Source organism: Streptomyces sp. NPDC046303 (assembly GCF_055588085.1).
In genome coordinates, this window is sequence record NZ_JBVJFA010000011.1 from 1 (window position 1) to 57,133 (window position 57,133).

At 72.4% G+C, this 57,133-nt stretch carries 49 protein-coding genes and 1 riboswitch (1 of these 50 cut by a window edge); of the genes, 18 read left to right on the top strand and 31 right to left on the bottom strand.

Annotation, left to right across the window (positions count from 1 at the left end):
* Positions 1–89 precede the first annotated feature (89 nt).
* The 4 genes from ACZ6I1_RS13835 to ACZ6I1_RS13850 form a co-directional block, all read right to left on the bottom strand.
* Positions 90–512: a GNAT family N-acetyltransferase gene (locus ACZ6I1_RS13835; RefSeq protein ID WP_469287051.1), complete on the bottom strand. Its 423-nt coding sequence runs from the start codon at positions 510–512 to the stop codon at positions 90–92.
* Positions 513–556: 44 nt separating this feature from the next.
* On the bottom strand, positions 557–1,498 hold the full coding sequence (locus ACZ6I1_RS13840; protein ID WP_469286744.1) for an RluA family pseudouridine synthase: 942 nt from the start codon (positions 1,496–1,498) through the stop codon (positions 557–559).
* 41 nt (positions 1,499–1,539) lie between these two features.
* Positions 1,540–2,100 carry a signal peptidase II gene (gene lspA / locus ACZ6I1_RS13845; RefSeq protein WP_469286746.1) on the bottom strand — a complete coding sequence of 187 codons (561 nt, stop codon included), beginning with the start codon at positions 2,098–2,100 and terminating at the stop codon, positions 1,540–1,542.
* A gap of 131 nt (positions 2,101–2,231) precedes the next feature.
* Positions 2,232–3,185, bottom strand: a complete 954-nt coding sequence (locus ACZ6I1_RS13850) for a TraR/DksA family transcriptional regulator (protein ID WP_469286748.1) — start codon at positions 3,183–3,185, stop codon at positions 2,232–2,234.
* 578 nt (positions 3,186–3,763) lie between these two features.
* Between ACZ6I1_RS13850 and ileS the strand changes: the two genes are divergently transcribed.
* Positions 3,764–6,910, top strand: coding sequence for an isoleucine--tRNA ligase (gene ileS, locus ACZ6I1_RS13855; RefSeq protein ID WP_469286750.1), 3,147 nt, complete (start codon positions 3,764–3,766; stop codon positions 6,908–6,910).
* 304 nt (positions 6,911–7,214) lie between these two features.
* Here the strand turns inward: ileS and ACZ6I1_RS13860 are convergent, their stop codons facing one another.
* From ACZ6I1_RS13860 to rsmH, 16 genes are all read right to left on the bottom strand, one after another.
* On the bottom strand, positions 7,215–8,384 hold the full coding sequence (locus ACZ6I1_RS13860) for a DivIVA domain-containing protein (RefSeq protein WP_469286752.1): 1,170 nt from the start codon (positions 8,382–8,384) through the stop codon (positions 7,215–7,217).
* Positions 8,385–8,466: 82 nt separating this feature from the next.
* Entirely contained in the window at positions 8,467–8,763 is a 297-nt protein-coding gene (locus tag ACZ6I1_RS13865; protein ID WP_073774433.1) for a YggT family protein, read from the bottom strand.
* 60 nt (positions 8,764–8,823) lie between these two features.
* Positions 8,824–9,447 (bottom strand): cell division protein SepF, encoded by a 624-nt coding sequence (locus ACZ6I1_RS13870; protein ID WP_469286756.1) that lies wholly within the window; start codon positions 9,445–9,447, stop codon positions 8,824–8,826.
* Positions 9,448–9,596: 149 nt separating this feature from the next.
* On the bottom strand, positions 9,597–10,316 hold the full coding sequence (locus tag ACZ6I1_RS13875) for a YggS family pyridoxal phosphate-dependent enzyme (RefSeq protein ID WP_469286758.1): 720 nt from the start codon (positions 10,314–10,316) through the stop codon (positions 9,597–9,599).
* A 3-nt stretch (positions 10,317–10,319) separates the two neighbouring features.
* Positions 10,320–11,030 carry a peptidoglycan editing factor PgeF gene (gene pgeF / locus ACZ6I1_RS13880; protein WP_469287053.1) on the bottom strand — a complete coding sequence of 237 codons (711 nt, stop codon included), beginning with the start codon at positions 11,028–11,030 and terminating at the stop codon, positions 10,320–10,322.
* Between the two features lie 17 nt (positions 11,031–11,047).
* Positions 11,048–12,253 (bottom strand): cell division protein FtsZ, encoded by a 1,206-nt coding sequence (ftsZ, locus tag ACZ6I1_RS13885; RefSeq protein ID WP_469286760.1) that lies wholly within the window; start codon positions 12,251–12,253, stop codon positions 11,048–11,050.
* 278 nt (positions 12,254–12,531) lie between these two features.
* On the bottom strand, positions 12,532–13,368 hold the full coding sequence (locus ACZ6I1_RS13890) for a cell division protein FtsQ/DivIB (protein WP_469286762.1): 837 nt from the start codon (positions 13,366–13,368) through the stop codon (positions 12,532–12,534).
* Between the two features lie 31 nt (positions 13,369–13,399).
* Positions 13,400–14,494: an undecaprenyldiphospho-muramoylpentapeptide beta-N-acetylglucosaminyltransferase gene (murG, locus tag ACZ6I1_RS13895; protein ID WP_469286764.1), complete on the bottom strand. Its 1,095-nt coding sequence runs from the start codon at positions 14,492–14,494 to the stop codon at positions 13,400–13,402.
* A 6-nt stretch (positions 14,495–14,500) separates the two neighbouring features.
* Positions 14,501–15,862 carry a putative lipid II flippase FtsW gene (gene ftsW / locus ACZ6I1_RS13900; protein ID WP_469286766.1) on the bottom strand — a complete coding sequence of 454 codons (1,362 nt, stop codon included), beginning with the start codon at positions 15,860–15,862 and terminating at the stop codon, positions 14,501–14,503.
* A 71-nt stretch (positions 15,863–15,933) separates the two neighbouring features.
* The gene (gene murD / locus ACZ6I1_RS13905) at positions 15,934–17,379 is read right to left on the bottom strand and encodes a UDP-N-acetylmuramoyl-L-alanine--D-glutamate ligase (RefSeq protein WP_469286768.1); all 1,446 of its coding nucleotides are present in this window, start codon (positions 17,377–17,379) and stop codon (positions 15,934–15,936) included.
* Positions 17,361–18,431, bottom strand: a complete 1,071-nt coding sequence (gene mraY / locus ACZ6I1_RS13910; protein WP_469286770.1) for a phospho-N-acetylmuramoyl-pentapeptide-transferase — start codon at positions 18,429–18,431, stop codon at positions 17,361–17,363. Before mraY ends, murD begins: the two co-directional genes overlap by 19 nt.
* Positions 18,428–19,852, bottom strand: coding sequence for a UDP-N-acetylmuramoyl-tripeptide--D-alanyl-D-alanine ligase (locus tag ACZ6I1_RS13915; RefSeq protein WP_469286772.1), 1,425 nt, complete (start codon positions 19,850–19,852; stop codon positions 18,428–18,430). The genes mraY and ACZ6I1_RS13915 overlap by 4 nt, the downstream gene beginning before the upstream one ends.
* Entirely contained in the window at positions 19,849–21,543 is a 1,695-nt protein-coding gene (locus tag ACZ6I1_RS13920; protein WP_469286774.1) for a UDP-N-acetylmuramoyl-L-alanyl-D-glutamate--2,6-diaminopimelate ligase, read from the bottom strand. Before ACZ6I1_RS13920 ends, ACZ6I1_RS13915 begins: the two co-directional genes overlap by 4 nt.
* A 45-nt stretch (positions 21,544–21,588) precedes the next feature.
* Positions 21,589–23,619: a penicillin-binding transpeptidase domain-containing protein gene (locus ACZ6I1_RS13925; RefSeq protein ID WP_469286776.1), complete on the bottom strand. Its 2,031-nt coding sequence runs from the start codon at positions 23,617–23,619 to the stop codon at positions 21,589–21,591.
* A gap of 1,005 nt (positions 23,620–24,624) precedes the next feature.
* Positions 24,625–25,182, bottom strand: a complete 558-nt coding sequence (ftsL, locus tag ACZ6I1_RS13930) for a cell division protein FtsL (RefSeq protein ID WP_469286778.1) — start codon at positions 25,180–25,182, stop codon at positions 24,625–24,627.
* Positions 25,179–26,138: a 16S rRNA (cytosine(1402)-N(4))-methyltransferase RsmH gene (rsmH, locus tag ACZ6I1_RS13935; protein WP_469286780.1), complete on the bottom strand. Its 960-nt coding sequence runs from the start codon at positions 26,136–26,138 to the stop codon at positions 25,179–25,181. Before rsmH ends, ftsL begins: the two co-directional genes overlap by 4 nt.
* Positions 26,139–26,449: 311 nt before the next feature.
* On the opposite strand from rsmH, the gene ACZ6I1_RS13940 reads away from it, so the two are divergent.
* From ACZ6I1_RS13940 to ACZ6I1_RS13955, 4 genes are all read left to right on the top strand, one after another.
* Complete coding sequence (locus ACZ6I1_RS13940; RefSeq protein WP_469286782.1) at positions 26,450–27,001, top strand: beta-class carbonic anhydrase; 552 nt, start codon at positions 26,450–26,452, stop codon at positions 26,999–27,001.
* A 135-nt stretch (positions 27,002–27,136) separates the two neighbouring features.
* On the top strand, positions 27,137–28,147 hold the full coding sequence (locus tag ACZ6I1_RS13945) for an AAA family ATPase (RefSeq protein ID WP_469286783.1): 1,011 nt from the start codon (positions 27,137–27,139) through the stop codon (positions 28,145–28,147).
* Positions 28,147–29,532 carry a DUF58 domain-containing protein gene (locus tag ACZ6I1_RS13950; RefSeq protein ID WP_469286785.1) on the top strand — a complete coding sequence of 462 codons (1,386 nt, stop codon included), beginning with the start codon at positions 28,147–28,149 and terminating at the stop codon, positions 29,530–29,532. Before ACZ6I1_RS13945 ends, ACZ6I1_RS13950 begins: the two co-directional genes overlap by 1 nt.
* The gene (locus ACZ6I1_RS13955) at positions 29,529–31,946 is read left to right on the top strand and encodes a transglutaminase TgpA family protein (RefSeq protein ID WP_469286787.1); all 2,418 of its coding nucleotides are present in this window, start codon (positions 29,529–29,531) and stop codon (positions 31,944–31,946) included. Before ACZ6I1_RS13950 ends, ACZ6I1_RS13955 begins: the two co-directional genes overlap by 4 nt.
* 549 nt (positions 31,947–32,495) lie before the next feature.
* Here ACZ6I1_RS13955 and ACZ6I1_RS13960 read toward each other — a convergent pair.
* Genes ACZ6I1_RS13960 through ACZ6I1_RS13970 form a run of 3 tightly spaced genes read right to left on the bottom strand, consistent with a single transcriptional unit; the run spans position 32,496 to position 36,121 of the window.
* Positions 32,496–33,122: a TetR/AcrR family transcriptional regulator gene (locus tag ACZ6I1_RS13960; protein ID WP_469286789.1), complete on the bottom strand. Its 627-nt coding sequence runs from the start codon at positions 33,120–33,122 to the stop codon at positions 32,496–32,498.
* Positions 33,123–33,150: 28 nt separating this feature from the next.
* Positions 33,151–35,238 carry a YhgE/Pip family protein gene (locus ACZ6I1_RS13965; protein ID WP_469286791.1) on the bottom strand — a complete coding sequence of 696 codons (2,088 nt, stop codon included), beginning with the start codon at positions 35,236–35,238 and terminating at the stop codon, positions 33,151–33,153.
* Entirely contained in the window at positions 35,210–36,121 is a 912-nt protein-coding gene (locus ACZ6I1_RS13970; protein ID WP_469286793.1) for an ATP-binding cassette domain-containing protein, read from the bottom strand. The genes ACZ6I1_RS13965 and ACZ6I1_RS13970 overlap by 29 nt, the downstream gene beginning before the upstream one ends.
* Before the next feature lie 172 nt (positions 36,122–36,293).
* Here ACZ6I1_RS13970 and ACZ6I1_RS13975 point away from each other — a divergent pair, with 172 nt between their 5' ends.
* The 5 genes from ACZ6I1_RS13975 (at position 36,294) to ACZ6I1_RS13995 (ending at position 40,491) form a co-directional block, all read left to right on the top strand.
* Positions 36,294–36,776 carry an SAV_6107 family HEPN domain-containing protein gene (locus ACZ6I1_RS13975; RefSeq protein ID WP_469286795.1) on the top strand — a complete coding sequence of 161 codons (483 nt, stop codon included), beginning with the start codon at positions 36,294–36,296 and terminating at the stop codon, positions 36,774–36,776.
* Positions 36,777–36,863: 87 nt separating this feature from the next.
* Entirely contained in the window at positions 36,864–37,622 is a 759-nt protein-coding gene (locus ACZ6I1_RS13980) for a class I SAM-dependent methyltransferase (RefSeq protein WP_446593601.1), read from the top strand.
* A 278-nt stretch (positions 37,623–37,900) separates the two neighbouring features.
* Positions 37,901–38,302, top strand: a complete 402-nt coding sequence (locus ACZ6I1_RS13985; protein ID WP_069919935.1) for a DUF3040 domain-containing protein — start codon at positions 37,901–37,903, stop codon at positions 38,300–38,302.
* Between the two features lie 75 nt (positions 38,303–38,377).
* Positions 38,378–39,010 (top strand): DUF4126 domain-containing protein, encoded by a 633-nt coding sequence (locus ACZ6I1_RS13990; protein WP_469286797.1) that lies wholly within the window; start codon positions 38,378–38,380, stop codon positions 39,008–39,010.
* A 32-nt stretch (positions 39,011–39,042) separates the two neighbouring features.
* The gene (locus tag ACZ6I1_RS13995; RefSeq protein ID WP_469286799.1) at positions 39,043–40,491 is read left to right on the top strand and encodes a phytoene desaturase family protein; all 1,449 of its coding nucleotides are present in this window, start codon (positions 39,043–39,045) and stop codon (positions 40,489–40,491) included.
* 4 nt (positions 40,492–40,495) lie between these two features.
* On the opposite strand, the gene ACZ6I1_RS14000 is transcribed toward ACZ6I1_RS13995, so the two are convergent.
* From ACZ6I1_RS14000 to ACZ6I1_RS14020, 5 genes are all read right to left on the bottom strand, one after another.
* Positions 40,496–41,398, bottom strand: a complete 903-nt coding sequence (locus ACZ6I1_RS14000; protein ID WP_469286801.1) for a hypothetical protein — start codon at positions 41,396–41,398, stop codon at positions 40,496–40,498.
* 51 nt (positions 41,399–41,449) lie between these two features.
* A complete protein-coding gene (metF, locus tag ACZ6I1_RS14005) occupies positions 41,450–42,364 on the bottom strand; it encodes a methylenetetrahydrofolate reductase [NAD(P)H] (protein ID WP_469286803.1) in 915 nt (304 codons plus the stop codon).
* A gap of 100 nt (positions 42,365–42,464) precedes the next feature.
* Positions 42,465–43,106 (bottom strand): thiamine phosphate synthase, encoded by a 642-nt coding sequence (thiE, locus tag ACZ6I1_RS14010; protein WP_469286805.1) that lies wholly within the window; start codon positions 43,104–43,106, stop codon positions 42,465–42,467.
* 80 nt (positions 43,107–43,186) lie between these two features.
* On the bottom strand, positions 43,187–43,552 hold the full coding sequence (locus ACZ6I1_RS14015; RefSeq protein ID WP_443298403.1) for an Rv2175c family DNA-binding protein: 366 nt from the start codon (positions 43,550–43,552) through the stop codon (positions 43,187–43,189).
* A 183-nt stretch (positions 43,553–43,735) separates the two neighbouring features.
* Positions 43,736–44,902 (bottom strand): NAD(P)/FAD-dependent oxidoreductase, encoded by a 1,167-nt coding sequence (locus ACZ6I1_RS14020; protein WP_469287056.1) that lies wholly within the window; start codon positions 44,900–44,902, stop codon positions 43,736–43,738.
* Positions 44,903–45,036: 134 nt separating this feature from the next.
* Positions 45,037–45,149: riboswitch (TPP riboswitch) on the top strand.
* On the opposite strand from ACZ6I1_RS14020, the gene thiO reads away from it, so the two are divergent.
* The 6 genes from thiO (at position 45,147) to ACZ6I1_RS14050 (ending at position 52,083) form a co-directional block, all read left to right on the top strand.
* Positions 45,147–46,316, top strand: a complete 1,170-nt coding sequence (thiO, locus tag ACZ6I1_RS14025; protein ID WP_469286807.1) for a glycine oxidase ThiO — start codon at positions 45,147–45,149, stop codon at positions 46,314–46,316. It overlaps the preceding riboswitch by 3 nt.
* On the top strand, positions 46,313–46,513 hold the full coding sequence (thiS, locus tag ACZ6I1_RS14030; RefSeq protein WP_469286809.1) for a sulfur carrier protein ThiS: 201 nt from the start codon (positions 46,313–46,315) through the stop codon (positions 46,511–46,513). The genes thiO and thiS overlap by 4 nt, the downstream gene beginning before the upstream one ends.
* Before the next feature lie 5 nt (positions 46,514–46,518).
* On the top strand, positions 46,519–47,313 hold the full coding sequence (locus ACZ6I1_RS14035; RefSeq protein WP_469286811.1) for a thiazole synthase: 795 nt from the start codon (positions 46,519–46,521) through the stop codon (positions 47,311–47,313).
* A gap of 1,359 nt (positions 47,314–48,672) precedes the next feature.
* Positions 48,673–50,580, top strand: a complete 1,908-nt coding sequence (pknB, locus tag ACZ6I1_RS14040) for a Stk1 family PASTA domain-containing Ser/Thr kinase (protein ID WP_469286813.1) — start codon at positions 48,673–48,675, stop codon at positions 50,578–50,580.
* Positions 50,581–50,589: 9 nt separating this feature from the next.
* Positions 50,590–51,447: a deoxyribonuclease IV gene (locus ACZ6I1_RS14045; protein ID WP_469287058.1), complete on the top strand. Its 858-nt coding sequence runs from the start codon at positions 50,590–50,592 to the stop codon at positions 51,445–51,447.
* A gap of 87 nt (positions 51,448–51,534) precedes the next feature.
* Positions 51,535–52,083, top strand: a complete 549-nt coding sequence (locus ACZ6I1_RS14050) for a DUF4396 domain-containing protein (RefSeq protein ID WP_469286815.1) — start codon at positions 51,535–51,537, stop codon at positions 52,081–52,083.
* A gap of 21 nt (positions 52,084–52,104) precedes the next feature.
* Here the strand turns inward: ACZ6I1_RS14050 and ACZ6I1_RS14055 are convergent, their stop codons facing one another.
* Positions 52,105–52,737 (bottom strand): sulfite oxidase-like oxidoreductase, encoded by a 633-nt coding sequence (locus tag ACZ6I1_RS14055; RefSeq protein WP_469286816.1) that lies wholly within the window; start codon positions 52,735–52,737, stop codon positions 52,105–52,107.
* Positions 52,738–52,936: 199 nt separating this feature from the next.
* On the opposite strand from ACZ6I1_RS14055, the gene bfr reads away from it, so the two are divergent.
* Complete coding sequence (gene bfr, locus ACZ6I1_RS14060; RefSeq protein WP_329386555.1) at positions 52,937–53,413, top strand: bacterioferritin; 477 nt, start codon at positions 52,937–52,939, stop codon at positions 53,411–53,413.
* Between the two features lie 45 nt (positions 53,414–53,458).
* Here bfr and ACZ6I1_RS14065 read toward each other — a convergent pair whose 3' ends face one another.
* Positions 53,459–53,722 (bottom strand): (2Fe-2S)-binding protein, encoded by a 264-nt coding sequence (locus ACZ6I1_RS14065; protein ID WP_469286818.1) that lies wholly within the window; start codon positions 53,720–53,722, stop codon positions 53,459–53,461.
* A gap of 172 nt (positions 53,723–53,894) precedes the next feature.
* Positions 53,895–55,259, bottom strand: coding sequence for a class II 3-deoxy-7-phosphoheptulonate synthase (locus ACZ6I1_RS14070; protein WP_446587597.1), 1,365 nt, complete (start codon positions 55,257–55,259; stop codon positions 53,895–53,897).
* A gap of 358 nt (positions 55,260–55,617) precedes the next feature.
* On the opposite strand from ACZ6I1_RS14070, the gene ACZ6I1_RS14075 reads away from it, so the two are divergent.
* On the top strand, positions 55,618–57,133 hold the 5' portion of the coding sequence (locus tag ACZ6I1_RS14075; RefSeq protein ID WP_469286820.1) for an anthranilate synthase family protein. The gene runs 347 nt beyond the window's last position; the window shows 1,516 of its 1,863 coding nt (coding positions 1–1,516); the start codon lies at positions 55,618–55,620; its stop codon lies off the right edge, out of view.

Below are 57,133 nucleotides of genomic sequence, written 5' to 3' on the forward strand. Positions count from 1 at the left end.
CGTACGTCCAGTACGCGGGCATCCGGCCGGCACGCCGAGAGCACGCACCGGACACCGCTCCTTCACCACGGACCTCCGTCAGACACCCCCTAGGCCAGGGGTCGCCGCATCGCGCGGTGCGCGATGCCCGCTTCCTCGAATTCGGGGCCGTGGGCCACGTACCCGAGCCGTTCGTAGAAGCCGAGCGCGTGCGTCTGCGCCCCCAGGTCCACCGCCACCAGGCCGAGCCGAGCGGCCTCCGCCTCGATCGCGCGGACCAGCGCGGCGCCCACGCCCAGCCCGCGCGCGGCCTTGCGCACCGCCAGCCGCCCCAGCGAGCCGACGCCCTCGGCCCCCGTCTTGGCGAGCGCGGCGGGCCCGTGCAGCAGCCGGCCGGTGCCCAGCGGCTCCCCGTCCGGCCCGACGGCCAGTACGTGCAGCGCGTCCGCGTCGTACGCGTCGTACTCGATCGATTCCGGTACGCACTGCTCGACCACGAAGACCTCGGTCCGCACCGCGAGGCACGCCGTCATGTCGGCCTCGCCGGAAACCACCCGGACCTCGAAGCCGACGGACGTCACTCGCTCTCCGCCCGGATCACGTCCAGCGCGTGCTGCAGGTCCGCCGGGTAGCTGCTCTCGAACTCCACCCACTGGCCGTCCGACGGGTGCTCGAAGCCCAGCCGCACGGCGTGCAGCCACTGCCGGGTCAGGCCCAGCCGCTTCGCGACGGTCGGATCGGCGCCGTACGTCAGGTCGCCGACGCACGGGTGCCGGTGCGCGGACATGTGCACGCGGATCTGGTGCGTGCGCCCGGTCTCCAGCTTGATGTCCAGCAGCGAGGCGGCCCGGAAGGCCTCGATCAGGTCGTAGTGGGTGACCGAGTCCTTGCCGTCCTGGGTCACGGCCCACCTGTAGTCCGCGCTGGGGTGCCGCCCGATCGGCGCGTCGATGGTGCCGCTCATCGGGTCGGGGTGGCCCTGCACCAGCGCGTGGTAGCGCTTGTCCACGATCCGCTCGCGGAACTGGTTCTTCAGCGAGGTGTACGCCCGCTCCGACTTGGCGACGGCCATCAGGCCGGAGGTGCCGACGTCCAGGCGGTGCACGATGCCCTGGCGCTCGGAGGCGCCCGAGGTGGAGATCCGGTAGCCGGCGGCGGCGAGGCCGCCGATGACGGTGGTGCCGGTCCAGCCGGGGCTCGGGTGGGCGGCGACGCCCACCGGCTTCATGATGACCACGACGTCGTCGTCGTCATGGATGATCTCCATGCCGGGAACGGGCTCGGCGACGACCTCCACGGGCCGCGGCGGCGCGGGCATCTCTACTTCGAGCCAGGCGCCACCGTGCACGCGCTCGGACTTCCCGACGACACTGCCGTCGACCGACACCTTCCCCGCGGCCGCGAGGTCGGCCGCCTTCGTCCGGGAAAACCCGAACATACGGGCGATGGCGGCGTCGACGCGCTCGCCCTCGAGGCCATCGGGAACGGGCAGGGTGCGGATCTCGGGAATCGTACTCACCTGTCGAGTATGCAGGACTCGGCAGAGGAGCTTTCCCGCGATCAGTCCTTGTGGACGGTCCCGTCCGGGTCCAGACCCCGGAAGGACAGCAGGACGATCAGGATGCCGCCGCACACGATCGCCGAGTCCGCGAGGTTGAACACGGCGAAGTGCGACGGCGCGATGAAGTCGACGACCGCACCCCGGAAGACCCCCGGCGAGCGGAAGATCCGGTCGGTCAGGTTGCCCAGCGCACCGCCGAGCAGCAGGCCCAGCGCGATCGCCCACGGCAGGCTGTACAGCTTGCGCGCCAGCCGCACGATGACCACGATCACGACGGCCGCGATGCACGTGAAGATGATCGTGAAGGCCTCGCCGAAGCCGAATGCGGCTCCGGCGTTGCGGACCGCCTCGAACCTCAGCACGTCGCCGATGATCTCGATCGGAGGCTGGTGCTCCAGCTTGGCCACGACCAGCATCTTGCTGCCGAGATCCAGCAGGTACGCGAAGACGGCCACGACGAGCAGGGCCACGATCCGCCGGCGCCCCTTGGGCTCGGCGGGCTCGGGCTGGGTGTCGTCCCCGACGTCCGGCGTACCGATGATGCGCTCCGCCTCTGCCACGTGAGTCCCTCGAACTGGTTCGGACCAGGCTCCTGCTGGACCCTGACGAGACACGAGGGTACGTCAGGCACCCCTCCCGCCGCCCGCCCCCCGCCTCCCTGATTACGGCCGGGCGGCCCCGGGGAGGCCGCTCAGTGCCGGCGCTCCTGCTTCTGCTTGCAGTCCACGCACAGCGTGGCCCGCGGGAAGGCCTGCATCCTGGCCTTTCCGATGGGCTTGCCGCAGTTCTCACAGACGCCGTACGTACCCGCCTCCAGGCGTTCCAGGGCCCGCTCGGTCTGCTCCAGCATCGAGGTGGCGTTCGCCGCGAGGGCCAGTTCGGACTCGCGGGTGATGTTCTTGGTGCCGGTGTCGGCCTGGTCGTCGCCCGCGCCATCGCCGGAGTCCCGCATGAGGCCCGAGATGGCCACCTCCGAGGCGTCGAGTTCGGCGCGGAGTCTGAGCACCTCACTCGTCAGCTCGCTGCGGGCCTCGTCGACCTCTTCCTGCGTCCAGGGGTCTTCCCCGGGCCGTACGGCGAGCTCACCGGGCGTGGTGGCCGCCGTGACCCTCGTCTTGGGCAGCCCGCTCGTGGCGGCCGCAGCCGTCTTCCTCGCCGTACCGGTGCTCTTCTTGGCAACCACTGTGCGGACTCCCGTCTCCTTCGCGGCCTGCGCCGCCCCCTCGGACCCGGCCGGTTTGGCCGTGGCCTGCCGCTTCGCGACGGCAGTCGCCTTCTCGACGGCGGTCGCCCCCTCGGACGGCGCCTTCTTGGCCGGCGCCTTCCCGGCCGCCGTCTTCTTGGCCGGCGCCTTCTTGGCCGCCGCCTTCTTGGCCGCCGTCTTCCTGACGGTCGCCTTCTTGACCGGCACCGCGTCCTCGACCGGCACCGCGTCCTTGGCCGGTGCCGCCTTCTTCGCGGGCGCCGCCTTCTTCGCCGGCGCCGCCTTCTTCGCGGGTGCCTTCTTCGCGGGTGCTTTCTTCGCCGGTACCGCCTTCTTCGCGACGGACGCCTTGACGGCGTCCGCCCTCTTGGCCGGCGCCTTCTTCACGGGTGCTTCGGCCAGCGCCTCTCGGGCAGTACCGGCGGTCTTCTTCGCCACCATGGCCGCGGCCCCTTCACATACTGTGATCTTTGCTCGCGAATCGTGCCGGAACGATAAATCGGCACCAGCCCCGCGGCAACGGGGCACGCATCCATCGAGGTCGACCTGCATCCGTTGTGCCCATCCGGAGGCCCCGTAACACGCCCCACACGCCCCACGGGACTCCGTACCGGCGCGTACGCCCGTCCGGGGCACTCGGAAGGCCCTGCCGGGCCTCCGCCACGCCGCGCCCGCGCCCCCCGCGCGGGCGCCCGTAAACCGGTCTGCCGCGCGCCCCCCGGCCCCGTACACTGGGCCCAGCGAAAGGCATGGACGGGGACGAGTAGCGTCGGACGCAGCCAGGAGCGACCCGGGGACGGTGAGAGCCCGGGGGCGAGCGCGATGTGAAGGATCACCCCTGAGCCGCCGGAAGAAAGCCCGCACGGACCCCCGTACGGCGAGTAGAACCGGCTTCGCACCCCAATGAGGGGGCCACCGGATCCGTCCGGCGGCCAAGGAGGGTGGTACCGCGGGAGCAGCAGTCGGCTCTCGTCCCTCCGGACGGAAGTGACACCCCGCCGGAGGAAGAGTTCAGCCTCATGACCACACCGCCGCAGTACCGCCCGGTCCCCGCCCAGGTCGACCTGCCCGCCCTCGAGCACGCCGTCCTCGACTTCTGGCGCGAGAGCAAGACCTTCGCCAAGACCCTGGAGCAGTCCGAGGGCCGCCCCGAGTGGGTCTTCTACGAGGGCCCGCCGACCGCGAACGGCATGCCCGGCGCGCACCACATCGAGGCCCGCGTCTTCAAGGACGTCTTCCCCCGGTTCCGCACCATGCGCGGCTACCACGTGGCCCGCAAGGCCGGCTGGGACTGCCACGGCCTGCCCGTCGAGCTCGCCGTCGAGAAGGAGCTCGGCTTCAACGGCAAGCAGGACATCGAGGCGTACGGCATCGCCGAGTTCAACGCCAAGTGCCGCGAGTCCGTGACCCGCCACACCGACGCGTTCGCCGAGCTCACGACCCGGATGGGCTACTGGGTCGACCTGGACGACGCCTACCGGACCATGGACCCCGAGTACGTCGAGTCCGTGTGGTGGTCGCTGAAGGAGATCTTCAACAAGGGCCTGCTCACCCAGGACCACCGCGTCGCCCCCTGGTGCCCGCGCTGCGGCACCGGCCTCTCCGACCACGAGCTGGCCCAGGGCTACGAGACGGTCGTCGACCCCTCCGTCTTCGTCCGCTTCCCGCTGACCGGCGGCCCGCTGGCCGGCCAGGCCGCGCTCCTGGTCTGGACGACGACCCCCTGGACCCTGGTGTCCAACACGGCCGTCGCCGCGCACCCGGACGTCACGTACGTCGTGGCCACGGACGGCAGCGAAAAGCTGCTCGTCGCCCAGCCGCTGCTGGAGAAGGCCCTCGGCGAGGGCTGGGAGGCCACCGGCGAGACGTACACGGGCAAGGAGATGGAGCGCTGGACGTACGAGCGCCCGTTCTCCCTGGTCGAATTCCCCGCCCCGGCCCACTACGTCGTGAACGCCGAGTACGTCACGACCGAGGACGGTACGGGTCTGGTCCACCAGTCCCCCGCCTTCGGCGCCGACGACCTCGCGGTCTGCCGCGCCTACGGCCTGCCCGTCGTGAACCCGGTCCGCCCCGACGGCACCTTCGAGGAGGAGGTCCCGCTGGTCGGCGGGATCTTCTTCAAGAAGGCCGACGAGAAGCTGACCGCCGACCTCGACGCCCGCGGCCTGCTCTTCAAGCACATCGCCTACGAGCACAGCTACCCGCACTGCTGGCGCTGCCACACGGCGCTGCTCTACTACGCGCAGCCGTCGTGGTACATCCGCACCACCGCCGTCAAGGACGCGATGCTGCGGGAGAACGAGAAGACCAACTGGTTCCCGGACTCCGTCAAGCAGGGCCGCTTCGGCGACTGGCTGAACAACAACATCGACTGGGCGCTGTCCCGCAACCGCTACTGGGGCACCCCGCTGCCGATCTGGCGCTGCGAGGAGAACCACCTCACGTGCGTGGGCTCCCGCGCCGAGCTGAGTGAGCTGACGGGCACCGACCTGTCCGGCCTGGACCCGCACCGCCCGTACATCGACGACGTGACCTTCACCTGCACCCACGAGGGCTGCTCCCTGGAGGCCGTCCGCGTGCCGGAGGTCATCGACGCCTGGTACGACTCGGGCTCGATGCCGTTCGCGCAGTGGGGCTACCCGTACAAGAACAAGGAGATCTTCGAGAAGCGCTACCCGGCGCAGTTCATCTCGGAGGCCATCGACCAGACCCGCGGTTGGTTCTACACGCTGATGGCGGTCGGCACCCTCGTCTTCGACAAGTCCTCGTACGAGAACGTGGTCTGCCTGGGCCACATCCTCGCCGAGGACGGCCGCAAGATGTCCAAGCACCTGGGCAACATCCTCCAGCCGATCCCGCTCATGGACCAGCACGGCGCCGACGCGGTGCGCTGGTTCATGGCCGCCGGCGGCTCCCCGTGGGCGGCCCGCCGCGTCGGCCACGGCACGATCCAGGAAGTGGTCCGCAAGACCCTCCTCACGTACTGGAACACGGTCGCCTTCCAGGCGCTGTACGCCCGTACGTCGAACTGGGCGCCCTCCGCCGCCGACCCGGCCCCGGCGGACCGCACGGTCCTGGACCGCTGGCTGCTCTCCGAGCTCCACACCCTCACCGCCGAGGTCACCGAGGCGATGGAGGCGTACGACACCCAGCGCGCCGGCAAGCTGCTCTCCTCCTTCGTGGACGACCTGTCGAACTGGTACGTCCGCCGCTCGCGCCGCCGCTTCTGGCAGGGCGACGCGGCCGCGCTGCGCACGCTGCACGACGTGGTCGAGACGGTGACCCGCCTGCTGGCCCCCCTCACCCCCTTCATCACGGAGCGGGTCTGGCAGGACATGGTCGTCCCGGTGACCCCCGGGGCCCCCGAGTCGGTGCACCTCTCCTCCTGGCCGGAGCCGGACACCGCCCAGGTGGACCCGACCCTCTCGCAGCAGATGCTGCTGGTACGCCGCCTCGTGGAGCTGGGCCGGGCGACGCGTGCCGAATCCGGGGTCAAGACCCGCCAGCCCCTCTCCCGGGCCCTGGTCGGCGCCGTGGGCTTCGACGCGCTGTCGCCGGAGCTCCAGGCCCAGATCACGGAGGAGCTGAACGTCTCCTCCCTGGCCTCGCTCTCCGAGGTGGGCGGGTCCCTGGTGGACACCACGGCCAAGGCCAATTTCCGCGCGCTGGGCAAGCGCTTCGGCAAGGGCGTCCAGGACGTGGCGAAGGCGGTGGCCGCGGCCGACGCGGCGGCCCTGTCGCTGGCGCTGCGCTCGGGCGAGGCCTCGGTGGAGGTGAACGGCGAGCCGGTCACCCTCACCCCGGAGGAGGTCATCATCACGGAGACCCCGCGCGAGGGCTGGTCGGTGGCGTCCGACTCGGGCGCGACGGTGGCCCTGGACCTGGAGATCACCCCGGAGCTGCGGCTGGCGGGCCTGGCCCGTGACGCGATCCGCCTGATCCAGGAGGCCCGGAAGAACTCCGGCCTCGACGTGGCGGACCGGATCGCCCTGCGCTGGTCCTCCTCGGACCCGGAGGTCGTGACGGCCCTGACGGACCACGCGGCCCTCATCGCGGACGAGGTCCTGTCCACGGACTTCGCCCCCGGCGAGGCCGACGCCGCGTACGGCGAACCCTTCACGGACGAGCCCCTCGGCCTGACCTTCCGCCTCCGCAAGGCGTAGCCAGACCCCGAGCGGCCCGTGCCTCCCCCCTCCGGGGAGGCACGGGCCGCTCTCGTTTGGGCTCAAGCACCGGGGCTCCGCCCCGTACCCCGCGCCTCAAACGCCGGCGGGGCTGGAATAGCCCTGCACCCGCGAGCGGAGGTCAGCCACAATCCAGCCCCGCCGGCGTTTGAGGCGTGGGGTCTGGGGCGGAGCCCCAGCAGCGGTGCCGCACCCGACGGGTACGGGAACGGGCCGGGCCCGGTACCCCCGTGGGGGAACCGGGCCCGGCCCGAACTGCTGCTGCCGCCGCGAGGCGTACCGCCTAGTTGTCGTCCTCGTCGATCAGAAAGCCCCGCATGGGAGACGGCGCCTGCTGCATGGGCTGCGGTGCAGCCGGCCGCACCGGAGCCATCGGCTGGGTCATCGCCGGGGACATCTGCTGCTGGCCGCCGTACGACGGGCCGCCCATCGGGGAGGGACCGCCCATGGGGGACGGGCCGCCCATCGAGGGACCACCCATGGAGTGCCCCATCGCACCGGCCGGAGCCATGGACGGCGACGGCGACGGCGGGAGCGCCGGACCGGCCGGGTTCCGCGGCGGGGCCAGGGAGTCGTCGGCCTGGGTCTCGAGCTGACGCAGCTGCGACTCCAGGTAGGACTTCAGGCGCGTACGGTACTCACGCTCGAAGCCCCGCAGGTCCTCGACCTTGCGCTCCAGCGTGGCGCGGGCGGACTCCAGCGAGCCCATCGCGACGCGGTGCTTCTCCTGCGCGTCCCGCTCCAGCGCGTCGGCCTTGGCGCGGGCGTCCCGCTCCAGGCCCTCGGCGCGCGAACGGGCCTCGCCGACGATCTTGTTGGCCTCGGAGCGGGCCTCCGCGATCGCCTGGTCGGCGGTCTGCTGCGCCAGCGACAGGACGCGGGCGGCGCTGTCGCCACCGGGACCCTGCTGCGGCAGCTGCTGCGGCTGCTGCTGGTGCATCGGCTGACCCATGGGCTGCATCTGCTGCCCCATCGGCTGCATCTGCTGGCCCATGGGCTGCATCTGCTGGCCGAGCGGGTTCTGGCCGCCCATGGACTGCTGACCCATGCCCTGCGGTCCGCCCATGGGGTGCTGCTGCATGGGGCCGCCCATGCCCGGACCCTGCGGTCCGTGTCCGCCGGGGCCGGCGGGCAGCTGCGGCTGGCCGCCCGGCAGCTGCGGCGGGCCCATCTGCTGCTGCGGCGGGCCGGATATGGCCGCGGGCACGGGGGCGCCGGGGCCACGCTGGTCCTGGGGTTCCGGCTTGCGCATGCCCTGCTGCTGCTGGTTCTGCGCGGCGGCACGCGTGGCGGCGGCCAGCTTGGCGCGCAGGTCCTCGTTCTCGCGCAGCAGGCGCGTCAGCTCGGATTCGACCTCGTCGAGGAAGGCATCGACCTCGTCCTCGTCATAGCCTTCTCGGAGGCGGACGGTCGTGAACTGCTTGTTCCGCACGTCCTCGGGAGTCAGCGGCATGTCTTCTTCACCTCTACGTAGTCGTCGGCAGTCGGCAAGACCGTATCGGGACTGTCCCCGCGCGCGCGGAGAAGTTCATCGTTCACACGCTTCTCGCAGCGGTGCTCACGAAGCTGATGAGGATGTAAACGATGATCATCAGAACGAAGAAGGACAGGTCGAGTGCCACGCCCCCGAGACGCAACGGCGGGATGAACCGCCGAAGAAGCTTGAGCGGTGGGTCGGTAAGAGTGTAGGTGGCCTCCAGAACGACCACCATCGCCTTGCCGGGTGTCCATGAACGTGCGAACTGGAACACGTAGTCCATGACCAGTCGGAAGATCAGCACGATGAGGAAGCACATCAGCGCGATGTAGACCACCTGTAGTGCGACGCCCATCCCGCGCTTCCCTCTCCCCGTTTCCCGCTCTGTTCCCGGTCCCGTATCTGACGGATCGGTCTAGCTTTGGTTGAAGAACCCGCCCTCCGCGATGCGGGCCTTGTCCTCCGCCGTGACATCGACGTTAGCAGGCGACAGCAGGAACACCTTCTGTGTCACGCGTTCAATACTGCCGTGCAGGCCGAAGACGAGACCGGCGGCGAAGTCCACGAGACGCTTCGCGTCGGTGTCGTCCATCTCCGTGAGGTTCATGATCACCGGAGTGCCCTCACGGAAGTGTTCCCCGATGGTACGGGCCTCGTTGTAGGTCCGGGGGTGCAGCGTCGTGATGCGGTACGGCTCCCGCTCGGAGACGACCTTGGGCATGATCACGGGGGCGTTCTTCTCCAGGTTCGTACGGTCAGGTGTGATGGATGCCACGGGGGCAATTCGGGCAGGGCGTCCGCTTTCCACCGGAATTGGGATGGGTTCCCGCTGCGCCGGGGGTTGTACGGCTCGTACCGGTTCGTCCGTTACGGGCGATTGGTGCACGGGCTGACGGTCTCGCTCCCGGGTCCGGTCCCGCACCCGCTCCGGTTCCGGCTCGGGCTCGAACTCGTCGTCGGGGTCGTACCCCGGGTTGTCGTACCGGTCGTCCTCCACGAGGCCGAGGTAGACCGCCATCTTGCGCATCGCGCCGGCCATTCTCCGAGTCCTCCGCTCTGTGGTGGATCGCCCTGTCGCAGGTGCTGCTGTGTCACGAATGTCACCAACTGCCCGCGATCCACGTGGTCTGTCCGCCCATCAGCGGTAATGACCATATTTTCTGCTGTGGTCCGACTTTCTTGGCGACGTTACCCGAGCCGGGGTCTCGCGCCGAGTACCGCAGTGCCGACGCGTACATGTGTCGCACCGGCCACAACGGCCTGTTCCAGATCCGTGCTCATCCCGGCCGACACCATCGTGGCAGCCGGATGGTCCGCGCGCAGGCGGGATGACAATTCCACCAGCCGCTCGAAAGCGGCCTGTTCGCGTCCGGCGTACGGACCGGCCAGCGGGGCGACGGTCATCACGCCGTCGATCCGCAGTCCGGGCGCTCCGGCGACCAGATCCGCCAACTCCGGGAGCTGCTCGGGCGCCGCGCCGCCGCGGGATCCCCGCTCGCCCGACTCGGCGTCGAGGGCGATCTGCACGAGGCAGCCGAGTTCGCGGCCCGCGTTCTCGGCCGCCGCCGAGAGGGCGGTCACGAGCCGGGGGCGGTCGACCGACTGCACCACATGCGCGTATCCCGCCACGGAACGGACTTTGTTCGTCTGCAACTGGCCGACGAAGTGCCAGCTGAGCGGCAGATCCGTGCAGGCCGCGGCCTTGGGGGCGGCGTCCTGGTCACGGTTTTCCGCAACATGACGGATGCCCAGCTCCGCCAGGAGTCGTACGTCGCTCGCGGGATAGGTCTTGGTGACGACGATGAGCGTCACCTCTTCCCGCGCGCGTCCCGCGGCCGCGCAGGCGGACGAGATACGTTCCTCCACCCGCGCCAGGTTCTCCGCGAGCTCCGACTTACGGTCCGTCATTTCCTATTCCAACCAGACATATCCGGCGAGCCGCCCGGTCACCCGGTCGCGGCGGTACGAGAAGTGGTCCCGCGACTCCAGTGTGCAGACCGCCGATCGGAGCCGGTCCGCCACCCCCGCCTCCGCGAGCTGGGCGTGCACCCCGGCGACCACGTCCACGGCCGGAGTCCCCCAACTGGTCTCGGCCCGGGCGGCCGGTACCGCCTCGGACACCGCGTCCCTCATCTCGGCCGGCACCTCGTAGCAGCAGCCGCACACCGCGGGTCCGGTCCGGGCGACGATCCGCCCGGGCTCGGCACCGAGGGCGACCATCGCCTCCACCGCGGCGGGGACCACCCCGGCGACCAGTCCGGGCCGCCCGGCGTGGGCGGCCGCGGCGATCCCGGCGACCGGGTCCGCCAGCAGGACGGGCGTGCAGTCGGCGGTGAGCACGGCGAGGGCGAGCCCCCGCCGGGCGGTGACCACCGCGTCGACCGCCGGGACGTCCTCCCCGAAGGGCCACGGTCCGTCGACCACCGCGACGTCGCGGCCGTGCACCTGGTTCATCCAGACCACCAGGTCCGGGTCGAGGCCCAGGGAACGCGCCGCGCGTGCCCGGTTCGCGCGAACGGCGGCCGGGTCGTCTCCGACCGCGCCGCCGAGGTTGAGCTCTTCGTACGGAACGGCGCTCACTCCGCCCCACCGGTCGGTGAAGGCGAAGTGGGCGCCGCCCACGTGGTGCTGCTCCGGTGTCACTTCAAGAAGTCCGGGACATCCAGTTCCTCGGCCGGGCTGTCCTGGTACGGCCGGGCCGTCGGGACCTGCGGCGCCGGGGCCTGGGCCTCGACCGGGACCGCCTCGACCGGGGCCGGCGGGTCCTCGCGCGGGGGCACCGTGCCGAGTCCGCCGAAGGCCGGGCGGGCCGGCTCGGCGGCGCGGACCGGGGCCGGGGCCGGCTCTTCGCGCTTGGTGGACGCGGCGCCGATGACGTTGTCCCGGCGGGCCGGGGGCTGTCCGCCGTCGAACCCGGCCGCGATGACGGTGACCCGTACCTCGTCGCCGAGCGCGTCGTCGATGACGGCGCCGAAGATGATGTTCGCCTCGGGGTGCGCGGCCTCGCTGACCAGCTGCGCGGCCTCGTTGATCTCGAAGAGACCGAGGTCCGAGCCGCCGGAGATGGAGAGCAGCACGCCGCGGGCGCCGTCGATGGACGCCTCGAGCAGCGGCGAGGAGATCGCCATCTCGGCGGCGGCCACCGCGCGGTCGTCGCCGCGGGCCGAGCCGATGCCCATCAGGGCCGAGCCGGCCTCGGACATCACGGACTTGACGTCGGCGAAGTCGAGGTTGATCAGACCCGGGGTGGTGATGAGGTCGGTGATGCCCTGGACGCCCGAGAGCAGGACCTGGTCGGCCGACTTGAAGGCGTCGAGCACGCTGACCTGGCGGTCCGAGATGGACAGCAGGCGGTCGTTGGGGATGACGATGAGGGTGTCGACCTCTTCGCGGAGCTCGGCGATGCCGTCCTCCGCCTGGTTCGCGCGGCGCCGGCCCTCGAAGGTGAACGGCCGGGTGACCACACCGATCGTCAGGGCGCCCAGGGAGCGCGCGATGTTGGCGACCACGGGCGCGCCGCCCGTGCCGGTGCCGCCGCCCTCGCCGGCGGTGACGAAGACCATGTCGGCCCCCTTGAGGACCTCCTCGATCTCCTCGCGGTGGTCCTCTGCCGCCTTGCGGCCGACGGCCGGGTTGGCGCCGGCGCCGAGGCCCCGGGTGAGTTCGCGGCCGACGTCGAGCTTGACGTCGGCGTCGCTCATCAACAGCGCTTGGGCGTCCGTGTTGATGGCGATGAACTCGACGCCCTTGAGACCGACCTCGATCATTCGGTTGATGGCATTGACACCACCGCCGCCGACACCGATGACCTTGATGACTGCGAGGTAGTTCTGCGGTGCTGCCACGTCGAAGGCCTCTCGCCTCGAGTTACGTGTCGCCGCCTCGCGGGCCTGCGGTGCGACGACTGATGCCGAAATGGGGCGGTCCGAACGCGCCGACCCGAACCCTCACCCTGAAGTTTAGGGTTAGGGGTGTGTCTGTTCTCTGGACTCTTCCGAACAGGACACTAAGTCGACAAGTAGCGCGTGTTCAACGAACACGCCGAACCTCCCGTTTTTCTTTTCACCCTATGTGATCACCCGTATCGCTGGCCAACCAGGGTGCGTCGCTGTTCGACCTGACGTCAACTCCCGGACGCGGCAGGGGCGGTGGGGACGCTCACGTCGAAGTGGGCGGCCTTGGGCGCGGCCTTCAGCAAAGCGGTCAGCGCACGCCCCTTCGCCTCGCTCTGTTCACCGCTCCCCCACGTCACGGTCCGGCCCCGGGACAGCTCCAGCACCACCGAATCGTAGGAACCCACCTTGACCTGCAAGGTCTCGGCGGCGATCGGCGCCGGGAGGGAGCCGGCGACGAGAACGGCCTCGTGCAGCAGCCGCTCCTCGTCGAAGCGGCGGGCGCTCGGGGAGTCCTTCGCGTTCAATTCGAGGACCGGAACGCCCGCGGGTGCTTTCGGAACCGTGTCGAATCGCACACCCGAAGCGTCCACTTCCACGAAGTTGGCGTCCTTTTTGATGAGCAGGACGGGTTTGCGTTCCGTCACTTTCAGCCCGATCCCGTGCGGCCAGGCCCGCACCACATCGACCGAATCGATGCGGGACAGCCGCCCTCGCACGCGGCTCTCGATCTCGTCGGTGTCCACGCCCACCAGCGGGGCGCCGACCGGAACGGCCGCCGCGGACAGTACCTGCTCCGGCGTGAGCACCTCGGTTCCGGTTGCGGTGACCTTCTCCACGCGGAGCCAGGAGGAGCCGTAGAGCACCCAGGCGGCGCCCGCGACGAGGAGCACCGCGGCGGCCAGGGAGGCCAGCACGGGGCCCCGGCGCAGGCGTGCGCCGGGGCCCTGGGGGCCGGATCCCCTCGACGACTTGGGGGCTTTGGGCGGCTTGGGAGAGCCGCCGCCCTTCCGGGCGGACGGGCCGGAGCCCGGGGTCCCACGCTGTGCGGTCGTCGCTCCGGCCACTCCTGCGCCTCCTGCGTCTGTGCGTCCCGCCTCAGCGGTTGCGGTGGGCCGCGATCGCCTCGTACACCATGCCGACCAGCAGCTCGTCGGCGTCGCGGCGGCCGAACTCACCGGCGGCGCGGGACATCTCGTACAGGCGGTGCGGGTCTGACAGCACCGGGACGACCTGGCCGAGCACCCACTCGGGCGTCAGTTCCGCGTCGTCCACGAGCAGGCCGCCGCCGGCCTTGACCACCGGCTGGGCGTTGAGCCGCTGTTCGCCGTTGCCGATCGGCAGCGGGACGTAGGCGGCGGGGAGCCCGACGGCGGACAGTTCGGCGACGGTCATGGCACCCGCGCGGCACAGCATCATGTCGGCGGCGGCGTACGCGAGATCCATCCGGTCCACGTACGGTACCGGCACATAGGGCGGCATCCCGGGCATGTTGTCGACACGCGGCAGTTCGTTCTTCGGGCCGACGGCGTGCAGGATCTGGATCCCGGAGCGCTGGAGGACCGGAGCGACCTGCTGGATCGTCTCGTTGAGGCGCCGGGCGCCCTGCGAGCCGCCGGAGACCAGCAGCGTGGGCAGGTTGGGGTCCAGGCCGAAGGCGGCGCGCGCCTCGGGGCGGACGGCGGCCCGGTCGAGGGTGGAGATGGAGCGCCGCAGCGGGATGCCCACGTAGCGGGCGCCGCGCAGTTTGCTGTCGGGGGTGGAGACCGCGACGGCGTGCGCGTACCGGGAGCCGATCTTATTGGCCAGTCCGGGCCGGGCGTTGGCCTCGTGGACGATGATCGGCACCCCGAGCCGCTTGGCCGCGAGGTAGCCGGGCAGGGCCACGTAGCCGCCGAAGCCGACGACGCAGTCGGCCTTGGTGCGCTCCAGGATCTCCTCGGCGGCCTTGATCGTGCCGCGCAGCCGCCCCGGGACGGTGATCAGCTCCGGGGTGGGTTTGCGGGGCAGCGGCACAGCGGGGATCAGACCCAGCTCGTAACCGCGTTCCGGCACGAGGCGGGTCTCCAGTCCGCGCTCGGTGCCGAGGGCGGTGATGCCCACTGAAGGGTCCTGCCTGCGCAGGGCGTCCGCGAGGGCGAGCGCCGGCTCGATGTGGCCGGCGGTCCCCCCACCGGCGAGTACGACATGCACCGAAATTCACCGCTCTCCGGACGGACGCTTCTTGACGCGCCGTCTCATCGACTTCCATCTCATCCCGGTCCGCCTCCAGCCGGTCTTCGGCTGTCGCATCGCGAGCGCCGCGCGCGCCGCCGGCTCCTCCCGCGCGAACGCGATGAGCAGTCCGACCGCGAACATCGTCGGCAGCAGGGCCGACCCCCCGTAGGAGAACAGCGGGAGCGGGACTCCGGCGATCGGCAGCAGGCCGAGCACCGCACCGATGTTGATCACGGCCTGGGCCGTGATCCAGGTGGTCACGCCTCCCGCGGCAAACCGTACGAAGGAGTCCTCCGTGCGTCCGGCCACGCGGATACCCGCATAGCCTAGAGCCGCGAACAGGGCGAGCACCGACAGCGTCCCCGCCAGTCCCAGTTCCTCCCCGGTGATGGCGAAGATGAAGTCGGTGTGGGCTTCGGGTAGTTGCCCCCATTTTTCCACACTGGCACCCAAACCGGAACCGAACCATCCGCCCGAGGCCAGGGCGTAGATTCCGTGGACGGCCTGCCAGCAGAGGTCGTTCTTGCCCGGGTCGGTCGCGCCGAGGCACTCCAGCCGGTCCATCCGGTGCGGGCTGGTCTTGATCAGCAGTGCGACGATCACACCCGCGAAGACCAGCACCCCGACGAACAGCCGCGTCGGGGCACCCGCCAGCCAGAGCAGGCCGAACAGGATGGCACCGAGGATCATCGCGGTGCCCATGTCCCCGCCCAGCATGATGAGCCCGAGCAGCAGGAAGGCCACCGGGACCAGCGGCACCAGCAGGTGCTTCCACTGGCTGAGCAGCCCCTTGTCGCCCTTGCGCGCCAACAGGTCGGCGCCCCACAGGATCAGTGCCAGCTTGCCGAACTCACTGGGCTGCAGCATGAACGGACCGCCAAGGGAAATCCAATTCTGATTGCCGTTGATGGCGACCCCTATCCCGGGGACCTGGACCAGGACCATCAGGAACAGGGTGCCGGCGAGCACCGGATAGGACAGCGCCCGGTGCAGTTTGACCGGCATCCGGGAGGCCACCAGCAGCAGTCCGGTGCCGATCAGGGCGGCCAGGAACTGCTTCTTGAAGAAGTAGGCGTCGCCCAGGCCGAGCTGGAGGGCCTTGATCATGGAGGCCGAGTAGACCATCACCAGGCCCAGCACGGTGATGAGCAGCGAGCTGCCGAAAATCAGGTAATACGCGGTGAGGGGACGGTCCCAGGCCTTGCGCAGCCGTTCCTGCGTACGCCTCAGCCGGGTCAGCGGCCCGCGCCCGGCGGGCCGCCTCACGCTCACCGCGGGGCGTTTGCGGCCCTGCGCCTTGACGGCGGACGGCCGCCGCCCCGGCAGCATCTGCTTGGCCGGCATCTGTGATCTTCCCCTCCACTCGTACGAGGCGAGCCGCCGGCCGGCCGGAGGGAGGGAACCCGTCCCGGGACCTAGGCCTGCGCCGTGTCCGCACCGCTGTCGGCGGCCAGTTCGCGCACCGCGTCGGCGAATGCGTCCCCACGCTTGTTGTAGTTCGCGAACATGTCCATCGAGGCGCAGGCAGGCGCCAGCAGGACCGTGTCGCCGGGCTCGGCGAGCCGGGCCGCTTCCCGGACCGCTGCGAGCATCGCCCCAGTGTCGGTCCGCTCGAGGTCGACGACCGGGACCTCGGGGGCGTGTCGCGCCAGCGCCTCGGCGATCAGCGCCCGGTCGGCACCCATCAGCACCACGCCGCGCAGCCGCTTCGCGGACTTCTGGACCAGTTCGTCGAAGGTCGCGCCCTTGGCGAGGCCGCCGGCGATCCACACGACCGTGTCGAAGGCGGCCAGCGAGGCCTCGGCCGCGTGCGTGTTGGTGGCCTTGGAGTCGTCGACGTAGACGACCCCGCCGACGTCGGCCACGTGCGCGACCCGGTGGGCGTCGGGGCGGAAGTCGCGCAGCCCGTCGCGGACCGCCCGCGGCTCCACGCCGAAGGCGCGGGCCAGGGCCGCCGCGGCGAGCGCGTTGGCGATGTTGTGCGGGGCCGGCGGGGTCACGTCCTCGACGTGCGCGAGCTCCTGGGCGTTCTTCTGCCGGTCCTGCACGAAGGCGCGGTCCACGAGGATGCCGTCGACGACGCCGAGCATGGAGGGCCCGGGGGCGCCGAGGGTGAAGCCGATCGCCCGGCAGCCCTCTTCGACGTCCGCGTTCTCGACGAGCTTCTCGGTGGCCGGGTCGGCGACGTTGTAGACGCAGGCCACCGTGTTGCCCTCGTAGATGCGGCCCTTGTCGGCGGCGTACGCCTCCATGGAGCCGTGCCAGTCGAGGTGGTCGGGGGCCAGGTTGAGCACGGCCGCCGAGTGGGCGCGCAGCGAGGGCGCCCAGTGCAGCTGGTAGCTGGAGAGTTCGACGGCGAGCACGTCGTACTGCTGCTCGCCGAGCACCACGTCGATGATGGGGGTGCCGATGTTGCCGACGGCCGCGGTCCGCAGGCCGGCGGCCTTGAGGATCGACGCCAGCATCTGCGTGGTGGTGGTCTTGCCGTTGGTCCCGGTGATGGCCAGCCAGGGTGCGGCGTCCGCGCCGCGCAGCTGCCAGGCGATCTCCACGTCCCCGACGACCTCGACGCCGGCCTCCGCGGCGGCCGCGAAGAGCGGGCTGTCGGGCTTCCAGCCGGGCGAGGTGACGATCAGCTCGGTGCCCTCGGGGAGGGTCTGCGCGTCGCCGAGGCGTACGGACACCCCCCGTTCGGCCAGTTCGGCCGCGCGGGCCCGGTGGCCCTCGCTGTCGCCCCCGTCGACGACGGTCACGACCGCGCCGAGGCCGGCCAGGGCGCGGGCGGCGCTGATGCCGCTCACGCCGAGGCCGGCGACGGTGATGTGCTTGCCCTGCCAGGAGCTCACTTGTCGGCTGCCCATCCCGCGTAGAAGAGACCGAGACCCACGATCACGCACATGCCCTGGATGATCCAGAAGCGGACCACGACAAGGACTTCGGACCAGCCCTTGAGTTCGAAGTGGTGCTGCAGCGGGGCCATCCGGAAGACGCGCTTCCCGGTCAGCTTGAAGGAGCCGACCTGGATGACGACCGACATGGTGATGAGGACGAAGAGGCCGCCGAGCAGGGCGATCAGGAACTCCGTGCGGGAGCAGATCGCCAGGCCGGCGAGCGCGCCGCCCAGTGCCAGCGAACCGGTGTCACCCATGAAGATCTTGGCCGGCGAGGTGTTCCACCACAGGAAGCCGAAGCAGGCTCCCATCAGGGCGGAGGCGACGACCGCGAGGTCCAGCGGGTCGCGCACCTCGAAGCAGGCGCCCGGGTTGGTCAGGGTCTGCGCGTTCACGCAGGACTCCTGGTACTGCCACACGCCGATGAAGGTGTAGGCGCCGAAGACCATCACCGCGGCGCCGGTGGCCAGACCGTCCAGACCGTCGGTCAGGTTCACGCCGTTGGACATCGCCAGGATCATGAACAGCGCCCAGACGACGAACAGCACCGGGCCGATCGACCAGCCGAAGTCCGTGACGAACGACAGCCTGGTGGAGGCCGGAGCCAGCCCGCGCGAGTCCTTGAACTGGAGCGCGAGCACGGCGAAGGCGATGCCGACGATCAGCTGGCCGGACATCTTCGCCTTGGCCCGGAGACCCAGCGAGCGGCGCTTGACGATCTTGATGTAGTCGTCGAGGTAGCCGACCAGGCCCATGCCGGCCATCAGGAACAGCACGAGCAGACCCGAGAAGGTCGGCTCGCTGGACGTGATGACCTTCGTCAGGGCGTACGCGATGAGCGTGGCCAGGATGAAGGAGATGCCGCCCATGGTGGGCGTGCCCTTCTTCCCGGCATGGCCGCGGGGGCCGTCGTCGCGGATGAACTGGCCGTAGCCCTTGCGGGCCAGGAGCTTGATCAGCAGCGGAGTACCGATGAGCGTCAGGAACAGGCCGATGACGCCGGCGAACAGGATCTGCCTCATCGGTCGGCGCCCTCGCCCTCGCGCTCCAGCAGCGCCAGCGCGACCCGCTCCAGACCGATCGACCTGGAAGCCTTCACCAGCACGACGTCTCCCGGGCGCAGTTCACTGCGCAACAGGTCGACCGCCGCCTGCGCGTCGGACACGAGCACCGACTCCTCACCCCACGAACCCTCGTTATATGCGCCCAGTTGCAGCCAGGACGCTTCCCTGCCCCCGACTGCGACGAGCTTGCTCACGTTGAGCCGGACGGCAAGCCGTCCCACCGCGTCGTGCTCGGCCAGTGATGCGTCACCGAGTTCGGCCATGGGGCCGAGCACCGCCCACGTGCGTCCCCCGTTCGCCCTGGCGGCGCCGCCCATCGCGGCAAGCGCGCGCAGGGCGGCCCGCATGGACTCCGGGTTCGCGTTGTAGGCGTCGTTGACGATCGTCACGCCGTCGGCCCGCTCGGTGACCTCCATCCGCCACCGGGACAAGGTGCCCGCCCCGGAGAGCGCGGTGGCGATCTCCTCGACGGACATGCCCAGTACATGGGCCACGGCGGCCGCGGCGAGCGCGTTCGACACGTGGTGCTCACCGTACAGCCGCAAGGTCACATCACTGCACCCGGTCGGTGTGTGGAGTGTGAAGGCGGGCTGTCCCCCGGGGGTCATCCGTACCGCGGTGGCCCGGATCTCGGCGTCTTCGGCCTCGCCGAAGAGGACCGTACGGGCCTTCGTGCGGGCGGACATGGCGCGCACCAGCGGATCGTCGGCGTTGAGGACGGCGATCCCGCCCTCCGCCTCGGCCGGCAGCGCCTCGACCAGTTCTCCCTTGGCCCGGGCGATCTGCTCGCGGCCGCCGAACTCGCCGATGTGGGCGGTTCCGACGTTGAGGACGAGGCCGATGCGCGGCGGGGTCAGGCCGGTGAGGTACGCGATGTGGCCGATCCCGCGGGCCCCCATCTCCAGTACCAGGTGCCGGGTTTCCTCCGTGGCCTTCAGCGCGGTGAGCGGCAGGCCGATCTCGTTGTTGAGGGAGCCCGGGGTCCACACGGTGGGTGCGTGGGCCTGGAGCACCTGCGCGATGAGGTCCTTGGTGGAGGTCTTGCCGGCCGAGCCGGTCAGGGCCACCACATCGGTGCCGAGGCGCTCCACGACGGCCCGGGCGAGGGCGCCGAGCGCCTTCTCCACGTCGGGGACGACGATGGCGGGCACGCCCACCGGCCGGGCCGCGAGGACGGCCGCGGCACCGGCGGCGACGGCGCGTTCCGCGTAGTGGTGGCCGTCGACGTGTTCGCCCTCGAAGGCGGCGAACAGGCTGCCGGCCTCCACCTGGCGGGAGTCGATGACGACGGGACCGCTGACCCGCACGGACGGATCCGGTATGTCGTGGGGCCGCCCGCCGGTGATGTCGGCGATCTCGGCGAGGGAGAGGGCGATCACTGGTTCTCCTCGGCCTGTCGGGCATTGCTCTGCTGGGTCTCGATGGCCGCGCGGAGCACCTGGCGGTCGTCGAAGGGGCGTACGACGCCCCCGGTGTCCTGGCCCTGCTCGTGGCCCTTGCCGGCCACCAGCACGGTGTCGCCGGGCCGGGCGCGCGCGACGGCGGCGGCGATGGCCGCGGCCCGGTCGGCGTCGACGAGGACGGCGCCCCGCTCGGCGGGCGGCACGGACACGGCGCCTTCGAACATCGCGGCGAGGATCGCGAGGGGGTCCTCGGAGCGGGGGTTGTCGGAGGTCAGGACGGCCACGTCGGCGTACCGGGCGGCGGCGGCGCCCATCGGGCCGCGCTTGGTGGTGTCGCGGTCGCCGCCGCAGCCGAGCACGATGTGCAGCTTGCCCTCGGTGACCTCGCGCAGCGCGCGCAGGACCGATTCGACGGCGTCCGTCTTGTGCGCGTAGTCGACGACGGCCAGGTACGGCTGCCCCGCGTCCACCCGCTCCAGCCGGCCGGGGACCCCGGGGACCGCGGCGACGCCGTCGGCGGCGGTCTGCGGGTCGAGGCCGGCGGCGGCGAGGGTGACGATGGCGGCGACGGTGTTGGCCACGTTGAACGGGCCGGGCAGCGGCGCGGCGGCCCGTACGCGCTGTCCTTCGGGGCCGAGCAGGGTCAGGGTGGAGCTCGCCGGTCTGAAGACGACGTCCTCGGCGCGCCAGTCGGCGGCCGGGTCGCCCGCGGCGGAGAAGGTGACGACCGGGACGGTCGCCTCCTTGGCCAGGCGGCGGCCGTACTCGTCGTCGAAGTTGACCACGCCCAGGCGGGCGCGGCGGGGCGTGAAGAGCCCCGCCTTCGCCTGGAAGTAGTCGTCCATGTCGGAGTGGAACTCCATGTGTTCCGGGCTCAGGTTGTTGAAGACGGCGACGTCGAAGACGCAGCCGTCGACGCGGCCGAGCACCAGGGCGTGGCTGGAGACCTCCATGGCCACGGCCTCGACCCCGCGTTCGCGCATGACCGCGAAGAGGGCCTGGAGGTCGGTGGCCTCGGGGGTGGTCCGCTCGGACTTGATGCGCTCGTCGCCGATGCGCATCTCGACGGTGCCGACGAGCCCGGTGCTGCGGCCCGCCGCGCGCAGGCCGCCTTCGACGAGGTACGCCGTGGTGGTCTTGCCGGAGGTGCCGGTGATGCCGATCTGGAGCAGGCCCTCGCCGGGGCGCCCGTAGATCGCGGCGGCGAGTTCGCCCATCCGGCCGCGCGGGTCGTCCACGGTCAGGACCGGCAGGCCGGTCGCGGCGGCGCGCTCGGCGCCCGCGGGGTCGGTCAGCACGGCGGCCGCGCCGAGGCCGGCCGCCTGGGCGGCGAAGTCGGCGCCGTGCGTCCTGGCTCCCGCCAGGGCCGCGTACAGGTCTCCGGGGCGCACCGCACGGGAGTCGTGCGTGATGCCGGTGATCTGCGCCGCGCCTGGCGCTCGGATGCCCAGCAGGGTGGCCAGCTCGCCCAGGGGGGTCGGGCGGGCGGACACGGGCCGGGGCGCTCCCGGCGGCGCTGCCGGGGCGTCTTTCTGGGTGGTTCTGGGCTGATCAGCGTGGGGCACGGCGGTGAGCGTACCGGGCGCGGCGGGGCGGCCGCGAAGCGAGGGCCCGGCCTCGGCGTCGCCGGGCGACTGGTTCCCGGGTTTCGGGGTGATCGTTGTCACTGATGGTGCCTCACGCGTTTCTGGCGGGCCGGCCGGGTGCTGGTGTCACTGGCCGGGCTGCGGACGGGGCTGCGTACTCGGCTGCGCGCTGGGTTGCGTACTGGGCTGCGGGGCGGGCTGCGGGCCCGGTTCGAAGGTGACCGGGAGCCCTGCGGGGGCGGTGCCGGTGGGCGCGACCTGGAGGGTCTTCAGGGCGAACTCCATGACCTTCTTGTAGATGGGGCCGCAGATCTGGCCGCCGAAGTAGCTGCCCTTCGTGGGGTTCTGGATGGCGCAGTACACGGTGATGCGCGGGTTGTCGGCGGGTGCGAAACCGGCGAAGGAGGCGGTGTAGCCCTTGTAGCGGCCGGTGGCCGGATCCACCCGGTTGGAGGTGCCGGTCTTGCCGCCGACGCGGTAGCCGGGGATGCGGGCCTTGGTGCCGGTGCCCTCCTGGTCGTCGACCACCGATTCGAGCATCTCGGCGAGGGTCTTCGCGGTCTCGGGGCTGACCACGCGGCTGCGTTCGGGCGCCGGGGCCGGGGTGAAGCGGCCGTCGGGGCCCTTGGTGCCGCGGACCAGCGTCGGCTCGATGCGGACCCCGCCGTTGGCGATGGTCGAGTACACGGAGGCCGCCTGCATGGCGTTGAGGGACAGGCCCTGGCCGAAAGGAATCGTGTACTGCTGGGAGGTGGACCAGTCCTCGGGCGCGGCGAGGATGCCGCGGGACTCGCCGGGGTAGTTCAGCCCCGTGGGCTGCCCCATCCCGAACTTGGTCAGGTAGGAGTGCAGGACCTTGTTGGCCTCGGACTGGGTGGCACCGAGCTGGCCGGTGGCCAGGATGGTGCCGATGTTGGAGGACTTGGCGAGGACCCCGTTGAGGGTCAGGTACCAGGTCGGGTGGTCGATGTCGTCCTTGAACAGCCGGTCGCCGCGGTGCAGCCGGTTGGGGACCTCGACGTGGGTCTCCGGGGTGGCCTTCTTCTCCTCCAGTACGGCGGCCATCGACATCACCTTGGCGGTGGAGCCGGGCTCGTACACGTCCTGGAGTGCGGCGTTGCCCATGGCGGCGGAGCGGGCCCGGGTCAGGTCGTTGGGGTCGAAGCCGGGGGCGTTGGCCATGGCGAGGATCTCGCCGGTGCGGGTGTCCTGGACGATGACGTAGCCGCGGTCGGCCTCGGACTTCTGGACCTGCTCGGCGATGGCGCTCTGCGCCGCCCACTGGATGTCGCGGTCGATCGTCAGCTCGATGTCCTCGCCGGGCACGGCGGGCTTCTCGCTGGAGCCGGCGGTGGGGACCTTGCGGCCGCCGGACTGGGCGTAGGTGACCTCGCCGTCCTTGCCGGACAGCTTCTTGTCCAGGGAGGACTCCAGGCCGCCGGCGCCCTTGCCCTCGGCGTTGACGTAGCCCAGTATCCCGGCGGCGAGGTCGCCGCCCGGGTACACGCGCTTGCTGCTGTTCTCGTGGAACACCCCGGCCAGGACGTTGGCGCCGGGGCCGTTGTTCTTCTTGTCGGCCGCCGCCTTCTCCGCGAAGACTCGCTTGAGGTCCTTGATCTGGTTCCAGACCTGGGGGGTCTGGCGCTGGGCGAGGACGACGTAGCGGGTGTTCTTGGTCTTCAGCCGGCCGGTGATCTCCTTGACGTCCTTGCCGAGGATGGGCGCGAGGAGGGCCGCGGCCTGCTCGGGGGCGTCGGGGGCCTTGCTGTCCTGCGGGGTGAACATCTTCGGGTCGGCGGTGATGTCGTACGCGTCGACGCTGGTGGCGAGGGCCACGCCCTTGCGGTCGGTGATCTCCCCGCGCTCGGCGGCCAGCTTGACGCTGGTGTAGCGGTTCTTGGACGCCTCGGCGGAGAAGGCCCGGGCGTCGACGGCCTGCACCTGGAGCAGGCGGACGACGAAGGCCAGCATGACCAGGGTGAGGCCGACGCTGACGAGGCGCAGGCGGGGGCGGGGGCTGCCGAGCCGGATGGTGTGCGGCCTGCGCTGCGGGGCGGGGCGCCGGGTCGCGGGCCGGGAGGCCGCCGGGCGTGCGGTGGCTCCGGCGCGGGGCCTGCCGGGTCCGGGCACCCGCCGCCGCGGCTCCTGCGGCCTCACCGGGCCACCGCCGCGAACCCGCCTGTACGGCACACCTTCCTGGGGCTCCGCCCCAGACCCCGCGCCTCAAACGCCGGCGGGGCTGTAATCGCCCGGCCCCTGCGAGCAGAGCTGCTCAGCCACAATCCGCCCCCACCGGCACTTGAGACGCCGAGCACCGGGCGGAGCCCCGGCCCTCCAGCCCCGCCGACGATTGAGGCGCGGGGCACCAGGCGGAGCCCCGGCCCTTCAGCCTCGCCGGCGATTGAGGCGCGGGGCACAGGGCGGAGCCGCGGCCCTTCAGCCTCGCCGGCGATGGAGGCGCGGGGCACGGGGCCGAGCCCCGGTCCTCCAACCCCGCCGGCGATTGAAGCGCCAGGCACGGGCCGGAGCTCCGACCCTTCAGCCTCGCCGGCGATTGAAGCGCCAGGCACGGGCCGGAGCCCCGGTCCTTCAGTCTCGCCGGCGTTTGAGGCGCGGGGCACAGGGCCGAGCCCCGGCCCTTCAGCCCCGCCGGCGATTGAGGCGCCAGGCACGGGCCGGAGCCCCGGTCCTTGAGCCCCGCCGGCGATTGAGGCGCCAAGCACGGGCCGGAGCCCCGGCTCTTGAGCCTCGCCGGCGATTGAGGCGCGGGGCACAGGGCCGAGCCCCGGCCCTTCAGCCCCGCCGGCGATTGAGGCGCCAGGCACAGGGCCGAGCCCCGGCCCTCCAACCCCGCCGGCGATTGAGGCGCCAGGCACCGGGCGGAGCCCCGGTCCTTGAGCCCCGCCGGCGATTGAGGCGCCAAGCACGGGCCGGAGCCCCGGCTCTTGAGCCTCGCCGGCGATTGAGGCGCGGGGCACAGGGCCGAGCCCCGGTCCTTCAGCCTCGCCGGCGATTGAGGCGCGGGGTACGGGGCGGAGCCCCGGGGCTTGGGCCTCGCCGGCGATTGAGGCGCGGGTTCGGGCGGAGCCCGGGGAACGGGGGAAAGGCCCCGCAGGGCTGCGCAACGGCACCGCGGAACCGCCTGCCATCGGCGTCACGACGTCACCTGCCTGGGTTGGGGGTGGGCTGCTGCGGGAGCTGGGACTGGGAGGCGCCCCCCGGGGCCGGCGTGGCGGCCGGGGAGGCCGGGGAGGCCGGAGGGACCGGGGAGGCCGGGGACGGCGAGGACGCCGGGGCCGCGGACGGCGGAGGCGACGGCGCGGGCGGCGGTTCGGCGGCGGCCGGTGCGCCGGCGACCTTGCCGTCCGGGCCGATGAACACCGGGCTGCCGCCCGGAACCATCCCGAGCTCCTGCGCCCGCCGCTGCAGCGCGTCCGGCGCCGAGTACCCGTCCACGTCCCGCTGCAGCGCCTGCTCCTCGTCCGTGAGCGCGGTGGTCTCCTTCTTCAGCCTGCTCAGCTGGAAGGAGCCCTCGTTCAGCGCCGAGTTCAGCAGCAGCAGGCTGATCAGCCCGCCGGCGAGCAGCGCCACCACGAGCAGGACGAACGGCATCCGGGCCGCCTGACCACCGGGGCGCGGCCGCGGCCGGGGGCGGGGGCGGAGGGGCCGCCCGCCGATCGCCCGGCCGAGGCGGGTGACGGCCTTCCCGGCCTTGGTCACAGCCGCGCCTCCCGGATGCGTTCGACTCCGCGGAACCTCGCCGGGGCGGCCCGCCGGTTCTCGGCGATCTCCTCCTCGGTCGGCAGCTCCGCGCCGCGCGTCAGCAGCTTCAGCTTCGGCTGGTACTTCTCCGGGACGACCGGCAGCCCCGGCGGTGCCGTCGAGGCCGCGCCCGCCGCGAAGACCTGCTTCACGAGCCGGTCCTCCAGCGAGTGGTACGAGAGCACGGCGATCCGGCCGCCGACCGCAATCCGGTCCACCGCCGCCGGAATGGCCTTCTCCAGCCCCGACAGCTCCCCGTTGACCTCGATGCGCAGCGCCTGGAAGGTCCGTTTGGCGGGGTTGCCGCCGGTCCGCTTGGCGGCCTGCGGCAGGGCGTCGCGGATCAGTTCGACCAGCCGGGCGCTGTTGGTGAAGGGCTCCTTCTCCCGCTCCCTGACGATCGCGGAGACGATCCGCTTGGCCTGCTTCTCCTCGCCGTACTGGCGCAGGATCCGTACGAGCTCGCCCGGCGGGTAGGTGTTGAGCACCTCGGCGGCGCTGATGCCCGTGGTCTGGTCCATCCGCATGTCCAGCGGCGCGTCCTGCGCGTACGCGAACCCGCGGTCGGCCTCGTCCAGCTGCATCGAGGAGACGCCCAGGTCGAAGAGGATGCCCTGGACCGCCGGGATGCCCAGGCCGTCGAGGACCTCGGCGAGGTCGGCGTAGATCGCGTGGACGAGGGTGGCCCGGTCGCCGAAGGGTGCGAGCCGCTCGCCGGAGAGCCGCAGGGCCTCCTTGTCGCGGTCGAGGCCGATCAGGTGCACCTCGGGGAACCGGGTCAGCAGGGCCTCGCTGTGGCCTCCGAGGCCGAGGGTGCAGTCGACGACGACGGCCCCCGGCCTCTCCAGCGCCGGGGCCAACAGGTCCAGGCACCGCTGGAGCATCACCGGGACATGTCGGGACTCGCTAGTCAAAGCGCCCTCTCAGATAACGGCGCGGCCGGCATACGCCGCGCCGCGCACGCGGAGTGTTACCAAGGGGCCGGGCGGCCGGTCAGGGCCGGGCTCCGGCCGGTTCGCGTCACTTTAGTGCAACGGTCGCCGCGGTCAACGAACCGCCCCGCGCGGCGTGCGGGCGGCTGCCAGTGAACCCGCAAATGCCGCGAATCACCCGGACGGCCGCCTCCTCCTCACCCCTGTGGGTTAGCTCACAACAAGGCTTGTTGACCTTCTTTGTCCACCCTCACTCGATGCCCGTACGGCCTGTGACCACTACCGTCGTATCCATGACGACTTCCGTACCCCTGCCCGCCGACTCCGCGCCCCTGGCGGCCGGCGCCGGCTCCGTCACCGATCGACTGGTCGAGGCGAACCGGCGGTACGCCGCGAAATTCGCCGATCCCGGCATGGACGCCCGGCCCGTCCTCCACGTGGCCGTCGTGGCCTGTATGGACGCCCGCCTCGACCTGCACGCCGCCCTCGGCCTGGAGCTCGGCGACTGCCACACCATCCGCAACGCGGGCGGCGTGGTCACCGACGACACCATCCGCTCCCTCACCATCAGCCAGCGGGCCCTCGGCACCCGCACGGTCATACTCATCCACCACACCGGATGCGGTCTCGAAAGCCTGACCGAGGACTTCCGGCACGAGCTGGAGGACGAGGTCGGCCAGCGCCCCGCCTGGGCCGTCGAGGCCTTCCGGGACGTGGACCAGGACGTCCGCCAGTCCATGCAGCGGGTCCGCACCAACCCGTTCCTGCCCCACAAGGACGATGTGCGAGGCTTCGTCTTCGATGTGCACACGGGCCTCCTGCGGGAGATCGATCCCAGCTCTTGAGTGACACAAGGCCGTAACGCCGTCAACAATGCGGGGAGACGCCCCCCGGGACCCCCCGGGTCCGGTGTCCGTGTTTGGGGTGGGCCGGTCATGCGCCAAGGGCGTCGGCCCTGGAAATGGGCCGAGGAGTACCAGGTGACGACGTATGACGACCGAGCGAGCCTCGCGGATCTGACGAGCACGGCGGAGCGGGTGCGCCACTCCGTCGAGAGCGTGATCGAGGGCAAGCCCGAGGTCGTGCGCCTCGCGCTGACCGTGCTGCTCGCCGAGGGGCACCTGCTGATCGAGGACGTCCCGGGCGTCGGCAAGACCATGCTCGCCAAGACCCTCGCGAAGTCCATCGACTGCTCGGTGCAGCGCATCCAGTTCACGCCGGACCTGCTGCCCTCCGACATCACCGGCGTCAGCATCTATGACCAGCAGCGCCGCGAGTTCGAGTTCAAGCCGGGCGCGATCTTCGCGCAGATCGTCATCGGCGACGAGATCAACCGCGCCTCGCCGAAGACGCAGTCCGCGCTGCTCGAGTCGATGGAGGAGCGCCAGGTCACCATCGACGGGACGACGTACACGCTGCCGAGCCCCTTCATGGTCGTCGCCACCCAGAACCCGGTGGAGATGGAGGGCACCTACCCGCTGCCCGAGGCCCAGCGCGACCGCTTCATGGCGCGGGTCTCCGTGGGCTACCCCAGCCCCGAGGCCGAGCTCCAGATGCTCGACGTGCACGGCGGGCTCTCCCCGCTCGACGACCTGACGGCCGTCGCGCACGCCCACGAGATCGTCAAGCTCATCGAGGCGGTCCGCGAGGTCTACGTGGCCGAGCCCGTCCGGCGCTACGTCGTCGACCTGGTCTCCGCCACCCGCACCCACCCCGACCTGCGCCTGGGCGCCTCGCCCCGGGCCACCCTGCACCTGCTGCGCGCCGTGAAGGCCTCCGCCGCGCTGGCCGGCCGGGACTACGTCCTGCCCGACGACGTCCAGGCGCTGGCCGGCCCCGTCCTCGCGCACCGGCTGCTGCCCACCGCCCAGGCCCAGCTGAACCGGCGCACCGCCGAGCAGGTCGTCGGGGAGATCCTCCAGCGCACCCCCGTCCCGGCCGCACACGCCCGCGGCGAAATGCCGCCCGGCGCGGGCATCCGGGGCTTCTGATGAGCGCCGGTGCCCCGGGCGGCGCCGGCGGGCAGGACGATCGCGGCCAGGGCGGCGGACTGCGCGCGTCGCTCTCCGGCCTGACCACCCGCGGCCGCTCCTTCCTGGCGGCCGGGATCGCCGCGGCCGCGTGCGCGTACGTACTGGGCCAGGGCGCGCTGCTGCGGGTCGGACTGCTGCTCGCCCTGCTGCCGCTGCTGTGCGTCTACGCCCTGCACCGCACCCGCTACCGGGTCTCCGGCAGCCGCCGGCTGACCCCCGGACGGGTCCCGGCGGGCGCCGAGGCCCGGGTGCAGCTGCGCATGGACAACCCGTCCCGGCTGCCCACCGGCCTGCTGATGCTCCAGGACCGGGTGCCGTACGTCCTGGGCCCGCGCCCGCGCTTCGTCCTGGACCGGGTCGAGCCCGGCGGCCGCCGCGAGGTGTCCTACCGGGTCCGCTCCGACCTGCGCGGCCGCTACCCGCTGGGCCCGCTCCAGCTGCGGCTGACCGACCCCTTCGGGCTGGTCGAGCTGACCCGCTCGTTCAGCACCTTCGACACCCTCACCGTCATCCCGCGCACCGAGCCCCTGCCGCCGGTGCGCCTCTCCGGCGAGTCCTCCGGCTACGGCGACGGCTCCCGCCGCTCGCTGGCGCTGGCCGGCGACGACGACGTGATCCCGCGCGGCTACCGGCGCGGCGACGACCTGCGCCGGGTGCACTGGCGCTCCACCGCCCGCTACGGCGAGCTGATGGTCCGCCGCGAGGAGCAGCCGCAGCGCAGCCGGGCCACCGTCCTGCTCGACACCCGGCAGGTGGCCTTCGAGGGCGCCGGTCCCGACTCCGCCTTCGAGTGGGCCGTCTCCGCGGCCGCCTCGAGCCTGGTCCACCTGCTGGAGCAGGGCTACGCGGTCCGGCTGCTCACCGACACCGGGGACTGCGTGCCCGGTCTGGGCGGTGGCGGCTTCTCCTCCGGCGGGCACGAGTCCGCGGAGGCCGCCGGGCTGATGATGGACACCCTCGCGGTCGTCGGGCACTCGGACGGCGCCGGGCTCTCCCGGGCCTACGACGCGGTGCGCGGCGGTGGCGGCGGCGGTTTCGGCGAAGCCGGCGGTGACGGGCTCCTCATCGCCTTCTTCGGCGACCTGGACGACGTACAGACCGAGCTGGCGGCCAGGATGCGCCAGCGCACCGGGGGTGCGGTGGCCTTCGTACTGGACTCCGCGACCTGGGCCGGGCAGCCCGCGCGGGACCGCGCCCTGCCGCCGGTGGAGCAGCGGCTGCGGAGCCTGCGCGACGCGGGCTGGACGGCGCTCGCCGCCCCGCCCGGGGTCGCCTTCGGCGAGCTGTGGCGCCATGCCGGTGCCACCGCTTTCGGTACGGGAACCCCTGGAGGCCGGGTATGAGCGGGCGCGCGAGAGTGACGCTGTTCGCGGCGCTGGCGACGCTGTTCACCGCGTGGTCGATGGTCCCGCTGGTCGAATCGGCCGGCTGGCTGCTCCAGGCGGCGCTGCTGCTGGGCGTGCAGAGCGCGGTGGGGGCCGGCGCCCGGCGGGTGCCGCTGGCGCGGTCGCTGACCGTGGCCGCGCAGCTGCTGGTGTCGCTGCTGATCCTCGCGGTCCTCTTCGCGGGGAAGGGCGAGTCGACCGGGAACGGGCCGCTGGCCTACCTGGTGACGGACTTCGGCGCGCTGTTCCAGCGGGGCGTGCAGGACGTGGGCGAGTTCGCGATCCCGGCCCCGCTGACGGACGGCATCCGGCTGCTGCTGGTGTCCGGGGTGCTGCTGATCGGGCTGCTGGTGGACGCCCTGGCTGTGACCCTGCGGACGGCCGCCGCGGCGGGGCTGCCGCTGCTGGCGCTGTACTCGGTGGCCGCCGGCCTGTCGGGCGGCGGGGAGGCCTCCTGGTTCTCCTTCCTGCTGGCGGGCTGCGGCTACCTGATGCTGCTGCTGGCCGAGAGCCGGGACCGGCTGGCGCAGTGGGGCCGGGTCTTCGGCGCGGCCCCGCGCGAGCGGGTCTCGTCCGCCTCGGGCCTGGGCGGCGGCAAGGAGGGCCGGCTCACGGCCCCGGTGCGGACCGGCCGGCGGATCGGCGCGATGGCCCTGGGCCTGGCGCTGGCGGTGCCGGCGGCGCTGCCCGCGCTCGGCGGCGGCCTGCTGGGCGGGCCGGGCGACGGCGAGGCCTCCGAGGGGGGCGTGGGCGGGACGATCTCGGCGGTGAACCCGCTGGTCTCCCTGCAGAGCAACCTGAACGCACAGGACAACCGGGTGGTGCTCAAGTACCGGACGGACAGTCCGCAGCAGGGTGAGCAGTACCTGCGGATCCTGGCGCTGGACGAGTTCAACGGGATCAAGTGGGAGGCCTCCGGGCGGGCCCTGACCGACGTCCCGCCGCAGCTGCCGAGTCCGCCGGGGCTCAGCGGGACCGTCCGCCAGGGCGCGGCCGAGGTGCAGACGAACGTGTCGGCGGCGGACAACTACACCCAGCGCTACCTGCCCATGCCGTACCCGGCGACCTCCATCGACATCAAGGGGAGGTGGCGGTTCGAGCCGGCCGGGCGGACCCTGGTCGGGGACCAGCTGGCCAAGGACAGGTTCCAGAACGTGCAGGGCGCGCAGTACTCCGTACGGAGCCTGCTGCTGAAGCCGACGGCGCAGCAGCTGCGGTCGGCGCCGCTGCCGGATCCGGCGGTCCGCGCCGAGTACACGAAGGTGCCGGAGAACCTGCCGCAGGTGGTCTCGGACACGGCCCGGCAGGTGACCCAGGGGGCGAAGGACGACTACACGCGGGCCGTGAAGCTCCAGGACTTCTTCGCCGTGAACGGCGGGTTCCGCTACAACACGAAGACGGCCTCGGGCACGGGGCCGCAGGCGGTCGCCCGTTTCCTCGCCGACAAGGAGGGCTTCTGCGTCCACTTCGCGTTCTCGATGGCGGCGATGTCCCGTTCGCTGGGCATCCCGGCGCGGGTGGCCGTGGGCTTCACCCCGGGCGAGAAGCAGCCCGACGGCAGCGTCAACGTGTCGATGCGCGACGCGCACGCCTGGCCGGAGCTGTACTTCGAGGGCGTGGGCTGGACGCGGTTCGAGCCGACTCCCCGGGCGGGCATCAACGTGCCGGACTACTCCCGGCCGCAGGCTCCGGCGGCCCAGCCGTCCGCGCCCGCGGCGCTGCCCTCGCCGGGGGCGGCGCAGCCGTCGGCCGCGCCGTCGAAGGCGGACGAGTGCCCGCCGGAGCTGAAGAAGCTCGGCGAGTGCGGTGCGGCCGCGCCGAAGCAGAACGCGTCCGGCGGTGGCGGGCCGTCCCTGCCGGCGCTGCTCGGCTGGGCCGGGGTGGTGCTGGCGGTGCTGGGTCTGCCGCTGCTGCCGATGCTGTGGCGCAGCCGGGTGCGGGCCCGGCGGCTGGGCGCCGGAGAGGTGACGGCGGCGTGGCGGGAGCTGGGCGACGCCGCGTGGGACGCGGGCGTCCGGCCGGACGAGGCGCTGTCGCCGCGCCGGGCGGCGGCGCGGCTGGTGGAGCTGGGACGGCTGGACGCGGAGGCCGCGGGTGCGGTGTACCGGGTGGCGGGGGCGCTGGAGCGGGCCCTGTACGCGCCGCCCGGCGCGGGATCCTCGTACGCGGGGCTGGCGGACGATGTCCTGCTGGCCCGGGCGGGGCTGCTGGCGGGCCTCGGGCGCCTGGGGCGCCTGCGGGCGCTGCTGCTGCCGCGTTCGGCGGCGCGCGTCGGCTGGGCCTTGTCCCGCCGCTGGTCGGCCCTGGCCGCGGCGGCATCCACCCGCCTGGCGGCGATCCGGCTCCGCCTCCCTTCGCGGAGCCGCGGCTAAGGAAACCCTGCGGGGCTCACCCCACCCCGCCCCTTCCCGAAACCGGGGCTTGCGACCCCGGCCCCCGCTCCCGGGGCTCCGCCCCGGCCCCGGTGGGGGCTCCGCCCCCGAACCCCCGCGCCTCAAACGCCGGCGGGGCTGGATTTGGCTGAGCTGGCTCAAGGTGCGGCCCGGCGGGCTGGATTGCGCGCAGCGCAATTTCAGCCCCGCCGGCGTTTGAGGCGCGGGGTCCGGGGCGGAGCCCCGATCTTTGAGGCGCGGGGCGGAGCCTGGCGGCGGATGCGCGAACGCGGCGAGGCTCGATCCCCCCGAGCCCCGCCGCGTTCGCGTACCGCGTCACGGAGGAGGTACCCGGTCCGCTCCGCCACCCCGTGTCGGCGGTGCGGACCGGGCCTCCTGTCCGTTGGCCCCCAGTCTGGCGTCCGCGCAGGTGGGGGCCCATCCGCGCAGGTACTCATTTCCGTGCCTAGGTACGCGTACTCAGCCGCCCCGGCAGACCCCACCAGTTGTACGGGCTCCGCCGCCCCGGCGGCACCGCCGACTGGGGGGTCAGTGCCCGCTGACCCGGCCCCGCAGCAGCAGCGACAGTGCCGAGTGCACGTCGTCGAGGGACCGCTCGCTCTGGAAGGACTGCCAGTCCAGGGCGGCCACGAGCACCATCCCGACCAGCGCCGCCGCGGTCAGCGGCACGTCGATCTCGGCGCTCAGCTCCCCGCGCTCGACGCCCTCCCGCAGCACCGTCTCCACCACGGCCACCGCCTCCTGCCGGACCACCATCAGCGTGGACTGCCACGTCCGGTTGGTCCGCCACAGCTCGGCGACGTACAGCTGCGTGAAGGCCGGGTATCGGTCGATGAAGACGAGGCCGGCCCGGATCATCGCGTCGAGCGCCTCGACGCGGCTGCCGCCGCGCGCCTCCGTCTCCTCCGCGGCCGTCCGCAGCGAGACCGTCAGCAGTCCCACCCCGTGGCGCAGCAGCTCCTCGAAGAGGTCGTTCTTGCTGGCGAAGTTGTAGTAGACGGTGCCCTTCGCCACGCCCGCGCGCTCGGCGATCTCCTCGACCGTGGTCGCGGAGAAGCCCTGCTCGGCGATCAGGGTCACGGCCGCTTCGTAGAGCTTCTGGCGGGTGGCCTGCCGCCGGCTGCCGACGGCGGCGGAGGTGCTGCTGCTTTCCATGGCGCTGATTCTCACAGGTCACCGGCTCCTAGAGGCTCAGTTCCGGGTGCAGCCGGTCCATGGTCCACACCTGCTTGCCGCGGGCGGCGAGCGCGGTGAGGGCGAGGGCCCCCACGGTGAAGGCGGCCAGGACGGCGCCGCCCTGCCACACGGGGGCGAGGTCGCCGCCCGTGATGAGGCGGCGCAGGCTCTCGACGACGTACGACATCGGCAGGTACGGGTGGATGGCGTTGAAGAAGCCCGGGCTGGTCTGTACGGGGTAGGTGCCGCCCGCCGAGGTCAGCTGGAGCATCAGGACGGCGAGCACCAGGATCCGCCCGGCGGCGCCGAACTTGGCGTTGAGCCACTGGACGATCGCCGCGAAGCAGCCGGTGACCAGCATCAGGAAGCCGACGGTGAGGGCCGGGCGGGCCATCTCCAGGCCGAGGCCCCAGTGGAGCACGGACATGAGCAGGGCGACCTGCGCGGCGCCGAGGACCGCCACGGGCAGCCAGCCGGCGAGCGCGATCCGCCAGGGCGAGGCGCCGGCGGCCAGGGCCCGCCGGTTGAGCGGGGCGATCAGCATGTAGGCGACCATCGCGCCGACCCAGAGGGAGAGCGGGATGAAGTACGGGGCGAAGCCGGTGCCGTAGTTGGGCGCCTTGTGCAGGGACTGGTTGGCGAGCCGGACCGGGTCGGACATGACCTCGGTGCGGGCGTCGCGCTGCTGCTGGTCGTAGTCGGGGATCTTGTCGGCGCCCTCGTGCAGTCCGTCGGCGAGGTCGCGGTTGCCGTCGACCAGCTTGTACATGCCGCTGTCGAGGGTGTGCGCGCCGTCGCCGAGTTTGCCGACGCCCTCCTTGATGGCGCCGGAGCCGTTGGTGGCGGAGCCGATTCCGGTGTGCAGTTGGGCCATGCCGGTGGCGACCTTGTGGGCGCCGGTGTTCAAGGCGTTGACCTTGGCGACGGCCGCTTCGAGGTCGCCTGCGAGCTGGGGGGCCTTGTCGACGAGCTCGCGGGCCTTCTTCTCCAGGTCGGTCAGCTGGGTGCGGAGCTTGGAGACGTCGCCGTTCGTGTTCTTGACCAGGGTGCTGAGGTCCCCGGTGAGTTCGGCGGCCTCGGCCGCGTCGTCCTTGATCTTCTTCAGGTCGGGGCAGGAGGCCAGGTGCGGCTCGAGGCCGGGGGTGACGCAGTGCTTGGTGTAGTACGCGTCGGCTCCGGCGGAGGCCTTCTTGGCGGCGGAGGCGGCGGCCGGGGCCTTCGCGGCGAAGGTGTCGAGGTGGTTGTTGACCACCTTGGCGCTGTCGGCGACCAGCTCGGCGGTGTCCGCCAGGTTCTTGGGGTCCTTGACGAAGGGGCGGGCCTTGTCGGCGGCCCCGTTGACCTTGTCGGCGAGGGACTGGGTGCCGTCCGCGACGTCCTTCGATCCCGTCTCCAGCTTGGCGGCGGCCGAGTTCAGCTTCTTCAGGCCGCTGTTGAGCTCGCCGGTCTTCTCCTCGGCCGTGTCGAGGCCGTCGGCGAGTTCCTTCGCGCCCTCCTGGGCCTTGCCCGCGCCGTCCTTGAGCTTGTCGGCGCCGTCGGCGGCCTCGGTGGTCTTGTCGTGCAGGTCGGAGAAGTTGACGAAGATCTTGTCGAGGAAGCCGCGGGAGGCGTTGGTGGACGCCGCCGAGCGGACCTCGGAGAAGACGGTGCGGGAGATCGAGCCGACGATGTAGTTGTTGGCGTCGTTGGTGCGGACCTGGAGGGCGCCGGTGGCGGGGTCCTGGCCCGAGCTGGAGGCGATCTTCTCGCTGAAGTCGGCGGGCATGGTGAGGGACAGGTAGTACGTACCGTTCTCCAGGCCCTTGGCGGCCTCCTGCGCACTGACCTCGCGCCAGTCGAAGGTCTTGCTGTCGTGGAGCTTCTTGGCGATCTCGTCGCCGGCGTCGATGCGCTCGCCGTCGACGGTGGCGCCCCGGTCGGAGTTGACGAGGGCGACCGGCACCTTGTCGAGGCGGCTGTACGGGTCCCAGAAGGACCAGAGGTACAGGGCTCCGTAGAGCAGCGGCAGCAGGAGCAGTGCGACGAGCGCGGCCCGGGGCAGCTTCCCCCGCCCGAACCGCTTCAGCTCAAGCGCGGCCAGCTTCGGCGAGCGCATCGTCCGCCCCCTTCGTGTCGTCGTTCTCGGCGTCGGTGCCTGTGTCGGCGTCGGTGCCGGTGTCGGTGTCGGTTTCGTCTTTCTCGGTGCCGGTGTCGCCGGGCGCGGTGCCGGTGTCGCCGGGCGCGGTGCCGGTGTCGCCGGGCGCGGTGCCGGTGTCGTCCGGCTCCGTCCCGCCGGCCGGGTCCGGCGGGCCGGTCCGCAGGACGAGCGCGTCCTCGGGGGCCTCGCTGCACACCGCGAGGACGGTGGTCCCCGCGGCGGCGACCCGGCGGAGCAGGGCCCAGGCCTCGGTCCGCTCGGCGTCCGAGAGCTTCAGGTCGAGGTCGTCCAGGGCCAGCAGCCGCGGCGAGCCGAGCAGGGCGATGGCCACGGACAGCCGTACGGACTCCAGGCGTTCCAGATCCCGTACGGAGGTGCGCGGCCCCTTGGGCAGCGTGGCGAGGTCCAGACCCGCGGCGTCCAGGGCGGCGTCGATCCGCGCGGCGGTGCTCGCGCGGAGCTCGCCGCGGGGCCGCAGCAGGGCACGGACGGGGCCCTCGTAGCGGCGCTGGAGCAGGGCACCCTCGCGCAGTTGCTCGGCGACGGTGAGGGACTGGTCGAGCTCGTTGACGCCGCAGACCGGTCCGAGGGCGGCGATCCGGCGGACCGCGGCCATCCTCTTCGGCAGCCGGTGGCCGCCGATCTCGGCGTGTCCCTCGGTGGGCTTCATCCGTCCGGTGAGGGCCAGGAGCAGGCAGGTGCGGCCGCTGCCGGAGGGGCCTTCGATCGCGATGAGCGAGCCGGGCTCCGCGTCGATGCCGATGCCCCGGAAGGTCCAGCCGCGCGGGCCCTTGAGTCCGAAGTCCTCGGCTTTGACGGCCGCGCCGTGCGGGCTGTCCACACCGTCCCCCTTCTTTTTGAACTGACCGGTCAGTTCAAAAACTACCAGCTTCCTTCGCACCAGGTGGGCAGCGGGGGGAAGTTACCTCCCCAGACCGAACAAAACTGCAGGTCAGGGCGATTGTCAGTGGGGCCGTTCACGATGGTGGGAACGCATCGACAGGAGGTTCGTCATGGCCACACCGTCCCCGTCCCCTGTCCACCCCGTCCTGCGGAGGTCGGCGGCTCCGCCGGCCGCCCTCGACCTGCTCGCCAAGGCCCGCAACGGCCTGGCCGAGGCCGCCCTGCTCCCCCACCCCAATGAGCGGTACGCCACCGCCCACCTGGCCGCCCTGCGCACCGCCGCGGCGGTGCTCGCCTCCCGCGGGCGGCCCGAACCGGTGCACCCGCGGCGGCGGCCCCGGATCCGCAGCGCGTGGGAGGTGCTGCCGGAGATAGCGCCGGAGCTGGCCGAGTGGAGCGCGCTCTTCGCCTCCGGCGCGGCCCGCCGGGCCCGGGCCGAGGCGGGGATACCGGATGCGGCCAGCAGCCGGGACGCGGACGATCTGGTACGCGCGGTCTCGATGTTCCTGCGCCTGGTCGAGCGGATGCTCGCGATCCGGCCACCGCAGCCGACCCTGCCGCAGCCCCGTCCGGAACGTCCCGAGGCGGGATGAGCTGACTCGGCGCGGAAGGCAATAGGGTGGGGCCGGGTGGGGCACTGGCCGCCCACCCTTGCCTACCGCGCCGAGGAGCCATCAGCCGTGTCGGACACTTCCCGCCCCCGCGCCTCCCTCCGCACCGCCGTGGTGTGGGAGGTCCTCAAGGAGGCGCTCGACCGCCGGGTGAAGGCGACCGGCCGGGATGTCCTGGACGTGCTCGACACGGGTGGCGGAACCGGGAAGTTCGCCGTGCCGGTGGCCCGCCTGGGCCACCGGGTCACCGTGGTCGACCCCAGTCCGAACGCGCTGTTCGGGCTGGAGCGCCGGGTGGCCGAGGCCGGTGTCGCCGATCTCGTCCGCGGGGTCCAGGGCGACGCCCAGGGACTCTTGGACGTGGTGGAGCGGGACGCCTACGACGTGGTGCTGTGCCACGGCGTGCTGGAGTACGTGGACGACCCGGCCGAGGGCGTGGCCAACGCGGTCGCGGCCCTGCGCCCCGGCGGCACGCTCAGCCTGCTGGCCGCCGGGCTCGGCGGAGCCGTGCTCGCCCGCGCCCTGGCCGGACACTTCACGGAGGCCCGTACCGCCCTCACCGACCCGGCCGGCCGCTGGGGCTCCGGCGACCCGGTGCCCCGCCGCTTCACCGCCGAGACGCTCGCCGAGCTGGTCGGCGGAGCCGGCCTGGCGGTCGGCGCGGTGCACGGCGTGCGGATCTTCGCCGACCTCGTCCCGGGGGTCCTCGTGGACACCGAGCCGGGCGCCGTGGAGGCGCTGCTGCGCCTGGAAGAGGCCGCCGCGGAGCTGCCCGCCTTCCACGCGGTCGCCACGCAGTTGCACGTCCTGGGCGAGAAGCAGGCCTGATCTGCGATCTTCCTCGGACGGAGTCGGCCACAGACCCTCCGAACCGGCGATCGGCCCCGTATGATCGGGGCAGTGACCGGCATGGTGGACGTGCCATTGGGGAATAAGCGCCTCAGTGAACGCCCCCGCGGCGGCACTGATCGTTTTCGAGCTGATCCACGACTGGTCTATTTGAGAACGTGGCGTAGAGGGCGGGTATCACGGGGGCGATTCCCCGCCTATCCTGAAGGGGACCCCTGGTCGCTACCCCCCGCGACCGACGGATGAGGAGGACTCCCGTGCCGCTCTCGGAGCACGAGCAGCGCATGCTCGAGCAGATGGAGCGAGCGCTGTACGCCGAAGATCCCAAGTTCGCGACAGCGCTTGAGGGAAGCGGGCTGCGCACGTACACCCGGCGACGGGTCTACCAGGCAGTCGCGGGCATTGTGGTGGGTATCGCGCTCCTCATGGCCGGTGTGATCTGGCAGGACGTGCTCTGGGTCAGTGTGGTGGGGTTCCTCGTCATGCTGGGCTGCACGGTCCTCGTGGTCACCGGTTGGCGCAAGGCACCCAAGCCCGGCGAGCAGCCCGTCTCCGGAAGTGCAGGCGGTTCGGCCCGTGGCCAGAACCGGCAGCGTCGGTCGATGATGACCCGCATCGAGGAACGGTGGCAGCGCCGCCGGGACGAACAGGGGCAGTAGCCCCGCACAACGTGAGCGAGGGGACGGTCGCCGGATGGCTTCCGTCCCCTCACTGCTCTACGGCATGATGATCGCGTGAGTGTGCTCCCCCTGGTCTTCACCAGCGGCTGGGCCAGTGGGATCAACGCATACGCCGTGGTCCTCCTGCTCGGCATCTTCGGCGCGACCGGCCTGACCGACGAGGTTCCGGCCTCGCTGCAACGCACCGACGTGCTGATCGTCGCGGGCGTGCTGTTCCTCTGCGAGGTGGTCGCCGACAAGATCCCGTACGTGGACTCGGTCTGGGACTCGGTCCACACGGTGATCCGCCCGGTCTCCGGTGCCGTGGTCGGCGCGCTGCTGGCCGGCCAGAGCGGTTCGCTCTCCGACATCGCCGCCGGCGCGGTGGGCGGCTCCACCGCCCTGGTCAGCCACTTCATCAAGGCCGGCACCCGGATGGCGATCAACACCTCGCCCGAGCCGCTCAGCAACGTCGTGGTCAGCATCGCCGAGGACCTCGGCGTGGCCGGACTCGTCACCTTCGCGATGTTCAACCCCCAGGCCGCCGCGATCATCGCGGCCGTCCTGTTGGCCGCCGGACTGGCCCTGCTGATCTTCCTCTGGACCCGGATCCGCCGCTTCCTGCGCCGCCGCGCCCAGCGCCGCGAGGAGAAACGCCTCGCCGCCGAGACCCGTGCCCGCACCGCCGGGGCGGCCCCACCCCACTGACCCTCCTGACCTCCCTCGATAGGCTCGGCCGCATGGCACGAATTGCGGTGATCGGCGCCGGGATGGGCGCGATGGCGACGGCGGCCCGACTGGCCGTGGCAGGGCACCGGGTGACGGTGTACGAGCGCGGGGCGACGTACGGGGGCGCGGTCGGCCGGTACGAGCGCGAGGGCTTCGCCTTCGACACCGGGCCCGGCCTGCTGCACCTGCCCGCCGTCTACCGCGACCTGTTCGTCAAGACCGGCAAGCGGCCGCTGGAGACCTGCGTGGACATGGCCCAGGTGGACCCTGCCGTCCGCCACGTCCTCCCGCACCACGGCGTCGACGTCACCCTCCCCGGCGCCTCCCGCGGCGGCGTGGCCGCCGCCCTGGACGAGGCCTTCGGCCCCGGTGCGGGCGAGCGCTGGAACGGCGTGCTCGGCCGTGCCCGCGACGCCTGGGACGCCACCCGCCGGCCCCTGCTGGAGGAGCCGCTGCCCGCGGACCCCCGGGCCCTGGCCGAAGACCCGTACCCGGCCCTGCGCCGCACCGGCCTGTCCACCCGCCGCTGGGGGTTCCCGCGGCGCCGCCGGACCCCGACCCTCGCCGAGGTGGCCGGGCAGGAGCTCGGCGCCGGCCTCGGGGAGCTGCTGACGGGCCTGGTGGGCGCCTACGGGATCGACCCGGACCGGGCCCCCGGTTCCGCCGCCGTGCTGCCGTACATGGAGCAGACCTTCGGCAGCTGGTACGTGCGCGGCGGAATGCGGGCCCTGGCCACCGCCGTCCACGAGCGCTGCCGGGAGCGGGGGGTGGAGTTCGTGTTCGGCGCGGAGGTCCGGGAGGTCCTGACCGCCGGGGGCCGTGCGGCCGGTCTGCTGCTGGCCGACGGCAGCGAGGTGCCCGCCGACTCCGTGGTCTGCGGGATCGACCCGCGGCTGCTGCCGGCCGCCTCCCTGCCCCGGCCGCGCGAGGCGGTCCCCGCCCGCGGGCCGGACCTGCCCAGCCGGCTCGGCCTCTTCCTGGCCCTGCGCGGCGCCCGCCCCCCGGGCACCGCCCACCGCACCCTCGTGCACTCCCCCGGGCAGTACGTCACCGTCCTGCGGCCCGACGACCCCGCCACCCGGCCCGACGCGGACCACGAGGCGGTCACCGTGACCGCCGTGTGCGGTCCCGGGAGCACGGAGGCCGCCGCACCCGAGCGGCTGCTGGAACTCGCCGGGAAGGCCGTACCGGGGCTGCGGGAGCGGCTGCTGTGGCACGAGGCGCACACCCCCGCCGACATCGAGGCGGCGACCGGCGTCCCGGGCGGCTCGGTGCCCGCCCCCGCCCTCGCGGGGGCCGGGGGCCGACTGCTCTACCCGGCCAACACCACCGCCGTTCCCGGGCTTTACCTCGCGGGCGGCTGGGCCCACCCCGGCGGCGGGCTGGCGCACGCCGGGATGACCGGGGCCCTGGTGGCCGGGCTGATCGTGGAGGGCGCGCAGTTCCGCGGCTCCCAGTGACCGGTCAGTAGCGGTACTGCTCGTACTCGCCCTGCTGGGGGTACGGGTACTGCTGCGGCGGCTCGGGCTGCTCGTCCGCCGGGTAGGGCTGGGCCACATCGCGCTGCTGCGGGACCCACACCCCGCCGGGCGGGGTGTCCATCGCGTACTGCTGCTGCCCGTAGTCGGGGTACGCGGGGTAGGCGGAGTACCCGCCGTAGGCCGGGTCGTTCGGGTAGTCGTAGGCCCCCGGCTGGCCGAGGCCCCCGCCGGTGCCGATGTACGGGTCCGAGTAGGCGGCGTAGACCTGCTGCTGCTCGCCCGTCTGATAGCCGCCGGAGTAGTCGTAGCCGGCGCCCCCGCCCTGGCCCGCGGGGTCGTAGTACGCGGCGTACTGGTGTGCGTCCTGCTCGGCCGTGGTGAACGGCGGGGCGGGCGCGAAGCTCTGTATCCCGTACGAACCGGTGTCGTCGGGCATCGGCTGTGGGTTGTAGACCTCGCCGGCCGCGGCCTGGAACTGCCGCTCGGAGGCGTGCTCTTCGCGCCCGTCCGGGGCGCCGTCGCCGTCCACGGGCCCGTCCGGGTCCCCGTACTCCAGCCCGGTGACCTGGAGCGCCGGTTCGGGCCGCGGACCGCCGGAGCGGCGGCGTCCGGACTGCCGTACGGGTTCCCCGCCGCGCCGCAGCGCCCAGCCGGCCTCGAAGCCCTTGCGGAAGGACAGCGTCACCAGGGTCTGGCCCAGGGCGAACGCGGCCGCGCCGGCGCCGATGACCGGCACCGACGGCAGCACGACCCCGGCGACCACGCCGAGGAACCCGGTGAAGGCGAGCAGGCGCCAGCGGAGCCGGGCCTTGTACTGCATCAGGACCTCGGCAAGCAACCACAGCGCGACGAAGCCGAACGCGATGTAGAGGACCGTCATACCCATGCATGGCCCCTCTCGGTACGGCCGACCGCCCAGGGAACGGGGGCCCGCCGGTCAGGCCCGCTGGTGCAGGCCCAGGTTCTCGTAGATCTCGAGAGACGCCGTGGAATTGTTCAGCGTGATGAAGTGCAGCCCTGGGACACCCTCGGACAGCAGCCGCGCGCAGAACTCCGTGGCGAACTCGATGCCAATGGAGCGTACAGCGGCCGGGTCGTCCTTGACGGCGAGCATGCGCTCTTTCACGTCCGCGGGGAAGACTGCGGTGCTGAGTTGGGGCAGCCGGTCGAGCTGCTTGATCCCCACAACAGGCATGACCTCGGGGATGATCGGGGTCTCGCAGCCCGCCTTTTCGACGCTGTCGCGCAGCCGCAGATAATTCTCCGGATCGAAGAACATCTGGGTGATCGCGTAGTCGGCGCCCGCGCGGCACTTGTCCACGAAATGCCGGATGTCCGTATCCCAGTCCATCGAACGCGGATGCATCTCGGGGAAGGCGGCCACGCCCACGCAGAAGTCGCCGGACTCCTTGAGGAGCCGGACCAGGTCGGCGGCGTAGTGCACGCCGTCCGGGTGCGCCACCCACTCGGCCATCGGGTCGCCCGGCGGGTCACCGCGCAGGGCGAGCATGTTGCGGATGCCCGCGTCGGCGAACTGGCCGATGACGTGGCGCAGCTCGGCGATGGAGTGGTCCACGGCGGTGAGGTGGGCGACCGGCGTGAGGGTGGTGTCCGAGGCGATCTGCTCGGTGGCCCTGACCGTGCCGCCGCGGGTGGATCCGCCGGCCCCGTAGGTCACGGAGACGAAGCTCGGGGATACCGCCTCGATCCGGCGCAGCGCGTTCCAGAGGTTGCGTTCGCCCTTCTCCGTCTTGGGAGCCCAGAACTCGAAGGAGTACGAGCGCCCGGACGCGAGGAGGTCCCGGACCGTGTGTGCACGATCCGACCAGGTGGAAGCGGTACCAGAGGCCATACGGGCAGGTTAGACGCGGCCTGCCGCAGGCCGAAGCGGTGTCCGTCTTTTGGACACGTTTTTGGACAGGCGCGGCGGGGCGCCGGACTGGGGAGGGGTGCTAGCCGAGGCGGGCCCGGACGCGCTTGGCGAGTTCCGCGGCGGCCGCACCGGGGTCGGTGGCCTCGGTGAGCGCGCGGACGACGACGACGCGGGTGGCGCCGGCGTCCAGCACTTCGTCCAGATTGCCGCTGTCGATGCCGCCGATGGCGAACCAGGGCCGGTCCTGCTTCAGCGAGGCGGCGTACCGGACGAGCCCGAGGCCGGGGGCGTAGCGGCCGGGCTTGGTGGGGGTGGGCCAGCAGGGGCCGGTGCAGAAGTAGTCGACGCCGGGCTCGGCCACGGCCGCGTCGACCTCGGCCTCGGCATGGCAGGAGCGGCCTATGAGCACGGTGTCGGGGCCGCCGAGGATGGCGCGGGCGGCGGGCACGGGGATGTCGCCCTGGCCGAGGTGGAGCACGTCGGAGCCGATGGCGTGGGCGACGTCGGCCCGGTCGTTCACGGCGAGGAGCTTGCCGTGGCGCCGTGCGGCTTCGGCGAACACCTGGAGGTGTTCGAGCTCCTCCCCCGCCTCCATGCCCTTGTCGCGGAGCTGGACGATGTCGACGCCGCCGGCCAGCACGGCGTCCAGGAACTCGGGGAGGTCGCCCTGCCGCTTGCGGGCGTCCGTGCACAGGTAGAGCCGGGCGTCGGACAGCTGCATGGGTGTACCCCCCGTGATGGAGGCGGTGTACGGGCCGCCGGGGCCGCCCGTACACCGCGGTGGAGCGGATGCGGATCAGGTCAGAGGGCGAGCGCCTGGGCGCGGCGCTTGACCTCCGTGCCGCGATTCTCGCTCAGCGCCTGCGCGGGGGTGCCGGGCAGGGTCGGGTCCGCCGTGAAGAGCCACTCCAGGATCTCGGCGTCGGAGAAGCCGTCGTCGCGCAGCACGGTCAGCAGGCCGACGAGGCCCTTCACGACCTTGTCGCCGTCGATGAAGGGGGCCGGCACCTGGAGGGAGCGGTTCTCTCCCCGGCGTACGGCGATGAGCTGCCCCTCCTTGACCATCTGGCGGACCCGGGTCACCTCGATGTCGAGCATCTCCGCGATGTCGGGGAGGTAGAGCCACGAGGGGACAAGGGCATCGATCTTTGCGTCAATCTCGGTCACGGGGACAAGCCTGCCACCTCGGCTGCGCCGCCGGTACCGGAGCCGGTCCGTCCGGGCCCCCGGGGCCTCCGCCCGCCGTTGCTGGGGCTCCGCCCCGGACCCCGCGCCTGGCGGACGGCATCAGCCGAAATCCAGCCCCGCCGGCGTGTGCGGCGCGGGGTACGGGCGGAGCCCCGTCGGCCGTCAGGCCGACGCGGACTTCAGCGGGGTCCCCGGGTCGGAGACCTTGGCGGGGTCGACGGGGACCCCCGTCTCGATCAGGCGGCGGCCCTGCGCCAGGTCCCGCGGCCGGCCCACGGCCAGCACCGCGACCAGCGCGCCGTCCTTCAGCCAGCACACCGACCAGGAGGGCTCGGCGGGGTCGCCGCGCCAGAGCAGGGTGTCGGCCCCGCCGTGGTGCCCGGCGTACTGGACGAAGCGCCCGAACTGCTCGGACCAGAAGTACGGCACCGGGTCGTAGGCCTCGACCGGCTCCCCGGCCAGGATGTTCGCGGCGACGGCCCGCGGCCCCTGGAGGGCGTTGTCCCAGTGGTGCACGAGCAGCCGGGTCCCGTAGCGGGCCGAGGGGAAGGAGGCGCAGTCGCCGACGGCGTACACCCCGGGCAGCGTGGTCCGCAGGTGGGCGTCGGCGGTGACCGAGCCGTCGGGGCCGAGCGCCACGCCGGTCCCGGCCAGCCAGTCGGTGGCGGGGCGCGCGCCGATGCCCACGACCACCGCACCGGCGGGCAGGGCGCGGCCGTCCGCGAGCAGCACCCGGCCCTCCTCGACCCCGGCGACCTTCGCGCCGGTGATCAGCTCGGCGCCCGCTTCCGCGTACCAGCGGGCCATCGGCGCGGCCACCTCCGCGGGCAGCGCGCCCGCCAGGACCCGGTCCGCGGCCTCGACCACGGTCACCTCGCAGCCCGATGCGCGGGCGGCGGTGGCGAACTCGGCGCCGATCCAGCCCGCCCCGACGACCACGACCGACGGCGCGGCCGCCAGTACGGGGCGCAGCCGCGCCGCGTCGTCCAGGGTGCGCAGCAGGTGCACGCCCGGGACCCCGTCGGTTCCGGGCAGGGTCAGCGGCTGCGCGCCGGTGGCGAGGACGAGGACGTCGTACGGGACCGGCCCCGCCTCGGTGTCCAGCTCGCGTTCGGCGGCCCGCAGCCCGGTGACCTCCACGCCGAGCCGGAGCTCGATGCCCAGCCCTTCGAAGTCCACGTCGAAGGCGGAGTCCTCGGCCTTGCCGAGCAGGACCGCCTTGGACAGCGGGGGCCGGTCGTAGGGCTGGTGGGGCTCGGCGCCCAGCAGGGTCACGGGGCCGGTGAATCCCCGCTCGCGCAGGGCGACCGCGGTCTGCACACCGGCCATTCCGGCGCCCGCGATGACGACGCCGTTCTCAGTCTGTTCCGTCTGCTCGTTCACCCGGCCACCCTATTCACCTGACGGCCCGTCAGGAATAGGTGCCCCTTACCCGCCGTCCACGGCGGGGTTAGTCTGGCCACCGTACCTATCGCGGGAGTCCGGGCGCACCGGGCTGAGAGGGAGGCTGGACGGCCTCCGACCGTACGAACCTGATCCGGGTCATGCCGGCGAAGGGAGGGGCTGGACGCCCATGCACTCATCTCGAAAGGGATCCGACGTCCTCGTCATCGGGGGCGGGATCATCGGGCTCGTCACCGCCTGGCGGGCCGCCCGGCGCGGACTGCGCACCGTACTGGCCGACCCGGCCCCCGGCGGCGGCGCCGCCCAGGTCGCGGCCGGGATGCTCGCTCCCGTCACGGAGCTGCACTACGGCGAGGAGGCCCTGCTGGGCCTCGGCCTCGCCTCCGCCGCGCGCTATCCGGAGTTCGCCGCCGAGCTCGCCGAGGCGAGCGGCGGTCTGGACATCGGCTACCGCGCCTGCGGCACCCTGGCCGTCGCCCTGGACGCCGACGACCGGCTCCACCTGCGCGAGCTGCACGCCCTCCAGCGCCGCTGCGGCCTGGACTCGGAGTGGCTCACCGGCCGCGAGTGCCGCCGCCTGGAGCCGATGCTGGCCCCCGGCGTACGCGGCGGGCTGCGTGTGGACGGCGACCACCAGGTCGACCCCCGCCGGCTCGCGGCCGCCCTGCTGGCCGCCTGCGAGCGGGCCGGGGTGGACGTCCACCGGACGGGCGCGGAGCGGCTGCTCGTCACCGCGGACCGGGCGGCCGGCGCCGTGCTCCACGACGGCACGGAGCTGCGCGCCGGCCAGGTGGTGCTGGCGGCGGGCTCGCTCAGCGGCCGGCTGGCCGGCGTACCGCCGGAGGTGGCGGCCCCCGTACGGCCGGTGAAGGGTCAGGTGCTGCGGCTGTCGGTACCGCAGGCGTACGCGCCGTTCCTGTCGCGGACGGTACGGGCGGTCGTGCGCGGCAGCCACGTCTACCTGGTGCCGCGGGAGAACGGCGAACTCGTCATCGGCGCCACCAGCGAGGAACTCGGCTGGGACACCACGGTCACCGCGGGCGGGGTCTACGAACTCCTGCGCGACGCCCACGAACTGGTGCCCGGCATCACCGAACTCCCGCTGGTGGAAACCCGGGCGGGACTGCGCCCCGGTTCCCCCGACAACGCCCCGCTGCTCGGCCCGACCCACCTGCCGGGCCTGCACCTGGCCACCGGGCACTACCGCAACGGGGTGCTGCTGACCCCGCTCACCGGCGACGTGCTGGCGGATCTGCTGACCACCGGCGAACTGCCGCAGATCGCCCGCCCCTTCACCCCCCGCCGGTTCTCCGCCGCACGTCAGGAGTCCTACGCATGACCATCTCCGTCAACGGCGAGCCGCGCGAGGTCGCGGCCGGCACCACGCTCGACGCGGTCGTCGCCACCCTGACCGCGGCCCCCTCCGGGGTCGCCGCCGCGCTCAACGAGACCGTGGTGCCGCGCGGCCAGTGGCCGGCCACGCCGGTGGGCGAGGGCGACCGGGTCGAGGTCCTCACCGCGGTCCAGGGAGGCTGAGCGGGATGGCGGACGACCTCTTCACGCTCGGCGGCCGGACCTTCTCCTCGCGCCTGATCATGGGTACGGGCGGGGCCCCGAGCCTGGACGTACTGGAACGGGCCCTGGTGGCCTCGGGCACCGAGCTCACGACGGTGGCGATGCGGCGGCTGGACCCGACGGTCCAGGGCTCCGTCCTGTCCGTGCTCTCGAAGCTCGGCATCGCGGTCCTGCCCAACACGGCGGGCTGCTTCACGGCGGGCGAGGCCGTGCTGACGGCGCGCCTCGCGCGCGAGGCCCTGGGCACGGACTGGATCAAGCTGGAGGTGGTCGCGGACGAGCGGACCCTCCTGCCGGACGGCGTCGAGCTGCTGGACGCGGCCGAGACCCTGGTGGACGAGGGCTTCACCGTCCTCCCCTACACCAACGACGACCCGGTACTCGCCCGCAAGCTGGAGGACGCGGGCTGCGCGGCGATCATGCCGCTGGGCTCGCCGATCGGGTCCGGCATGGGGATCCGCAACCCGCACAACTTCGAGCTGATCACGGAACGGGCCGGGGTCCCGGTGATCCTCGACGCGGGCGCCGGAACGGCCTCCGACGTGGCCCTGGCCATGGAACTCGGGTGCGCGGCGGTGATGCTGGCCTCCGCGGTGACGCGGGCGCAGGCCCCCGCCCTGATGGCGGCGGCCATGCGGGACGCGGTGTCGGCGGGACGGCTCGCGTTCCGCGCGGGGCGCATCCCGCAACGCCGCTTCGCCGAAGCCTCGTCTCCTACGGAGGGCCGCGCAGCCCTGGACCCGGAACGCCCGGCGTTCTGAGGGGTGGGGCGGGGCGGGGCGTACGGGGCTTGCGGCGCGGGCCCGCTGTCTCCCCCTCGACCCTCCGGGGCGGGGCGAGGCGAGCGGGCGGCCGGGGCTTCGGGGGGCCTGATGCCCTCGGGGCTCATCAGAGAGGATTTGGGGGTTTCCCGTCAGTCCCACTGTCTCTCCGGGGCGGGCCGCCCTGTCAAGGGCGCTCCTTCGTCGCGTCGCTGCGCGATGGCCTCCGGCCACCCTTGACAGACCGTCCCGCCCCGGAAAGCCAAGGACTGTCGGGAAGCCCCCAAAAGAACGGTCCACTGGTTCACGATCACGGGCAGGGGGCATCAGGGATCCAGGGCCCGGGCCCCCGGGTACGGTCTGCGCCCGGCCCGACCGGCGAGCGAAGCCGGGGCGCTGCCTCCGCACCAGATCGCTACGCGCTCCTCCCGTCTCAGCGTCCAGCCCCCGTCTGGGGCCCTTACCCGCACTGGAGGGTGACGAGAAGCCCTCGGGGAGGGGTTGGGGCGCGTCCGATCTCTACGCGCTCCTCCCGTCTCAGCGTCCAGCCCCCGTCTGGGGCCCAAACCGCGCCGAATGGGGCGCCTTTGGCCCCTCTCCTCGCCCCCTGCGGGTGGTCGCAGGCGCATGAAGCCCCCTACCGGAGTCTGACGCCGGTATACCCGCCATCAGACTCCGTCAGCTGATCCATTCACCTCCCCCGCCCTCTCAAATAGGGGCAAATTGCCCGCTCCCGCGTGAGGGGGCATCCGTGGCGACCGTGGGCGGCATATGTCCGGCCCCAGACGGCCGTCGGACGCCGAGACGGGAGGAGCGCGGAGCGATCTGGTGCGCCCACCCGCTCCCCGGGGGCTTCTCGTCGCCACCTGGTGCGGGTGGGACCCCAGACGGAGGCCGGACGCTGAGACAGGAGGAGCGCGTAGCGATCTGGCGCGCATGTCGGCCCCCGCCCCCGCCCCGCCTTCGGTTTCCGGTCGGGCCGGGCGGGGTGTGCCACCGGGAGCTGGGCCCTGCGTCCCTGATGCCCCCTGCCCGTGATCGTGAACCAGTGGACCGTTCTTTTGGGGGCTTCCCGACAGTCCTTGGCTTTCCGGGGCGGGACGGCCTGTCAAGGGTGGCCGGAGGCCATCGCGTAGCGACGCGACCGAAGGGAGCGCCCTTGACAGGCCGGCCCGACCCGGAGAGACAGTGGGACTGACGGGAAACCCCCAAACCCTCCCTGACGAGCCTTCCGGGCATCAGGCCCCCCGAAGCCCCCGCCCGACCCGCGTGAACCCGGACCCCCCGCCCACGTCACAGCTGGGCTGCAAGGCGACCCGTCCGGGCCGGGGGGCCACGCCGCGCTCGTAGAATCGCCGGGTGGATACGACCCTGGATGACCCCCTCGTCGGGCGCGTGCTCGACGGCCGCTACCGCGTCGACGCCCGCATCGCGGCGGGCGGCATGGCCACGGTCTACCGGACCGTGGACACCCGCCTCGACCGCGTGCTGGCCCTGAAGGTGATGCACCCGGCCCTCGCCGCGGACGCCGCCTTCGTCGACCGGTTCATCCGGGAGGCCAAGTCCGTGGCCCGGCTCGCCCACCCCAACGTGGTCGCCGTGTTCGACCAGGGCACGGACGGGCCGTACGTCTACCTCGCCATGGAGTACGTCTCCGGCTGCACCCTGCGCGACGTGCTCCGCGAGCGCGGCGCCCTCCAGCCGCGGGCCGCGCTCGACATCCTGGAGCCCGTGCTCGCCGCCCTCGGCGCCGCGCACCGGGCCGGTTTCGTCCACCGCGACATGAAGCCGGAGAACGTCCTGATCGGCGACGACGGCCGGGTCAAGGTCGCCGACTTCGGGCTGGTCCGGTCCGTGGACTCGGTGACCAACACCACCGGCTCCGTCCTCGGCACCGTCTCCTACCTGGCTCCCGAGCAGATCGAGAACGGCGTCACCGACACCCGCGTGGACGTCTACGCCTGCGGTGTCGTGCTCTACGAGATGCTCACCGGCTCCAAGCCGCACACCGGCGGCTCCCCCGCCCAGGTGCTCTACCAGCACCTGAACGAGGACGTGCCGCCCCCGTCCGCCACCGTCCCCGGCCTGCCCGTCGGCCTCGACGAGCTCGTGGCGCAGGCCACCGCGCGCAACCCGGAGCTGCGCCCCCACGACGCCGCGGCCCTGCTCGGCCTCACCCGCGAGGCCCGCGCCCAGCTCAGCGACACCGAGCTGGACGCCGTACCGCCGCAGGCGCGCGCCGGGGAGCGGACGGCCAGCGAGGACCGCACCGGCGTGATCCCGCGCCCGGTCGCCGTGCACCAGCCCCTGCACCAGACCTCCCGGCTGCAGGTTCCGCCGCCCCTCCCGCCGGCCCCCGCGCCGGCGGAGGCGCGCAGGCCACGCCGCGGCGTGCTCCTGGTCATCGCGGGCGTCCTGCTGGCCCTCGGCCTCGGCACGGGTGTCTGGTACATCAACTCCGGCCAGTTCACCAAGGTCCCCAACCTCCTCGGCAAGACGGAGGTCCAGGCCCGCTCGGAACTCTCCGCCGCCGGACTGGGCGTCAAGAAGATCGACCGGAAGTTCAGCGAGGCCTTCGAGCGCGGGACGGTCATGGCGACCACCCCCGGCGGCGGCAAGAAGATCCGTGGCAACGACGCGGTCGTCCTCACCATCTCCCGCGGCCCCGAGGTCGTGGCCGTGCCCAACCTCAAGGGCCGCCCGCTGGAGGAGGCCCAGGCCGAGCTGACGAAGTCCGGGCTGGCCCCGGGCGTCGTCACGCAGGCCTTCAGCCAGGACATCGCCCAGGGCTCGGTGATCAGCACCAGCCCGGCGGGCGGCGAGAAGCGGGCCCCCGACACGGCGGTCTCCCTGATCGTCAGCAAGGGGCGCCCGGTCCCGGTGCCCAGCGTGGCCGGTCTCCCCTTCGAGCAGGCACGGTCGACGCTGGAGGGCCTCGGCCTGAAGGTGGCCACGGCGCCCGAACAGGTCAACGCCCCCTCCCCGGCCGGTACGGTCGCCAACCAGTCGGTGGGCGCCGGAACCCAGGCCGCGGCCGGGGACACCGTGACGCTGACCCTCTCCAAGGGGCCCCGCCAGCTCCCCGTCCCGGACGTCACCGGCAAGGACGTGGACGAGGCGCGCAAGGCCCTGGAGGGCGCGGGCTTCAAGGTCAAGGTGGAGCGGCCGTTCCTCTCCTTCAGCAAGACCGTGGAATCCCAGTCCGTGGCAGGCGGCCAGAACGCCCCCGAGGGCACCATCGTCGTCATCAAGACCAAGGGGCTGTGAGCAGCGGTGATACGCAATCCGGTGGGCGGGCACGTCCCCGTCGCGGGCGGGCTCGCCTCGGTCGGGCTCACGTACGCCCGGGAGATGGGCGCCGAGGCGGTGCAGGTCTTCGTCGCCAATCCGCGCGGCTGGGCCACGCCGGTCGGCAATCCGGCGCAGGACGAACTGTTCCGGGCCGGGTGCGCGGAGGAGTCGCTCCCCGCCTATGTGCACGCCCCGTACCTGATCAACTTCGGCTCGCACACCGAGGCGACCGTCGAGAAGTCGGTGGAGTCCCTGCGCCATTCGCTGCGCCGGGCCCGGCAGATCGGTGCGCTCGGAGTGGTCGTGCACACCGGCTCGGCCACCGGAGGCCGCCCGCGCGAGGCGGCGTACGCGCAGGTCAGGGAGCACATGCTGCCGCTCCTGGATGAGCTGGTGCACGACGACGACCCGTTCCTGCTGCTGGAGTCCACGGCCGGGCAGGGCTCGTCGCTGTGCTCGCGGGCCGAGGAGTTCGGTCCGTACTTCGACGCGCTCGACCACCATCCGAAGCTGGGGATCTGCCTGGACACCTGCCACATCTTCGCGGCCGGCCACGACCTGGCGGAGCCGGGCGGGACGAAGCTGACGCTGGACCTGCTGGTGGACACGGTGGGCGAGGGCCGGCTGAAGCTGGTCCACGCGAACGACTCCAAGGAAGGGGTCGGCGCCCACAAGGACCGGCACGCCAACGTCGGCCGGGGGCACATCGGCCGCGAGGCCTTCGCCGAGCTGTTCACGCATCCGGCGATGGACGGCGTACCGCTGATCATCGAGACCCCCGGTGGCAAGGAGGGGCACGCGGCGGACGTGGCGCTGCTGAAGGAGCTGCGCGGCGGCCAGTGACACCGACCCGTTGAGGAATACCCCCGGGGGGTATACGGTTCTGCTCTATCGGCGGAACCGCCATCCGGCTTTTCCCAGGGGGTCGACATGGAACACGCACACCACGCACAGCACGACCACCACGGCCACGGCCACCACGGCCACCACGGCCACCACGGCCACCAGCAGCACGGCCAGCACGGCCAGCACGAGCAGTACGGACCCGCCGGCTGGGCCATGGCCGCCCGGGCCACCCTGCACTGCCTCACCGGGTGCGCCATCGGCGAGGTGCTCGGCATGGTCATCGGGACCGCGCTGGGCTGGGGGAACGTCCCGACGATGACCCTGGCGATCGCTCTCGCGTTCCTCTTCGGCTACGCGTTCACCCTGCGCGGGATCCTCGCCGCCGGAGTTGACTTCCGTACGGCCGTCCGGGTGGCGCTCGCCGCGGACACCCTTTCGATCGCCGTCATGGAACTGATCGACAACGGCGTGATCGCCCTGTGGCCCGGCGCGATGGACGCGCACCTCTCGGACCCGCTGTTCTGGTCGGTCCTCGCGATCGCGCTCGCGGCCGCCTTCGTGATCACGGTCCCGGTCAACAAGTGGATGATCGGCCGCGGCAAGGGCCACGCGGTCGTCCACCAGTACCACTGACCGCCGAAAGGCGGATACCCCCTACAGCTCGGGGCCGTCCCCCGGCTCCTCCTGGTACGAGTAGCGCTGCTCGCGCCAGGGGTCGCCGATGTTGTGGTAGCCGCGCTCCTCCCAGAAGCCGCGGCGGTCGGCGGTCATGTACTCGACGCCGCGGACCCACTTGGGGCCCTTCCACGCGTACAGGTGCGGGACGACGAGGCGCAGGGGGAACCCGTGCTCGGCGGTGAGCAGCTCACCGCCCTGATGGGTGGCGAAGACGGTCCGCTCGGAGGCGAAGTCGGCCAGCCGCAGGTTGGAGCTGAAGCCGTACTCGGCCCACACCATCACGTGCGTCACCTGCGGCGCGGGCGGCGCCAGGGCGAGGATCGTACGGGCGAGCACACCGCCCCATTCGGCGCCCGGCATGCTGAATTTCGTCACGCAGTGCAGGTCCGCCACGACCGACTCGAACGGCAGCGCCGTGAACTGCTCGTGGTTCCAGCAGTGCTTGTCACCGTCGGCCGTCGCGCCGAAGACGCGGAACTCCCAGCGGTCGGGTTTGAACTTGGGTACCGGACCGTAGTGGGTGACCGGCCAGCCCCGCTGCAGCCGCTGCCCCGGTGGAAGCTCCGTCTGCTCTGCTCCCGGAGATTCCCGGCTTTCCGGCTGACCCATGACTCCATGGTGACAGACGCGGACGGGTGGTCATGACCAGGTCTGGACCGATTCGGGCAAGTCGCGGCAACTCCCACTAAGGAGGCACTTACTGGACGCCCCACAGCGGCAGTGCAAGGATGCGGCCAATCCCCCGGCCGCGGCCGGGAGTACCCCCCAGCCCCGTCATGAATGACATTGCCTGGAAGGAGCCTCTGCGATGCAGGGCGACCCCGAGGTCCTTGAGTTTCTGAACGAGCAGCTGACCGGCGAGCTGACCGCCATCAACCAGTACTGGCTGCACTACCGCATCCAGGACAACAAGGGCTGGACCAAGCTCGCCAAGTACACGCGTGAAGAATCCATCGACGAGATGAAGCACGCGGACAAGATCACCGAGCGCATCCTGATGCTCGACGGCCTGCCGAACTACCAGCGGCTCTTCCACGTACGGGTCGGCCAGACGATCACCGAGATGTTCCAGGCGGACCGCCAGGTCGAGGTCGAGGCCATCGACCGGCTCAAGCGGGGCATCGAGGTCATGCGCGGCAAGGGCGACGTCACCTCCGCCCGCCTCTTCGAGGAGATCCTGGCGGACGAGGAGCACCACATCGACTACCTCGACACCCAGCTGGAGCTCATCGAGTCGCTGGGCGAGCCGCTGTACATCGCGCAGCTGATCGAGCAGCCGAGCTAGCCGGCCGATCCGTCAGCCGCCCGGGCAGCCGATCCGGCAGCCGCTCTAGGCGGCTTCCACCAGCGAGGGCGCCGGGGCCGGGGCCGACGGCACGTCGGCGGCGAGCACGGCCGCCGCGTTGCCCTTCTCGAGCAGTTCCCGGCGGGGGCACGCGCCGCGCCCGAGTATGCCCTGGATGGTGCGCACGCACGAGCCGCAGTCGGTGCCGGCCTTGGTGGCCGAGGCGATCTGGCGCGGGGTGCAGGCCCCGGCAGCCGCGTGGTCCTTGACCTGCTTGTCGGTGATCCCGAAGCAAGAGCAGACGTACACGCGGTTCACCTCCCTGAGCGGAACGGTTCGGCGAGCCATCCCCGATTCGGTGAGGCTTACCTAACCGTACCCAAAGTTAGGGTCACCTAAAAGACCCGGATACGACGATGGGGCGCGGATCACATCGATCCGCGCCCCATCGTCGTAGGAAGCTACGTCGTGAAGATCGTGCTCACTGGTCCCGGTACATCTCGGCGACCAGGAACGCCAGGTCGAGGGACTGGCTGCGGTTGAGCCGCGGGTCGCAGGCCGTCTCGTAGCGCTGGTGCAGGTCGTCGACGAAGATCTCGTCGCCGCCGCCCACGCACTCGGTGACGTCGTCACCGGTGAGCTCGACGTGGATGCCGCCCGGGTGGGTGCCCAGACCCTTGTGGACCTCGAAGAAGCCCTTGACCTCGTCGAGCACGTCGTCGAAACGGCGCGTCTTGTGGCCGGAGGCCGCCTCGAAGGTGTTGCCGTGCATCGGGTCGGTGACCCAGGCGACGGTCGCGCCGGAGGCGGTGACCTTCTCGACCAGCTCGGGGAGCTTGTCGCGGACCTTGTCCGCGCCCATGCGGACGACGAAGGTCAGGCGGCCCGGCTCGCGCTCGGGGTCCAGCCGGTCGATGTACGTCAGCGCCTCGTCCACCGTGGTGGTGGGGCCGAGCTTGATGCCGATCGGGTTGGCGATCTGCGAGCAGAACTCGATGTGCGCGTGGTCCAGCTGGCGGGTGCGCTCACCGATCCAGACCATGTGGCCCGAGGTGTCGTACAGCTTGCCGGTCCGCGAGTCGGTGCGGGTCAGCGCGCCCTCGTAGTCGAGCAGCAGCGCCTCGTGCGAGGCGTAGAACTCGACGGCCTTGAACTCGGCCGGGTCGGTGCCGCAGGCCTTCATGAAGTTCAGCGCGTTGTCGATCTCCCGCGCGAGCTGCTCGTAGCGCTGCCCGGACGGGGAGGACTTCACGAAGTCCTGGTTCCAGGCGTGCACCTGGCGCAGGTCGGCGTAGCCACCGGTGGTGAAGGCGCGCACCAGGTTCAGCGTCGAGGCCGATGCGTGGTACATGCGCTTGAGCCGCTCGGGGTCCGGGATCCGGGCCTCTTCGGTGAAGGCGAAGCCGTTGACGGAGTCGCCGCGGTACGTCGGCAGGGTGATGCCGTCGCGGGTCTCGGTGTCCTTGGAGCGCGGCTTGGAGTACTGGCCCGCGATGCGGCCGACCTTGACGACCGGCACGGAGGCCGCGTACGTCAGGACGGCGCTCATCTGGAGCAGCGTCTTCAGCTTGGCGCGGATGTGGTCGGCGGACACGGCGTCGAAGGCCTCGGCGCAGTCGCCGCCCTGCAGCAGGAACGCCTCGCCCTTGGCGACGGCTCCCAGGCGGGCGCGCAGCTGGTCGCACTCGCCCGCGAAGACGAGCGGAGGATACGACTCGAGGTCCGCGACGACAGCGCGCAGAGCCTCGGCATCGGGGTACGAAGGCTGCTGCGCCGCGGGAAGGTCTCGCCAGGTCGCCTTGGCGGCGGGGGCTTGGGTTTCAGCGTTCACGGTCACCTCGTACACATTACGGTGTCATTCGCCCCGTCCAGCCTGACGACCATCTGGTGAGACGGAAGCGGCTCGAGGGTTGACGGAGCCCGAAAATCCGGAATCCACGGCTCGTGCCGCGTACCGCCTTCCGCGTACCGCCTTCCGTGTTCCGCGGCGCGAGACGCCTCCGGCGCCCGGAGCCCGGTGTGGGCTAAGGTGCGCAGCATGTACGCGCACACGAACCTGAACTGGTGGTGGCCCGCTTCCGGCGGCCCACTCCTCGCGCGTACGTAAAGACACCACCGACGCGAAGGCCGCCCACAGGGGCGGCCTTCCGCGTTTCGCGCGCAGACCAGGGGCCGCTCCTCCCACCGGAAGGACGCCGCTCCGAATGAACCTCAGCCGACTGCTCGACGACTCCTGCCCGCCGTTCGCCCTGCTGCGCAGGCGGACCCCCGGCCGCGACCACGACACCGTCGAGGTGCTGCTCGGCCCGGTCCACGAGGCCGAGCGCCTCGCCGACCTGCCCGTCCGGGAGCTGCCCACCCTCGCCCTGATCCCCTTCCGGCAGATCCGGGAGCGGGGGTTCGACGTACGCGACGACGGCACGCCGCTGAGCGTGCTGGCGGCCGAGGAGGCGTACGAGATCCCGCTCGCGGAAGCGCTGGCCGCGCTGCCCGCGCACGCCGTACGGGTCGACGGGGGCGGTTTCGACGTGCCCGACGAGGAGTACGCGGCGATCGTCCGGCGGGTCATCGAGGACGAGATCGGCCGCGGGGAGGGCGCCAACTTCGTCATCCGGCGCACCTACGGGGGCCGGATCGGCGGCTTCGGCCGCGCGGACGCCCTGGCCCTGTTCCGGCGGCTGCTGGAGGGCGAGCGGGGGGCGTACTGGACGTACGTCGTCCACACCGGCGAGCGCACCCTGGTCGGGGCCAGCCCCGAGGTCCACGTGCGGATGTCCGGCCGGACGGTGGTGATGAACCCGATCAGCGGGACGTACCGCCATCCGGCCGCGGGCCCGACCGCGGAGTCCCTGCTCGCCTTCCTCGGCGACCGCAAGGAGACCGAGGAGCTGTCGATGGTGGTCGACGAGGAACTCAAGATGATGTGCACCGTCGGCGACATGGGCGGGGTCGTCGTCGGGCCGCGGCTGAAGGAGATGTCGCACCTCGCGCACACCGAGTACGAGCTGCGCGGCCGGTCCTCGCTGGACGTGCGGGAGGTGCTGCGGGAGACCATGTTCGCGGCGACCGTGACCGGCTCGCCGGTGCAGAACGCCTGCCGGGTGATCGAGCGGTACGAGGCCGGGGGGCGCGGCTACTACGCCGGAGCGCTGGCCCTGCTGGGCGTGGACGCCGCGGGCGGGCAGACCCTCGACTCCCCCATCCTCATCCGCACCGCCGACATCGACGGGGACGGGGTGCTGCGGGTGCCGGTCGGCGCCACGCTCGTGCGGCACTCCGATCCGGCGGGCGAGGTGGCGGAGACGCACGCCAAGGCCGCCGGGGTGCTGGCGGCGCTCGGGGTCCGGCCGGCGGCGCCCCGCCCGGCCTTCGAGGGGGCGCGGCTGGCGGACGATCCCCGGGTGCAGGCCGCCCTGGCGGCTCGGCGGGCGGACCTGGCCCCCTTCTGGCTGCGCATGCAGGAGCAGCCGGCCGCGCCGGCCGGCCACGCGCTGGTGGTGGACGGCGAGGACACGTTCACCGCGATGCTGGCCCACGTGCTGAGGGTGGCCGGGCTGGAGGTGACCGTACGCCGCTACGACGATCCGGGGCTGCGGGCGGCGGCCCTGGCCTGGGAGGGCCCGATCGTGCTGGGCCCGGGCCCGGGGAACCCGGCCGACGCGGCCGACCCGAAGATGCGGATGCTGCGCGGGCTGGCCGCGGACCTCCTGGCGGGGCACC

Excerpts from the sequence above, each read along its gene's own strand:
- ACZ6I1_RS13995 (WP_469286799.1), top strand. The coding sequence starts at position 39,043 with ATGGCACGAATTGCGGTGATCGGCGCCGGGATGGGCGCGATGGCGACG.
- ileS (WP_469286750.1), top strand. The coding sequence starts at position 3,764 with ATGACCACACCGCCGCAGTACCGCCCGGTCCCCGCCCAGGTCGACCTG.
- ACZ6I1_RS13950 (WP_469286785.1), top strand. The coding sequence starts at position 28,147 with ATGAGCGCCGGTGCCCCGGGCGGCGCCGGCGGGCAGGACGATCGCGGC.
- ACZ6I1_RS13835 (WP_469287051.1), bottom strand. The coding sequence starts at position 512 with ATGACGGCGTGCCTCGCGGTGCGGACCGAGGTCTTCGTGGTCGAGCAG.
- ACZ6I1_RS13955 (WP_469286787.1), top strand. The coding sequence starts at position 29,529 with ATGAGCGGGCGCGCGAGAGTGACGCTGTTCGCGGCGCTGGCGACGCTG.
- ACZ6I1_RS13960 (WP_469286789.1), bottom strand. The coding sequence starts at position 33,122 with ATGGAAAGCAGCAGCACCTCCGCCGCCGTCGGCAGCCGGCGGCAGGCC.
- ACZ6I1_RS13975 (WP_469286795.1), top strand. The coding sequence starts at position 36,294 with ATGGCCACACCGTCCCCGTCCCCTGTCCACCCCGTCCTGCGGAGGTCG.
- bfr (WP_329386555.1), top strand. The coding sequence starts at position 52,937 with ATGCAGGGCGACCCCGAGGTCCTTGAGTTTCTGAACGAGCAGCTGACC.
- ACZ6I1_RS13865 (WP_073774433.1), bottom strand. The coding sequence starts at position 8,763 with ATGGGCGTCGCACTACAGGTGGTCTACATCGCGCTGATGTGCTTCCTC.
- thiO (WP_469286807.1), top strand. The coding sequence starts at position 45,147 with ATGCACTCATCTCGAAAGGGATCCGACGTCCTCGTCATCGGGGGCGGG.
- murD (WP_469286768.1), bottom strand. The coding sequence starts at position 17,379 with ATGGGCAGCCGACAAGTGAGCTCCTGGCAGGGCAAGCACATCACCGTC.
- ACZ6I1_RS13850 (WP_469286748.1), bottom strand. The coding sequence starts at position 3,185 with ATGGTGGCGAAGAAGACCGCCGGTACTGCCCGAGAGGCGCTGGCCGAA.
- ACZ6I1_RS13860 (WP_469286752.1), bottom strand. The coding sequence starts at position 8,384 with ATGCCGCTGACTCCCGAGGACGTGCGGAACAAGCAGTTCACGACCGTC.
- ACZ6I1_RS13875 (WP_469286758.1), bottom strand. The coding sequence starts at position 10,316 with ATGACGGACCGTAAGTCGGAGCTCGCGGAGAACCTGGCGCGGGTGGAG.
- ACZ6I1_RS14035 (WP_469286811.1), top strand. The coding sequence starts at position 46,519 with ATGGCGGACGACCTCTTCACGCTCGGCGGCCGGACCTTCTCCTCGCGC.
- ACZ6I1_RS14050 (WP_469286815.1), top strand. The coding sequence starts at position 51,535 with ATGGAACACGCACACCACGCACAGCACGACCACCACGGCCACGGCCAC.
- ACZ6I1_RS13870 (WP_469286756.1), bottom strand. The coding sequence starts at position 9,447 with ATGGCCGGCGCGATGCGCAAGATGGCGGTCTACCTCGGCCTCGTGGAG.
- mraY (WP_469286770.1), bottom strand. The coding sequence starts at position 18,431 with ATGAGGCAGATCCTGTTCGCCGGCGTCATCGGCCTGTTCCTGACGCTC.
- ACZ6I1_RS13940 (WP_469286782.1), top strand. The coding sequence starts at position 26,450 with ATGACGACTTCCGTACCCCTGCCCGCCGACTCCGCGCCCCTGGCGGCC.
- ACZ6I1_RS14020 (WP_469287056.1), bottom strand. The coding sequence starts at position 44,902 with ATGGCCGGTGTGCAGACCGCGGTCGCCCTGCGCGAGCGGGGATTCACC.
- ACZ6I1_RS14055 (WP_469286816.1), bottom strand. The coding sequence starts at position 52,737 with ATGGGTCAGCCGGAAAGCCGGGAATCTCCGGGAGCAGAGCAGACGGAG.
- thiE (WP_469286805.1), bottom strand. The coding sequence starts at position 43,106 with ATGCAGCTGTCCGACGCCCGGCTCTACCTGTGCACGGACGCCCGCAAG.
- metF (WP_469286803.1), bottom strand. The coding sequence starts at position 42,364 with ATGGCCTCTGGTACCGCTTCCACCTGGTCGGATCGTGCACACACGGTC.
- ftsW (WP_469286766.1), bottom strand. The coding sequence starts at position 15,862 with ATGCCGGCCAAGCAGATGCTGCCGGGGCGGCGGCCGTCCGCCGTCAAG.
- ACZ6I1_RS13965 (WP_469286791.1), bottom strand. The coding sequence starts at position 35,238 with ATGCGCTCGCCGAAGCTGGCCGCGCTTGAGCTGAAGCGGTTCGGGCGG.
- ACZ6I1_RS14000 (WP_469286801.1), bottom strand. The coding sequence starts at position 41,398 with ATGGGTATGACGGTCCTCTACATCGCGTTCGGCTTCGTCGCGCTGTGG.
- thiS (WP_469286809.1), top strand. The coding sequence starts at position 46,313 with ATGACCATCTCCGTCAACGGCGAGCCGCGCGAGGTCGCGGCCGGCACC.